Source organism: Neobacillus niacini (assembly GCF_036961885.1).
GTDB classification, from domain to species: Bacteria; Bacillota; Bacilli; order Bacillales; family Cytobacillaceae; genus Neobacillus; species Neobacillus niacini_H.
Map to the genome: position 1 here is coordinate 58,794 of NZ_JBALNQ010000002.1, position 56,363 is coordinate 115,156.

Consider the following 56,363-nt stretch of genomic DNA (forward strand, 5'->3'; position numbering starts at 1 on the left):
AGCCCGCGGAAAGCGTAGCTCCTGTAGCGCAAATCAACAGCCAATTTTAACACAGTCAAACTTTTTAAGAGACTAGAGGTTGATTCTAGTCTCTTATCTCCATGAAAAAGTTATTCTCTCCCACAGTCAGAAAATTTCCAGTTGATTAGTTTTAACCAAAAAGGGTACAATAGATAGTGTTTTAACATATAACGTATTCTGCTATTCTATTCAATTCTACTATTTCCTCTATTTTTAATGAAATCGCAAAATCCTCTATTATACGCAATGTCAACTCATATGACGGAAGTAGAGTAAAAATTTTAAAGAGTGGTGTACTATGGACTTAACAATATCCAGTTTAGAAAACATGAAGCTAAAAGAGCTTTATGAGCTTGCGCGCGAATTTAAAGTGACCTACTACAGTAAGTTATCGAAAAAAGAGCTAATTTTTGCCATCTTAAAATCACGTGCTGAACAGCAAGGTTATTTTTTTATGGAAGGCGTACTTGAAATTATTCAATCTGAAGGATTTGGATTTTTACGACCAATCAACTATTCACCAAGTTCGGAAGACATTTATATCTCGGCATCACAAATCCGTCGTTTTGATCTAAGAAATGGCGATAAAGTATCTGGTAAAGTTCGACCTCCAAAAGAAAATGAACGTTATTATGGACTTTTACATGTAGAAGCAGTTAACGGTGAAGACCCAGAATCAGCGAAGGAACGTGTTCACTTCCCAGCACTAACTCCTCTCTATCCAGATAGACATATGAAACTCGAAACCACTCCAAAATATATCTCAACAAGAATTATGGATGTAGTTGCTCCAGTTGGTTTTGGACAAAGGGGCTTAATTGTTGCGCCTCCTAAGGCAGGGAAAACGATGCTGTTAAAAGAAATCGCTAACAGCATTACTACCAACCACCCTGAAGTGGAATTAATCGTACTGTTAATCGATGAACGGCCAGAGGAAGTAACCGATATTGAACGCTCAGTAGCAGGTGATGTTGTCAGCTCGACGTTTGATGAGGTTCCGGAAAACCATATTAAAGTCGCTGAGCTTGTCCTTGACCGCGCGATGCGTTTAGTTGAGCATAAACGCGATGTTGTCATTTTGATGGATAGTATCACGCGTTTAGCTCGTGCCTATAACTTAGTCATTCCGCCAAGCGGCCGGACACTATCCGGTGGTATTGACCCAGCGGCATTCCACCGTCCGAAGCGTTTCTTCGGGGCAGCCCGAAACATTGAAGAAGGCGGCAGCTTAACCATCCTTGCTACAGCATTGGTCGATACAGGTTCACGGATGGATGACGTCATTTATGAAGAATTTAAAGGTACAGGTAATATGGAACTGCATCTTGATCGTCAGCTTGCAGAACGCCGTATTTTCCCTGCCATGGATATTCGCCGTTCCGGTACCCGGAAAGAAGAATTGCTTCTTCCAAAAGACCAACTGGACAAGCTATGGGCAATCCGAAAATCAATGTCCGACTCACCAGATTTTGCCGAACGCTTCTTGAAAAAATTAAAACAAACCAAATCAAACGAAGAGTTTTTTGCCCAGATTGGGGAAGAATTAAAGGGTAGACGGTCTTAGAAATGCGGCAAGCACCTTGCCCAGGGCGGGAGCTAAACAAATTTCTAAACCATAAAAACCCAGCTTGCCAAAATAGATACTCCTTGTTATAATGATTCCAGTGTGTTTTTAGTATTTGATGCCCGTTGATAAGATAGGCATTTATATAACTCTGTTTCGAAAGATCCAGGGCGGAAGGAGATGAAAAGAATGAAAGCAGGAATTCATCCAAATTATAAAATGATACAGGTGACTTGTGCTTGCGGAAACACTTTTGAAACTGGTTCAGTGAAGAAAGAAATTCGCGTTGAAACTTGTTCAGAATGTCACCCATTCTATACTGGTCGTCAAAAATTCGCTGAAGCTGGCGGACGTGTAGACCGTTTCAACAAAAAATACGGCCTTAAAGACCTTAACGCTCGCGAATAATTACACAAAACAGGCAAGCAGAAACTTACTTGCCTGTTTTTTATTGAATAAAACTTAATGAATGTTAAAAAAATAGAAGTTAAGGTTTCGTACATAGGAAGGAGACGCCGATTTATGTATTTAATGAAGCAACTCGGATGGGTTGAGGTTATATGCGGCAGTATGTTTTCAGGTAAATCAGAGGAATTGATTCGTCGCGTACGGCGGGCTCAATTTGCTAAACAAAAAATAGCTGTTTTCAAACCGAAAATAGACAATCGCTATAGCGAACAATCTGTAGTTTCCCATAATGGCAACTCTTTTCATGCGAAGCCGATTTCCCATTCGATTGAGATTTTGCATCATGTAGAGGCGGATATCGATATCATCGCCATTGATGAAATACAATTTTTCGACGAAGGGATCGTAAGGGTTGTTCAGCAGCTTGCTGACAGCGGACATCGGGTAGTGGCTGCCGGTCTAGATATGGATTTCCGCGGTGAACCTTTTGGGCAAATGCCAGCATTAATGGCCATTGCAGAAACAGTAACCAAACTTCAAGCTGTTTGCAGTGTATGTGGTTCACCATCAAGCCGGACACAACGCCTAATCGATGGCAGACCAGCATCCTATCATGACCCGGTCATCTTAGTTGGCGCATCAGAAGCATACGAGCCAAGATGCCGTCACCATCACGAGGTACCAAAAACAGCGCCTCGGGTGCCTGTCACCGTTTATACAGAATAGACACTTTATGCAGTGTTTTATGCAGTCGTTATTATGCAGTTATATAAATATACCAGAGCAGCCTGTGAGGATTTCTTCTTAGGCTGTTTTTTTGTTTGGTTGGTTGGAATAATCTAACTTGAACGGTTCTGCACCTCCGTGGGAATGATAGTTATAGGGGGTGCATGCGATGAAAAAGTGGATGGTTGTTTTAGTATTATCCGTTCTGATGCTGGCTGCATGTCAGAAGGGAAATGACAATACTGCCTACAATTTGCGCAACGATGTCAGTAATCCAAACTATATGTCAAACCGGAATTCTGATAACCGTCCTGATGGCAAAATGGGTACGATGTCTGACCAAAATCCAAATTTCCTCAATTTAAGAGGGACATCATTGAATGACCAGTCAAACCGAAACAATTTCGGCAGGGATATCGATATTGCCAGAGATATTGTCAATCGAACGGATAATTTTAGCTCCGATTCCATTTGGATTAACAACGCTGGTGATCGGATGACCGTAACGGTGAATCGGAGGGGGACGCTCAATGGCAAGGAACGGGATAAAGCCATCGACCGCCTGCATAAAAAACTCGAAACGGCGCTGCCTCGTTATGCAATTGAAATAAGAGAAAAATAACATGCTCTGGCAACAGGGCGTGTTTTTCGTCGATGGAATGGTTTTGTTTCGGGTTCAGAAGGATTGCTTTTCTGACAAATCAGAGACTTATGTGCCAAAATTTTATTTTATGTGCCGTTTTTGGGATTTATGAGCCAAAATTCCATTTTATGTGCCAAAACCAAAGGTTTATGTGCTATACTCCTATATTTGGTTTTGACGGGGGTTTTCACCTATACTATAATTAGAATGCTATGGACTTAAAACTAGAGGTGGTAACTGTGTTTGATCGTCTTCAATCTGTTGAAGATCGCTATGAAAGATTAAATGAACTTTTAAGCGATCCACAAATCATTAATGATACAAAAAAACTTCGTGAATATTCAAAAGAACAATCTGATATACAAGAGACCGTGCAAGCGTATCGTGAATATAAAGATGTCCGCGAACAACTAAAGGATGCCAAGGCAATGCTTGAAGAAAAGCTCGATGCCGACATGCGTGAAATGGTCAAAGAAGAAGTAAATGAGCTAGAACAGCAAGTCGAGGAACTAGAAGCAAAAATGAAGTTCCTGATGATTCCGAAGGATCCCAATGATGACAAAAACGTTATCTTTGAAATCCGCGGTGCTGCTGGCGGCGACGAAGCGGCTCTTTTTGCAGGTACGCTTTACCGCATGTACAGCCGTTATGCAGAAGCGCAGGGCTGGAAAACAGAACTGATTGACGCCAATTCAACCGGTCTTGGCGGCTACAAAGAAATCAGCTTTATGATCAATGGAAAAGGTGCCTACTCCAAATTGAAATTTGAAAATGGTGCTCATCGTGTGCAGCGTGTACCGGAAACAGAATCTGGCGGACGGATTCATACTTCAACGGCTACGGTAGTTTGCTTACCAGAGGCGGAAGAATTAGAAGTCGAAATCCATGATAAAGATATCCGTTTTGATGCGTTTGCTTCCAGCGGCGCCGGTGGACAGTCTGTTAATACAACGATGTCAGCAGTTCGTTTAACACATATTCCTACCGGAATTGTGGTTTCGATCCAGGATGAAAAATCGCAGCACAAAAACAAAGACAAAGCGATGAAGGTATTGCGTGCTCGTGTCTATGACAAGTTCCAACAGGAAGCACAGGCGGAGTTTGACCAGGTTCGTAAATCAGCGGTTGGTACCGGTGACCGTTCTGAACGTATTCGTACGTATAACTTCCCGCAAAATCGCGTAACCGACCACCGCATCGGTTTAACTCTTCAGAAACTTGATCAAATCATCGAAGGCAAGCTTGACGAAATCATCGATGCACTGACGCTAGAGGATCAAACAAGCAAGCTTGAAAGTGGTTCAGATGAGTAAAAAAGTCTACGAAGCTCTCCAATGGGCTTCTTCTTTTTTAAAAAAAGCAGGTCGTGAAGAACATGCGGGTGAGCTGTTGCTCCGTGATATCACGGGGATGTCACGGTCACAGTTGTTTGCCAATGTTCGTGAGGATTTGACGCCTTCTCAATGGGGAGTGTTTGAAACAGCCGTCCTTGAACATAGTAAGGGAACGCCAGTCCAATACATTATCGGTTTTGAGGAGTTTTATGGCCGGAAGTTTCGTGTCAATGAAGAGGTGCTGATTCCGAGACCGGAAACAGAAGAACTTGTGTATGAAACCTTGAAGCGCATCAATCAGCGAGCGTTGCGGGTTGTGGATATTGGGACGGGGAGCGGGGCGATTGCCCTCACCCTGAAGCTCGAGCAGCCTTCGTTGACGGTTTATGCTTCAGATATCGCGGAAGAATCACTAACTGTTGCCAGAGAAAATGCCAATCAACTCGGTGCTGATGTTCAATTTGTCCAAGGGGATTTATTACAGCCCTTTCGTGGTCAGAAAATCGATGTGGTCCTCTCAAATCCTCCGTATATACCGGTAAGTGACAAGGAAACGATGTCTGTCGTGGTAACGGAGCATGAACCGCACCGGGCACTGTTTGCTGGTGAGGATGGGCTTGATTTTTACCGCCGCTTTATGGTGGAGCTGCCGGAAGTAATCGCTCGGCGCGCACTGGTAGGCTTTGAAATTGGGGCCGGGCAGGGGGAGGCGGTAGCCGACCTTTTTAAAAAGGCGTTTGTGAATGTAAAGGTTGAAGTACTTAATGATATCAATGGCAAGGACCGGATGGTGTTTGCGGAAATTAATGAAGAGTGAAAAACCGCCTTATTAATTATGGCGGTTTTTTGGGTGCAGAAATAAAATTTATCTTGAATATTTAAAGGGAATTTCCTTGTTTATGTCGAAATAATAGCTGAAGGGGATGACCCAAATGAATAAAGAGGCATTGTTCAAAAAAATAAGTAATTCCAGTCGCGGTAATTTGTTTGAGGCCGAGATTCCAAAGGTAACGAAAGAAGATGAAATGGCGATTGAGGCTTGGGCCGGAGAATTAGAAAGTGAAGGAAAAATCAAGTTAAGAGAATGTATACGGCGGGAATACTCCGTATATTTACATGGAATTTTGAAGTATGTACCGTAATATTTACGGGTACATATTTTTTTTGATTAAAATCTACTTTTTAAAATTTAATAGTTTAAGATTCTTGGCATTTGTCCACAATGAGGATAGTGAAGGGACGGTGCTCAAGAATGAATAGTAAAGTGTTGGTGTGGTCTTATTTAATCATTTTATCGTTAGGAACGATATTAAATTTATATATACCTAAAACGGAAGCGATTGCGAAGGATTCGGTGGTAATTCCGGCTGAGGCCATTCGTCTGCGAATTCTAGCAAATAGTGATCATGCACAGGATCAGGAGATTAAGCGTAAGGTCCGTGATGCGGTCAATGAACAGATTACATTGTGGGTGCAGGAGTTAACCTCATTGGAAAAAGCAAAAATGGTGCTGACTTCGAAGCTGCCAGAGGTTCAAGCCATTGCTGAGAAGGTTGTGGCGGAGCAAGGGTCTACGCAGAGTGTAAAAGTGGAGTTTGGGAAGGTTCAGTTTCCGACAAAGTTATATGGTGAGTTTTTATATCCAGCTGGAGAGTACCAGGCGATCTTGATTACACTGGGTGAGGGGACAGGCGCTAATTGGTGGTGCGTACTGTACCCGCCATTATGTTTTCTTGATTTTTCAAATGGGATAGCGGTTCAAAGTGATGGCTTTGAAGATAAGGCGTATGCCGCAGAGGATGAAGATTTAGAAAGTGATACAGTCGCAGCGGAAGAAGGTGCCGCTGCAGCGAGGAATAAAAATGTAGAGAAAGATGTGAATAGTAGTAAGAAGAAGGTTGTGGAGGAAGCTGCGAGTGCTAGTAAGAAGAAGGTTGTAGAAGAGGTTGGGGTTGCTAGTAAGAAAAAGGGTGTAGAAGAAGTTGCGGTTGCTAGTAAGAAGAAGGTTGTAGAGGAAGTTGTGGTTGCAAGTAAGAAGAATGCGGTAGAAGGGACAGAGGATGTTCAGGTAGAAGTGGTGAAGCAAACAAAAGAAGCTCCCGTGTATACTTCCGAGGATGAAGAACCGGTTAAAGTGAAGTTCTTCGTGGTTGAGATGTTTGAGAGTATTTTTAGATAATCTAGTAAGAACCAGTCGAAAAAATGGGCTGGTTTTTATTATTTTAAAACTTTTACTAGATTTCCTATGTATTTTGTTCTAGTCCTCTCATTTTTTCATAGAATAGACTATTAAATTAATGAGGTGGTTGGGATGCAAGCACTAATTCGTTGCGCGAACAAAGAGGATTTGAACACGTTGAGAGAGTTTCTTACGAGGGCGAAGCTTGGGGTAGATGGTCTGACAGTGGAAACGGTAGAGTACTTTTTATTGCTTGAGGATGAGGATGGTGCGATCAAGGGTACACTGGGAATGGAGGCATTTGCGGCGTATGGCTTATTGCGTTCTTTGGTCGTTTCGCCGGGACAGGCGGAAAAGGATATTGTTCTGCTGATAACCCAAATGATGCAATTAGCGAAAGAAAAAGGAATGAGAAGTTTGTTTTTGGCTACAAATAAAGGGGTGGCATTGCCGTTCTTTGAATTGCTGGGTTTTGAGAAGGTAGGACGGGACCAATTGCCTGTAGAACTATATTCCTTAGAACACATTAAACACGTATTTAATGTGGATAACTCGTTATTTTTGAAATTTTCACTATAATTGTGGATTAATCCACAAAGTTATCCACTTTTCCATGATAGTTATGCACAATTTGTGGATAAAGGGTTGTGTTTATCCCCGTCATCTTTTATACTTTCAAAAGTAATATGAGACAAAAAGCCTAAATTCGGCAAATTTCGATAACATTTGCGCTTTCAAAAAAGGTGGATAAATATGAACACAAAAGTGTGGAAAGTGGATAAACATGTGGATAACCTTGAAAATAATCCACAGGTCGTGGATGCGGCTCATTTTTTAACAGAAAATGAAGTGGTGGCACTGCCAACTGAAACGGTATATGGACTAGGTGGAAATGCGAAAAGCGATATGGCGGTGGAAAAAATCTTCGCTGCGAAAGGCAGACCGAGTGATAATCCACTGATTATCCACATTGCGGATAAAAAGCAAATTCATTCCTTCGTTACGGAGATCCCTGAAAAGGCTGAAATCCTAATGGACAGGTTTTGGCCAGGACCATTGACGATTATTTTTAAAAAGAAAACTGGGGTTTTGTCGGATAAAGCTACTGCTGGCCTAGATACAGTCGCGGTCAGGATGCCGGATCATCCTGTGGCATTGGCGCTATTGAAAAAATGCCAGCTGCCGATTGCCGCCCCGAGTGCAAATAGTTCTGGGAAGCCAAGCCCGACTAATGCACAGCATGTCATCGATGATTTGAATGGAAAAATTGCCGGTGTGCTGGACGGCGGCGCGACTGGTGTTGGAGTGGAGTCGACGGTTCTTGATTGTACGGAAGAAATTCCCGTTATTTTAAGACCGGGCGGTGTTACAAAGGAACAGCTTGAAGCTGTCATCGGTGAGGTTCAATTGGATGCGGCATTGAGCGACGAAACTTCTAAGCCGAAGGCTCCGGGGATGAAGTATCAGCATTATGCTCCGAACGCACCGCTCTATTTAGTAAATGGAAGCCAATCTTTTCTGCAGCATTTAATAGAAGAAAAGCAGGTGGAAGGGCTACGGGTTGGCGTGCTCGCAACAGAAGAAAGTGTGGAGTCCTATCAAGCGGATGTTGTGATTGCGTGTGGAAAAAGGGCTGAGCTGGAAAGTGTTGCCACAGCGCTGTATGAAACATTACGAAACTTTAATCAGGAAAGTGTCGATATTATTTTTAGTGAAATGTTCCCGACTTCTGGTGTGGGCCATGCGATCATGAATCGCTTGCAAAAGGCAGCTGGAAATAAAATGATTGATGAATAAATACCAGGTTCTCCTTGATGGGAGGGCTTTTTTTTGACTTCTAAACTTTATTGGACGTGCATATGTTAAATCAGGGCAAGTCCGAGGGGGTTGAGGTCACGTGTACGGAATGATTGGAGAAATAGTAACGCTGTTAATAATGGCGTTTGCACTTGGAATGGATGCCTTTTCTGTTGGGTTGGGCATGGGCATGTTTAAGTTAAGATTGCGGCAAATTTTTAAAATAGGGATTACGATTGGTTTATTTCATGTGTGGATGCCGCTTGTCGGCATGCTTGCCGGTAGATTTTTGTCAGATAAGTTTGGAGCGTTTGCGTCAGTCGTCGGTGGCCTGCTCCTGATCGTGCTCGGGGTGCAAATGATATGGTCAAGCCTGCGCAAAAGCGAGGAACCGGTGATGACACCGGTCGGATTCGGGTTAATCATCTTTGCTACAAGTGTGAGTCTTGATAGTTTTTCACTTGGACTAACATTAGGGATATATGGGGCAAAAACCTTATTGGTGATTATTTGCTTTGGTGTAGTGGCAACCGTGTTAACCTGGGCCGGATTGCTGCTGGGCAGAAAAGCACAAGGCTGGGTTGGCTCGTATAGCGAAGCGCTTGGCGGCAGTATTCTGTTAGCGTTTGGAATAAAATTACTTTATCCCTTTTTATAATTTTTTCAATTAAGATAGAGAAATGATAAAATGATACATATCGAAAGGAGGCTGGCAGCTTGCAACGCATTTTGTTTGTTTGTACAGGAAACACTTGTAGGAGTCCAATGGCGGAGGCAATTTTAAAAAGTAAAAAGATTAACGGTTTTGAAGTGAAGTCCGCGGGAATTTATGCAGCAACGGGTAGTGAGGCATCTGCTCACGCCAAAAAGGTGCTTGCTGACCATCAGATTGATCATCATCATTCCTCGAATTTGCTAGCTGGTGAATCTGTTCAATGGGCGGATTTAATCTTAACGATGACGGGCGCACATAAGAATGCGATCCTTCACCAATTTTCTGAGACGGCAGGAAAGGTGTTCACGTTAAAGGAATTTACAGGTGAGCAATATGATGTGGATGTGGTCGACCCTTATGGCGGCAGCGTGGCGATCTATCAGGAAACCTATCAGGAGCTGGATCGTTTGATTACGAAGGCAATTGAAAAAATACAAAGCTCTCAGTGATGAGGGCTTTATATTTTTTTTAGGGTATGTCAATATTAAGGAAGGATGAATAGGGAGGTTTTTTATATGAAAGTTGCATTAGCTTCGGATCATGGCGGAGTCAATCTTCGTAAGGAAGTCGCTAGACTAATGGACGCGCTTGGCATCGAATATCAGGATTTCGGCTGTGAATGTGAAGGGTCTGTTGATTATCCAGATTATGCACTGCCGGTTGCCAAAAAGGTGGCAAGCGGTGAATTTGACCGTGGGATTTTGATTTGTGGAACAGGAATTGGCATGAGCATTGCAGCGAATAAAGTGAAGGGAATTCGCTGTGCGCTTGTTCACGATACTTTTAGTGCAAAAGCAACACGTGCACACAATGACACCAATATTCTCGCAATGGGTGAGCGTGTCATTGGTCCAGGGCTGGCACGGGATATTGCCCAGATTTGGTTGACTGAGGAATTTGAAGGCGGCCGTCATGCCGCGCGTGTTGGAAAAATCAGCGCTTACGAGCAGGAGTAGGTTGAGGATGATGATTCAAGTATGGGAAAAAGAACTTGAAACGATTCTTTCGGAATTCCAGAACCAGGCTTCTTTACAGCCTGGCCAGCTCATGGTGGTCGGCTGCAGCACAAGTGAGGTAATAGGTGAGAAAATCGGAACATCGGGAAGTGTTGAGGTAGCGGAAATGATTTTTCGCAGGTTAAGCCAATTTGCGCAAGGTGCGGGTGTCAGTTTGGCGTTCCAATGCTGTGAACACTTAAACCGGGCGTTAGTGGTTGAAAAATCAGTGGCGGTTGCCAGAAGCTTAGACGAGGTATCCGTCGTTCCGGTTCGAACTGCAGGCGGAGCGATGGCAACGTATGCGTTTGAAAAATTGGCGGATGGAGTTGTCGTTGAATTTTTGAAAGCAGATGCTGGAATTGATATTGGTCTTACTCTTATTGGAATGCACTTAAAACATGTGGCCGTGCCGATCAGAGTCGGGCAGAAAAAGGTCGGACATGCCTATGTAACCTTAGCGAAATCACGCCCGAAATTAATTGGCGGTGCGCGAGCCGTCTATGAAAGAACAGCGGGAAATTCGAGTTGTAGTTAATTGAAATACGAATGATATTTATTTTTTTAATAGTAATGTTCGTGATTGACGGGATTTACCTGTTGATGATTAAGATAAAATAAATGAAAGGGGGATTTTCGATAATCTCCCTTTCTCTTTTAGAGAGAAACATGTTATTATATAGAGGGAATTTTCAAAAAGTTATTTTTGGTTTATACATACAGGGGGGATTACCATGAAGCATTTGTCGAGTCAGGACAAGCAGGTATTTGAAGCGATTCAACAGGAATTAGGCCGCCAGCGCGGGAAAATTGAATTAATTGCCTCAGAAAACTTTGTGAGTGAAGCGGTTATGGAAGCACAGGGATCTGTATTAACAAACAAATATGCAGAAGGCTATCCAGGCCGTCGTTATTATGGCGGTTGTGAATATGTCGATATAGTTGAAGACCTTGCTCGCGAGCGTGCGAAAGAAATTTTTGGTGCGGAGTATGTTAACGTTCAGCCGCACTCAGGGGCGCAGGCGAACATGGCCGTTTACTTTACGGTGCTTGAACAAGGCGACACTGTGCTTGGGATGAACCTTTCACATGGCGGCCACTTAACACACGGCAGCCCAGTCAACTTTAGCGGTGTTCAATATAATTTTGTTGAGTATGGTGTTGATGAAACGACACATCGCATCAATTATGATGATGTGTTAGCAAAAGCGCGTGAACATAAGCCGAAAATGATTGTCGCAGGTGCAAGTGCGTATCCTCGTGCCATTGATTTTGCGAAATTCCGTGAGATTGCCGATGAGGTTGGCGCTTATTTAATGGTCGATATGGCGCATATTGCCGGGCTTGTGGCGGCTGGTCTTCACCAAAATCCAGTTCCTTACGCTGACTTTGTTACCACGACTACACATAAAACCCTACGTGGTCCTCGAGGCGGAATGATTTTATGTAAAGAGGAATATGGTAAGAAAATCGATAAGTCCATTTTCCCTGGTATCCAAGGCGGACCGCTTATGCATGTGATTGCTGCGAAAGCTGTGGCTTTTGGTGAGGTGCTTGAGGATAGCTTTAAAGATTATGCTGGTCTCATTATTGCGAATGCAAAGCGATTAGCAGAAGGCTTGGAACAGGAAGGAATCAAGTTAGTTTCTGGCGGTACAGATAACCACTTGCTGCTATTAGATATGCAGACTCTTGGTTTAACAGGTAAGGTTGCCGAAAAAGTTCTTGATGAAGTGGGCATTACAGTAAACAAAAATACTATCCCATTTGATCCGCAAAGTCCATTTGTAACAAGCGGTATTCGCATAGGAACGGCGGCTGTTACAAGCCGTGGCTTTGGTTTGGAAGAAATGGATGAAATTGCGTCCATTATTGCCTTTACCTTGAAAAATCATGAAGATGAAGAAAAATTGCAGGAAGCGGCTGTCCGCGTGGCGGCATTAACGGGTAAATTTACCCTTTATCCGGAATATTAAACATCTGTGGAATCGGCTCGCGACTTTGGGGCCGGTTTCTTTTTTATGTATGTTGCTCATTGTAGTTTTTTTCTGTAAAATGAGACGGAGTTAAATTTACGAAAAGGGGCGATCATTGTGGCAAAGGTATACGTCTTCGACCATCCACTTATTCAGCACAAGCTTACATACATACGTGATAAAAACACGGGGACGAAAGAGTTCCGTGAATTGGTAGACGAAGTTGCAACATTAATGGCATTTGAAATTACTAGGGATATGTCACTGGAAGACATCGAAATTGAGACGCCAGTCTGCCCGACAAAGTCGAAAGTTCTTTCAGGAAAAAAAATCGGGATCGTGCCAATCTTGCGTGCAGGAATCGGCATGGTTGATGGTGTCTTGAAGTTAATCCCAGCTGCCAAGGTTGGACATATTGGTTTATACCGTGACCCAGAAACATTACTGCCCGTGGAATACTATATTAAGCTGCCAAGTGACGTGGAAGAACGCGAATTCATCGTCGTGGATCCGATGCTTGCAACTGGCGGTTCTGCCAATGTGGCGATCGATAGTTTGAAAAAGCGAGGCGCGAAACATATTAAGTTTATGTGTTTGATTGCGGCACCAGAAGGCGTGGAGGCGGTTAAGGCTGCCCATCCTGATGTGGACATCTATATTGCGGCATTAGATGAAAAGCTGAATGACCATGGATATATTGTGCCAGGACTCGGCGATGCCGGAGATCGGTTGTTTGGGACGAAATAAGGGTTTTTGGTTGGTGAGCTGAGTAGACTATTGTTTACTTGGCTTTTTTTGTTGTGGTTTTTTTGGTTTTTTTCCAAATATTGTATAATTGAGATTATTCAGTTGCAATTCATTGGTGATATTCCCAAATATTGTCTAATTTGGCTTTTTTTCATTGCGACTTGTTGTTGTGCTTTTTCCATATATTGTCTAAATGTCCAAAAGGTGCCCGAAAATGTCCAAAACCCATACAAAAGTGTTCAAAACCCCCATAAAAATGTCCAAAACTTTTTTCTGAAAATTCCCCTCCCCAATCGTTCATCGAATCTCCTTATTTTTCCAAAGGAATTCGACATTTTATCCAGAATTTAGACAGTAACTTACAAAAGAGGTGATGGTTACGTGATTATGTTGGAATTGATCGTTCCAGTTCAGGCGGAACAATGTATAGCTTTACTAAGAAGGATGCCAAAAAACCACCCGGTACGGCCAATTGTAGAAAAAGATCTGCGTCTGTGGCTGAAAGGGTATTATGGAGAACGGAATGTGGCGTATCATCTGTCATTTTTGCCAGAAGACGAATATTACATTTTTCATGGGTTGCGTTTGAAGGATAAAAAGTTTTTCCAAATGGATGTACTGTTGATTTCCTCCAAATTTGCCTTAATCATTGAAGTGAAAAATATTTCAGGTACCTTGAAATTTAAAAAAGGATCAAACCTGATGACAAGGGAACTTAATAACCTGGAAGAAGGCATGGATATCCCATTCAACAGGTCAAAAGGCATCATCTCCAATTTAGTAATTGGTTGAGGTTTCACCACTTCAAGGGAATACCGGTCGAGCACCTAGTGGTGATTAGTAAAACATCGACGATTCTGGAAACAAGCCCGGATAACCTGCAAATTTTTCAAAAGTTGATTTATGCTGAATCCTTACTTGATAAAATCCAAGAATTAGAAGGAAAGTATTCAAAGCCTCGAATCACCAAAAAGACACTAACTCAATTGTCAGATACCCTATTAACAGAGCACAGTATCGAAATTCCTGATGTCCTCCAAAAATATAATCTTTCCCACTCTGATATCCTACCCGGCGTTCAATGCCCGAACTGCAACAAATTTGAGATGGAGTACATATCAGCTAGTTGGCGCTGCAGTATATGTAAATTCACCGCCAAGAAAGCCCATCTGCCAGCTATTAACGATTATTTTCTGATCGTGAATCAGTCAATTACAAGGAGACAACTTGCTAAATTTCTGAAAATGGAGCCGATGAAAGCGAGGAATATCCTTCACACAATCAAGCTCCCCTCCACCGGCATCAAACGCGGCGCCAAATACTTTCTCCCAAAAAACTGCATATTTTCCCCTCATGATGAAAATAGTATGGAAAAAGGGGGATTTTTTACATGAAAAAATGGACACTACTATTCGTACTGATTTTCTCCCTGCAAACGACAACTTCAGCGAGGTCACTTGAGACCCCTCCGATCCCAAAAGAACGGATTACGATTGTGGTGTTGGAAAGCCCCCAATCCCCTCAGGATATTCAACAAATCATCAAACCCTATAAAGACATACACGTAAGGCATGTTTTTCAAGAAGCAATTTACGGATTCTCCGTCGAAGGAAATCCTGAATCGATTGAAAAACTAGCCCAACAGAATAGCAAACAAATCATTAGTGTGTCACCCGTGAACGAATACAAGGTGCAAACCGAAGAAAGTGTCAAGATTATTGGCGGTGAAGAGATACGCGGGTACTTTGATAAAAAAAATCGTCGCTTAACGGGCAAAGGGGTTACAGTCGGGGTTATCGATACGGGAGTCGACTACACCCATCCTGATCTGCGAAGAAATTTTGCAGGCGGCCGTGATCTCGTCGATAACGATACCGACCCAATGGAAACAAAAATCCTTGGACGAGCAACGGTTCATGGCACCCATGTAGCTGGAATTATTGCGGCGAATGGAAAGCTGAAGGGGGTGGCTCCAGATGCTAAAATCCTTGCTTATCGTGCGCTCGGACCTGGAGGAGGAGGTACAACGGAGAATGTGCTTGCCGCCATTGAGCAAGCGATTAAGGATAAAGTGGATATTATGAATCTATCGCTTGGAAATGATATCAATGGGCCGGATTTGCCCATCAGCCTGGCGTTAAACAGAGCAGTTGAAAAGGGGATTGTCGCCATTGCGGCTTCAGGAAATTCGGGACCGAATGTATGGACTGTTGGATCCCCGGGGACAGCCTCAAAGGCTATTTCTGTTGGCGCTTCGACACCCACGATTGACATCCCCTACTTACTAATAGAAGGAATGCGGGATAAAATTCGGATTCAACCGCTGGAAGGCTCCGGTAGTTGGAACCTCGACCGATCGCTGTCAATCGCAGATGGCGGGCAAGGAACAAAAGCGGAATTAAAGGAGGTAATGGGAAAAATCGCTCTAATTAAAAGAGGAAAATTAACGTTTTCGGAAAAAGCAAAAAACGCCCGTGATGCTGGAGCGAAAGCGGTGATCATTTACAATAACTTGAGCGGAGGCTTCATGGGCAATCTTGAAGCGCCGATGGATATTCCAGTCGGGTCCGTCACCAAAAAGGAAGGTGAACGTTTAAAAAGTAAACCTGAAACCTTAGTGAAAACCTCTGTCAGCCAGGAGAAGGATTTGCTTGCGGACTTCAGCTCGAGAGGACCGGTGACAGACACGTGGGAAGTAAAGCCTGATATTGTTGCACCTGGGGTGGCGATAAATTCGACGATCCCAGGCGGATATCTTTCTCTCCAAGGAACAAGTATGGCAGCGCCGCATGTGGCTGGGGCCTGTGCCCTTATTAAGCAGGCACATCCGGAATGGTCACCAGAACAAATTAAGGCAGCCCTCATGAATACAGCAAAACCGTTATTAAAAAATGGAAAACCGTATCGTACTTATGAGCAGGGAGCGGGGAGAATTCAGGTTACCGAAGCGGTGAAAGCAACGTCACTCGTTACCCCAAGTTCCTTGCGATTTGGCAAGTATGAAACAGAAGGGGATATTCACAAAGCTTTTTTACATGTTGAAAATCAAAGTGAAACAGCAGTGCGCTATACCTTCGACATTCCGAAGAATACAGAGGGTTTGAAATGGCGGTTTCCGCTCGCATTTACGCTTGATCCGAAACAGGCTCGAGAAGTTAAACTTGAATTAGAGGTGGATCCCGCACAATTGAAGGGGAAAATACATGATGGGTATCTTACCATTCATGCCGGTTCCAATCCGATTCAAATTCCTTACATCTATGTCCTGGAGGAACCGAATTACCCAAGGGTCATGGGATTTGACTTCAAGGATGGTGACGCGCCGGGAACGTATCGTTATGAGGTTTACCTGCCGGGAGGGGCAGAGGAATTTGGAATTGCCCTTTTCCATCCAGAAGATTTCCGATTTGTTGGCTTTTTGGACACCCATCACAATGTGAAAAAAGGATTAATCAGCGAAGTGATAACGGCAGAAAATCTTCCTCCTGAAGGCACTTATCTTGCAAAGGTCTTTGCGAAAAAGGCAGGAAAAGAGGATTTTATTGAAACGATGCTTGTAATTGGTGCAGGGGTTCAATAATAACAAGGGTGGTGCGGAAAAATCATGTACCACCCACAAACAACATGTTCACAAAATGGTCACAATTACAGGTAAAATGCAGCTGGGTTTTACACTACAATTATAGTGTAAATTAAACTTCAAAATGGAAGAATTTACGCAGTATAGATTGTGGGTATTTTCACGTAAATCCATTGACATTGCAGAATCGCTATTGTATGCTAACAAAGGATGTAAATTGAGAGGGTTTTCATAATTTTTGACAATTCTCGCAATTCCTATATATCTTCCTTTTTGTACATACCTCGATTTTTTGATTGTATTCTCTTATGGTGAGGATGCGATAGTATGCGTAATGAAAACCGCAATCCGTTTCAAGCTTATGCTTTAATGACTGCCATCCTAGCGTCCTTGGTTGGATCCATTCTTATCGGTATCTTTTCAGGCAGATGGCTGGATAAGCAGTGGGGAACAGAGCCAATTTTCTTAATAATTGGTCTATTTTTAGGTTTAGCGGCTGGTATTTACTCAATGCTCGTTACAATTCGCAAGTTTTATTCAGGAGATTAAACCAACCATGCCAGAATTTCAAACGATGTTCGCACGACAGCGAAAATGGATGTTTTTTTTATTGTCTTTTTATGTGCTTGGTTGGGGGTTCACTACTTATCAATCAATCTTTCTTGGATTGATTCTTGGGACAAGTTTGAGCCTCTTTAATTTGTGGTTGATGGCGCGAAAAATTGACAAATTTGGCCAAGCAGCCGCAGAAGGAAGAACAGTTCGTTCACTTGGATCATTTTCACGGATGGCGACCGGCGCCCTAGCGATTGTCATCACATTGAGATATCCAGAGCAGTTTCATATCATTAGTGTGGTTATAGGATTAATGACATCCTACATTGTCATTATGATAGATTTTTTTATGCACAATTTCTTTTTACATAAATAGCGGGGGAAGCGAGGTGAATACTGTTGCATCACGAAGCTCCAATAGTTACGTTTCTTGGGCTCCAATTTAATTTGGCTAACATTTTAACGATTACGGTTGCAAGTGTAATTGTTTTGTTGATTGCCATCCTATCTACTCGTAAGCTGGCCATGAAGCCAACTGGAATACAGAATTTCATGGAATGGGTTATGGATTTTGTTAAGAACATCATTAACAGTACGATGGATTGGAAAGATGGCGGACGATTTCATGTACTTGGAATCACCATCATCATGTATATTTTTGTAGCAAACATGCTGGGACTTCCTTTTTCAGTCGTTGTTGACGGAGTGCTTTGGTGGAAATCACCAACTGCCGATCCGGCTGTAACATTGACATTGGCGACATTGGTTGTGGGACTATCCCATTATTATGGCGTCAAATTGAAAGGAGCAAAAGCTTACGGGAAAGAATTCTTCAAGCCGTTCTGGTTTATGTTCCCGATTAAAATTATTGAAGAGTTTGCGAATACTCTGACGTTGGGTCTCCGACTTTACGGTAACATTTACGCAGGGGAAATTTTATTAGGATTACTCGCAGCCGGACTAGCAACCGGAGTGGGCGGAACAATCGCCGCTGTCATTCCAATGTTAGCATGGCAAGGCTTCTCGGTCTTTATTGGCGCAATTCAATCATTTATATTCTGTATGTTAACAATGGTGTACTTAGCCCACAAAGTGAGCAGCGACCATTAAGATAAACCTGTTCAATTTTTTGAACAAAGAAATAAGAATTTATTTTTTCATACACTAAAGGAGGAAATTTTCAAATGGGTCTTATAGCAGCAGCAATTGCAATTGGTTTCGCAGCACTAGGTGCAGGTATTGGTAACGGTCTTATCGTATCAAAAACAGTAGAAGGTATCGCTCGTCAACCAGAAGCTCGCGGTATGCTTCAAACTACAATGTTCATCGGGGTTGCGTTAGTTGAGGCGATTCCTATCATCGCGGTTGTTATCGCGTTCATGGTTCAAGGTCAATAATCGAACGCGGCAAAAGCCTGCGTTTTAACTAGATGGCGAAGATCATTCGTGAGAACCTTCGCCATTCGTTTATGTTCATTATTTTTCATAAACGATTGATTTCGACAATTATTTCGACTGATATAAAGGTTGTTTTAAAGGAAAGACCTTGAAAGGAGTGAACCCGCCGTGTTAACAAATAGTTTTGTATTAGGGTCAGCGGCCAATACAGGCGTGATGTGGGGAGATATTCTTTTCCAACTTGTCATATTCATCGTCTTAATGGCATTGCTGAAGCATTTCGCATGGGGTCCATTAATGGGCATCATGAAACAACGTGAAGACCATGTAGCTGGCGAAATTTCAGCTGCAGAACAAAGTCGCGTTGAAGCAAAGAAGATATTAGAAGAGCAACGCTCTCTATTAAAAGAAGCTCGTTCCGAAGCGCAAGTTCTAATCGAAAATGCGAAAAAGCAAGGCGACATCCAGCGTGATGAGATTATCACGGTTGCTCGCAACGAAGCAGAGCGCATTAAAGAATCAGCGAAGCTTGAAATTGAGCAGCAGAAAGAAAAAGCGGTTGCCGCTATTCGTGAACAAGTTGCTTCCCTGTCTGTATTAATTGCTTCTAAAGTAATTGAAAAGGAATTAAATGCAGCAGACCAAGATAAACTCATTAACGATTATATTCAAGAGGCAGGAGATCAGCGATGAGCAACTCCATGGTAGCAAGACGCTACGCGTTGGCTCTTTTTCAAATCGCAAAAGAACAGCAGCTTCTTGGAGTAATAGAAGAAGAACTTCGTGTAGTGAAGGAAGTTATTGTCTATAATACCGATCTAAAAGCCGTTTTAAAGTCTTCAAAGCTTACAATTGAAAGAAAAAAAGAGATTTTAAAAGCCGCTTTTGTATCCGTTAATCCATATGTACTAAACACACTATTGATCTTAATCGATCGCCATCGCGAAGACGAGATCGTTGAAGTAGCGAATCAATTCTTTGAACTCGCCAATGAGGAATCAGGAATTGCTGAAGCTCAAGTTTTCAGTACGCGTGAGCTTTCAGAAGCAGAACGCGACGCCATCTCTGCAACATTTGCAGCGAAAGTTGGCAAGAAAACACTAAGAATTGAAAATATCGTGGATTCCGAATTGCTCGGCGGCATTAAGCTCCGAATTGGAAACCGTATATACGACGGATCTTTGCGCGGAAAGCTAGACCGTTTAGAACGTAAATTGTTAAGTTAAGTATCGTAGATAGGGGTGAAACTCATGAGCATCAAAGCTGAAGAAATTAGTGCCCTGATAAAACAGCAAATCGAGAATTATCAGGCTGAAATTCAAGTGAGTGATGTCGGTACAGTTATCTCCATTGGTGACGGTATCGCACGTGTTCATGGCCTCGACAATGTCATGGCTGGTGAACTAGTTGAATTTTCAAACGGCGTTATGGGTATGGCTCAAAACCTTGAAGCCAATAACGTTGGTATTATTATTCTTGGACCTTACACGGAGATTAAAGAAGGTGACGAGGTTCGTCGTACAGGACGCATCATGGAGGTTCCAGTAGGTGAGGAACTTATTGGTCGTGTTGTAAACTCTTTAGGACAACCCGTTGATGGTATGGGTCCAATCAATACTACAAAAACTCGCCCTGTTGAAGCAGTAGCTTCAGGCGTTATGGCTCGTAAATCCGTTCATGAGCCATTACAAACAGGTATTAAAGCGATTGACGCGCTTGTTCCAATCGGACGCGGTCAACGTGAGTTAATTATCGGTGACCGTCAAACAGGTAAAACATCTGTGGCCATCGATACAATCATCAACCAAAAAGGTCAAGACATGATCTGTATCTATGTTGCAATTGGCCAAAAGGAATCCACTGTACGTGGTGCAGTAGAAACCCTTCGTAAGTATGGTGCGTTAGACTATTCAATCGTTGTAACAGCATCTGCTTCACAACCAGCTCCACTATTATTCTTAGCTCCATATGCAGGTGTTGCAATGGCGGAAGAATTTATGTATGCTGGCAAGCACGTATTAATCGTATATGATGACTTATCTAAACAAGCGGCTGCATACCGTGAGCTTTCCCTATTACTTCGTCGTCCTCCAGGTCGTGAAGCATATCCAGGGGATGTATTCTACTTGCACTCCCGCTTACTTGAGCGTGCAGCGAAGTTGAACGACACACTAGGTGCTGGTTCAATCACTGCATTGCCATTTATTGAAACACAAGCAGGTGACGTTTCTGCTTATATCCCAACTAACGTTATCTCCATCACAGATGGACAAATTTTCTTACAATCAGACCTTTTCTTTTCCGGTGTACGTCCAGCGATCAACGCAGGTCTTTCCGTTTCTCGTGTAGGTGGATCCGCGCAAATCAAGGCTATGAAGAGTGTAGCAGGTACACTGCGTCTTGACCTTGCATCATACCGTGAGCTAGAAGCATTTGCTCAGTTTGGTTCTGACCTTGATAAAGCAACACTTGCAAAACTTAATCGTGGAGCACGTACGGTTGAGGTTCTTAAACAGGATATCCATAAGCCGCTTTCTGTTGAGAAGCAAGTGGCAATCCTTTACGCATTAACACGCGGTTTCCTTGATGATATTCCATTAGCGGACATCCGTCGTTTTGAATCAGAATTCCATAATTGGTTAGACCACAATCGCAAAGACTTGTTAGACCATATTAAAAATACGAAGGTTCTTCCTTCTGATGAAGATATGGCTGCTGCACTAAACGCCTTCAAAAAGACGTTCGCAGTTTCCGAATAAGTAGGGTCTGACAATAATGATGGCGGAGGCGGTTGGTAAAAGGGAAACAGGCACTACAAAAGCGTGCCTGTCACCCTTTTTCCACCATCTGAGCCAAACTTTGTATGAGGGTGGTGAGAACCTATGGCTTCATTACGCGATATAAAATCTCGTATTAATTCTACAAAAAAGATGAGTCAGATTACTAAGGCAATGGAAATGACGTCCGCCGCTAAATGGAACCGTGGAGTTATGAATGCAAAAGCATTTGTACCTTACATGGAAAAAATCCAGGAAGTAACGGCTGCGATTGCAATCGGCAGTAAAGGCGTTCTTCACCCAATGCTCCAATCTCGACCTATTAAGAAAACCGGTTATATTGTTATGACATCTGATCGTGGACTTGCTGGTGCATTTAACAGTAACGTTTTACGTAAAGTATATCAGACCATTCAAGAACGCCATAAATCAAATGATGAGTTCGCGATTATTGCCATCGGTCGTGTTGCACGTGACTTTTTCGTCAAGCGCGGTATGAATGTAGCTCTTGAAATCGTCGGAGTTTCAGATCAGCCAAGTTTTGATAGCATTAAAGCCATGACCAGCGCTACCGTAGGAATGTTCTCGGACGGCACATTTGATGAACTATATGTATATTACACGCACTATAAGAGTGCAATTACCCAAGAAGTAACAGAGAAGAAGCTTCTGCCGTTAACGGATATTTCCACAACAGCTAAGCTTACTTCATATGAGTTCGAGCCATCTGCAGAAGAAATTTTAGAAGTTCTCCTGCCGCAATATGCTGAGAGTTTAATTTATGGTGCTCTATTAGACAGCAAAGCGAGTGAGCACGCGGCCCGAATGACAGCAATGAGAAATGCTACCGACAATGCCGCGGAACTAATAAAATCCTACTCACTATTCTACAACCGTGCCCGTCAAGCAGCGATTACACAAGAACTGACCGAAATCGTCGGCGGTGCATCAGCGTTAGAATAGGAGCAAGACAAAACTTTTTGAAAAATGAACCCTATTTAGGGACCTTAATAAGTTCTGCCATGAGGGAATGTTTTAAGGTTCCCGGCTACATATCAGGACAACAACTAGTAAAGTGTGATTCACTAGGTTCCTTTTTAACAAAAGGGCTTTGTGAAAAAGTAAGTTAGGAGGGAAAATGATGAATAAAGGACGCGTTCTTCAGATTTTGGGTCCGGTTATTGACGTTAAGTTTGAACACGGCCAACTTCCTGAGATTTATAATGCTTTAAGAATCGATTTTAAAGCGCAAAGTCAATCTGAAGTTGACATTAGCTTAACGCTTGAAGTAGCCCTTCATTTAGGTGATGATACGGTTCGTACAATCGCAATGGCTTCTACTGATGGTGTTGTGCGTGGAATGGAAGTTACAGATACAGGTGCACCGATTTCTGTACCAGTAGGTAACGTTACGCTAGGCCGTGTATTTAACGTATTAGGTGAAGTAATTGACCTTAATGAGGAAATTCCAGCGAGTGAACGCCGTGATTCGATTCACCGCGAAGCACCAACGTTTGAAAATCTTTCTACTGAGGTAGAAATTCTTGAAACAGGTATTAAAGTAGTAGACTTACTTGCTCCTTATATTAAGGGTGGTAAGATTGGTCTGTTCGGTGGTGCCGGTGTAGGTAAAACGGTACTAATCCAAGAATTGATCAATAACATCGCGCAAGAGCACAGCGGTATTTCGGTATTCGCTGGTGTTGGTGAGCGTACACGTGAAGGTAATGACCTTTATCATGAAATGACCGATTCAGGCGTTATCAAGCAAACCGCGATGGTATTCGGACAAATGAACGAGCCGCCAGGAGCACGTATGCGTGTTGCCTTGACTGGTTTGACGATGGCTGAATATTTCCGTGATGAGCAAGGACAGGACGTTCTTTTCTTCATGGATAACATTTTCCGTTTCACGCAAGCAGGTTCTGAGGTTTCTGCGCTTTTAGGCCGTATGCCTTCTGCCGTAGGTTACCAGCCAACGCTTGCTACTGAAATGGGTCGTTTGCAAGAGCGTATTACTTCAACAAATACAGGTTCTGTTACTTCAATCCAAGCGATTTATGTACCGGCCGATGACTATACGGATCCGGCTCCGGCTACAACTTTCGCTCACTTAGATGCAACAACAAACCTTGAGCGTAAGCTTTCTGAAATGGGTATCTACCCTGCGGTGGATCCACTTGCTTCGACTTCTCGTGCCTTGTCACCACAAATTGTTGGTGAAGAACACTATGAAGTGGCCCGCCAAGTGCAGCAAACATTACAGCGTTACCGTGAATTACAGGATATCATTGCCATCCTTGGTATGGATGAGCTTTCTGATGATGATAAGTTAACTGTACTACGTGCGCGTCGTGTTCAGAACTTCTTATCACAGAATTTCCACGTTGCTGAACAGTTTACTGGCCAGCCAGGTTCTTATGTACCTGTTAAGGAAACGGTTAAAGGATTCAAGGAAATCCTTGATGGTAAGCATGACCACCTTCCAGAAGATGCATTCCGCTTAGTTGGACGTATTGAGGATGTAGTGGAAAATGCAAAACGCATGGGTGTAGAGGCGTAAAGCCTGTCAGGAGGGTAAAAAATGAAGACGATTAAAGTCAGTGTTGTTACTCCCGATGGCCCGGTGTATGAGTCAGATGTGGAAATGGTAAGTACGAAGGCTCAAAGTGGTGAATTAGGTATTTTACCTGGACATATTCCGATGGTTGCTCCGCTTGCGATTGGAGTTGTGCGTCTCAAGAAATCGGAGAGCAAACAACCGGATCTTATTGCTGTGAGCGGCGGCTTCCTTGAAGTTCGTCCTGAACAAGTAACGATTCTCGCGCAATCCGCTGAAAAAGCAGAGGATATCGACGTGGAACGTGCACTAAGAGCAAAAGAACGTGCCGAGCAGCGGATGAAAGAGCAAAAAGTGGAAGACATCGACTTCCGTCGTGCCGAGCTTGCTCTGCAGCGTGCCGTCAACCGCCTTGCCGTATCGCAAGGTAAAATGTAATGATATAAAAAAAAACCCCCACTTAGTGGGGGTTTTTGTTGTTGTTTGTGGTTTTGGCACATAAAAATGGAATTTGGCACATAAATTTTATTTTTTGGCACATAAATCATAGAATTGGCACATAAGTTTGGTTTTTCTTAAAATAGGTCATTTATTTTGAACCATTGATACCAGAGTAATCTTAGAAACTCACTCAAATTTGGTTAAAAGCACAAAGACAATGACCAAGGCCTGGCGTTCGCCAGGCTTTTATGCTGTTTTGGATGGTGGATCTTTGGTTTGGCACATAAAATGGAATTTTGGCACATAAAGGTGAAATTCGGCACATAAAAATATTGTTTAGCACATAAAGAGTTGGGATTGGCACATAAGTTGGGTTTAACTAAAAGTTCGTCATTTTAGGTTAGGTTTTGGATGAGATAATTAGCTCAAAATAGGGGGAAGGCAGGGATAAATGACGATAGGCCAGTCTTGCGACTGGCTTTTTGTGGTCTTGTTTTGAGGTGTGAATTAATTAGGCAGGTAAACAAGGGGATTTGGCAGGTGAAATTAGGGTAAAGGCAGATGAGTGATTGAAATTGGCAGGTAGAGAAGATGGATTGGCAGGTAGGAATTTGGAGCTAGATGAAATTATGAGAATTAGATGGTTCTTGAAGATTAATAGAGGGGGAGAAATGACGATGGCCAGTCTTGCGACTGGCTTTTTAGCTTTATTTCGGTGGTTTGAATTAAGTAGGCAGGTAAACAAAGGTATTTGGCAGGTGAAATGGAGTTTAGGCAGGTAAGAGCTTAAAAATGGCAGGTGGGGGGAACCGTTTGGCAGGTTAGGATTCAGAGGTATAGGAATTCAAGGGTTACATAGGGAGTTCTGGTCTTGGTTCTGGAATATCTAGGATTTTGGTAGGATGTTGTTTATATTTATTCTTTTTTAATATGAAGTTTTGAATAATTTGGTATATTGTGAGTATGATAGTGTTGATGACTGCAGGAGCTTCTTAAGAAATTGTTTTGGATTTGTTGGTTGTGGATTTATTTTTTGTATATAAGGTTACGATTTAGAGAAGTTTGCATGACAATTCTCACTGACATTCGTTGGAAATTGTTGTTTAATGTCGATAGGTAGTTGATGCGGCTCTTTCGAGCCTGTTGCTAGGCACGTCATCTTCCGCTTGCGCTACAGATCACGTGCATGAGGTTCAAGGTTTTACAATTCGCTTTTGCGTCATCTCTGGGGTGATTTCAAGTAGCCTTTTCTGCGAGATCACGCAACGCTCAGGGGAGGGGGCTTTGTATCTCAACACCGGTTTCGGTTAAAAATTTGAAATTCTATCGCCATGTGCTAACGCACATTGCGCTTCAGCTATCGCTGAAGCTTGCAAAACTTCCCATGTCAAGGCGTTTTTGTGAGCAAGCTCCCAAACGCATGTCATGGGAAGTTTTGCGGCGATAGAATTTCAAATTTTTCGGGGTTGGTGTTGTCGACACAAGTTTGTAACAATGCTATAATGTTATCGGTTACAAGTTTCATTGTTATGAAAATTTACAACATTGGAGGGGATGGGCATGGAGCTTTTGAATGTATATCAGAATAATTATCTGATAGTTTTTGTGTTCCTATGTCTTGGGGTGCTGCTGCCAGTGGTGGCGTTGTATTTAGGTAAGCTTTTGCGTCCTCATAAGCCGAGTGACGAGAAGTATACTACATATGAAAGCGGTATTGATCCATTTCACGATTCCCGTGTACAGTTTAATGTCCGCTATTATATTTTTGCCCTGATGTTTGTTATTTTTGATGTAGAGACTGTATTTTTATATCCATGGGCGGTTGCCTATGAAAAGCTAGGCGTATTCGCGTTAATTGAGATGTTGATTTTCGTTGTTATGCTGTTGATTGGCTTAATCTACGCTTGGAAGAAGAAGGTGCTACAATGGACTTAAAACTAGATGACCTTTCACCATTAGAAATGAAGGAATTAGAAAGAAATGTATTTTTGGCAACGCTGGAGCAAATTAAGGCATGGGCGCGAAGCAGTTCGCTGTACCCGATGACGTTTGGTCTGGCTTGTTGTGCGATTGAGATGATGGGTGTCGGTGGAGCGAACTATGACCTTGACCGGTTTGGATCGTTTTTCCGTACGTCTCCTAGACAATCGGATTGTATGATTGTTTCTGGAACGGTTACGAAAAAAATGGCACCGATTATTCGGCGGTTGTATGATCAAATGCCGGAACCGAAGTGGGTGATTGCGATGGGCTCTTGCGCGACTGCAGGCGGACCGTATGTGAAGTCGTATTCAGTGGTAAAGGGCGTTGACCAAATTGTCCCTGTTGATGTGTATATACCTGGATGCCCGCCAAACCCGGCCGCATTAATTTATGGAATTAATAAATTAAAGGAAAAGATTCGCTATGAGGCGAAGACTGGGAAGAAGGTGATCTAACCGATGAGCGGGGAGAAGGATCTTGACCAATTAAAAAGAGAAGCAGTTGAAAAAGCGAAGGCGGCGGCATTAGCAAAGCGCCAGGCAAAGGCAGCGGGGGAAGTCCCGGGTTCTCCAAAACAGGAGGACAAACCTGCTGAACAAGCGCTTGTTCAGGATGAAAAGCCAGCGGAAACAGCTCAAGAACAACAAATTCAGCCAGCGCAGCCAGCAGAAACTCCAGCACTAGCTGAAGATGGCGACGATCTAGCCAAAAAGAAAGCGGCAGCGGTTGCAAAAGCAAAAGCAGCAGCGGCGGCAAAGCGTAAAGCAATGGATCTTGCGGGTGGCACTGCACCAGCTGAAGAAACTCAGGCACCAGCAACGCCAGCCGAGGAAGCTGAAACTGCTGGAGCAACTGATGATGCCAAGGCAAAAGCAGCAGCGGCGGCCAAAGCGAAGGCAGCGGCAGCAGCAAAGGCGAAGGCAGCAGCAGCGGCCAAAGCGAAAGCTGGAGGCACAGACAGCGCGGACGCTAGTGACGATGATAAGGCGAAGGCAAAAGCAGCAGCAGTGGCGAAAGCCAAAGCGGCAGCAGCCGCCAAGGCCAAAGCAGCGGGAAAACCAGGCGACACAGCCGTAGCTGAAACAGTACCAGCGCAGGTCTCACCGAACCAGCCTTTCCTAGATAAGTACAGGAAGGTTATTGAGGAAAACCTCGGTTCTGATGTTTTAGAAGATTCTTATATTAATAAATTATCTAAAGACGTTCCGACACTTGTTGCGAAGAAAGATACATATTTCAAACTGGCTCAATTTTTAAAATACAATGAGCTCCTAGGGTTCGATTATCTATCTGAGCTGCATGGAACAGATTTTGTTACACATATGGAAGTATATGTTCACTTATTCTCATACAAAAATCGCCAATCAGTGGCGTTAAAAGTGAAGATTGACCGCGATGAACCAACAATCGAGTCCTTGCAGCCAATTTGGGCAGGCGCCAACTGGCCTGAATGCGAAGCTTATGATTTACTAGGAATTAAGTTTACCGGACATCCGAATTTACATCGGATTTTGCTAGGAGAAGATTGGGTTGGCCATCCACTGCGTAAAGATTATGAACCGTATGATGTGGAGGTGTAACCAATGATCAGAACAGAAGAAATGCTGCTTAATGTTGGTCCGCAGCACCCTAGTACACACGGAGTTTTCCGGCTAGTGGTCAAAATTGATGGGGAAATCATCACAGAGGCAACCCCTGTCATCGGTTATTTACACCGCGGCACGGAAAAAATTGCTGAAGATTTGCAGTATACGCAAATTATTCCATATACTGACCGGATGGACTATTTGTCCGCGATGACAAACAACTATGTCATCTGTCATGCCGTCGAAACGATGATGGGAATTCAGGTTCCAGAACGTGCGGATTTCCTTCGTGTCATCGCAATGGAACTGGGCAGGGTTGCGAGCCACCTGGTTGCCTGGGGTACCTATATCCTTGACCTTGGTGCGACGAGCCCGTTCATCTATGCCTTCCGTGACCGTGAAATGATTATCAATATGCTAAACGAATTATCAGGTGCTCGTTTGACCTTCAACTACATGCGTGTTGGCGGGGTCAAGTGGGACGCTCCAGAAGGCTGGGTCGACACGGTAAAGGAATTTATTCCATATATGCGCGAACAGCTCAAGGGCTATCACGACCTCGTATCTGGAAATGAAATCTTTTTAGACCGGGTAAAAGGGGTTGGCATTTATTCAAAGGAAGAGGCCATCAACTATTCACTCAGCGGTCCGAACCTGCGCAGTACCGGCGTGAAATGGGACCTGCGTAAAGATGAGCCATATTCCATTTATGACCGCTTCGACTTTAACGTGGTCACAAGGGAAGAAGGAGACTGCTTGGCACGCTACTATGTGCGCCTTGAAGAAATCGAAGAATCCTTGAAAATTCTCGAGCAGGCATGCGACCAATTCCCTGCAGAAGGCGAAATCATGGCGAAAGTACCAAAAATTATTAAACCACCAAAAGGAGAAGCATTTGTAAGAATTGAAGGACCACGCGGTGAAATTGGCTGCTATATTTCTAGTGATGGTAAAAAAGAACCGTACCGTTTGAAGTTTAGAAGACCTTCATTCTATAATCTACAAATTCTTCCGAAATTATTAATAGGCCAAAATATTGCAAACTTGGTTGCCATTTTAGGGGCAGTTGATATTGTCCTTGGGGAGGTGGACGGATAATGGTAGAAGAATTACTCCAATCTAGTCCAGGCATAGCGAACTTTGGAATCTTCTTTTTATTGGGAGCGGTTTTACTATTAATCGTCTTAGGTTTCGTAACCTATGGAATTTTAGCAGAACGAAAGGTAATGGGCTACATGCAGCTGCGCCATGGTCCAAACCGAGTCGGTGGAAAATGGGGACTACTGCAAACCGTAGCCGACGTTCTCAAGCTATTACTAAAAGAAGATATTATCCCAAAAGCAGCAGACAAACCATTATTTATCATAGCACCCGTCATTGCCTTTGCACCGTCATTCATGGTGCTGGCGGCCATCCCGTTTACCGACAAATTTCAATTTGCCGATATCGGAGTCGGACTTCTCTATTATATTGCTATTTCCGGAATGACCGTATTTGGAATGGTTCTTGGCGGCTGGGCATCCAACAATAAATATGCGCTCTTAGGGGGCATGCGTGCAGGAGCACAAATGATCTCCTATGAAATACCGCTCGTCATGGCCGTACTGGGAGTCATCCTATTAACCGGAAGCTTAAACTTAAATGATATCGTCGCACAACAAAAAGAAACGGCTTGGTTTATTCTCTTGCAGCCAGTGGCGTTTGTCGTATTCTTCATCGCCTCGATTGCCGAATTAAACCGGACACCGTTTGACTTACCGGAAGCCGAAAACGAATTAGTTGCGGGTTATCACGTTGAGTATTCAGGTTTCCGCTGGGCATTTTTCATGCTCGCCGAATATGTATACCTATTTGCGATGTCCGCATTGATTACCGTTATCTTTCTTGGAGGCTGGCTGCCGCCGTTTGAGTTCCTTGGCTTCATTCCAGGCGCCGTTTGGTTCTCTGTTAAATTCAGTGCCGTCGTCTTTGTATATATCTGGCTGCGCAGTACACTGCCGCGATTCCGCGTCGACAGACTCATGGAGTTCGGCTGGAAAGTTCTTTTCCCAGTAGCACTAGCCAACATATTCTTAACAGCGTTAATCAAAACATTATTTTTCTAAAAGATTTTTTTGAAAAAGGAACCGTAGGGAGCGTTCGCGATAGGCGAAGTCCTTGAAAGAGCTCGCCAACGATTCCAGCGTGAATTTTTAAAATGAAAAAGGGGTGAAAAACGTGCTTGGATTTACAAAAGGCTTGAAATATACCCTAAAACAATTGACCAAAGAAAAGGTAACCTATAAATATCCAGATGAGCCGCTTCCGCTGCCGGACCGCTTCCGCGGTATTCAAAAGTTCTACCCGGAAAAGTGCATCGTCTGCAATCAATGCATGAACATTTGCCCGACAGAATGTATTAATTTAACGGGTAAAAAGCATCCGGATCCTGCGAAAAAGGGGAAAATCATCGATACCTACGATATTAACTTCGAGATTTGTATCCTTTGTGACCTTTGTACGGAGGTTTGCCCGACAGAAGCGATTATTATGACGAATAATTTTGAGTTAGCTGAATACAGCCGTGATATGTTATTTAAAAACCTTGAATGGTTAGATGAGAACGATGAAAACGTACGGCAGGTGAATAAACCATGATATTTACAGGCGAGTTTATCGCATTTATGGGCCTCGCGCTTGTAGCAATTATTGGCGGCGTCCTGTTATTGAACCTTACCAAAGTCGTGCATATGGTCGTTTCCCTTATTTTTACCTTCGTTGCGATTGCCGGTATTTACGTCCTACTGTCAGCTGAATTTGTTGCGGCCGTGCAGGTCTTGATTTATTCCGGTGCAATTACGATTATCATGCTATTTGGAATCATGTTAACGAAGCACGATGATGAAGGGGAAACAACCACAGGCAAATGGAGAAAGGTGCTGCTTTTCCTAGGTGTACTCGGCTTTGCAGTTGCCGTGTACGTTGGAATATACGATTTCAACGTCGTCCAAGTTCCAACAGACCTGCATGTAAACAATACCATGAAAATTGGAGAAGCCCTTTATTCTAAATGGGTGATTCCGTTTGAACTAACGTCTGTTTTACTATTGGTCGCACTTGTTGGTTCGATTGTTCTGGCAAAGAAAGAAGAGAAGGAGGATGGTAAGGAATGAGTTCAGTTCCAGCTTCAGCCTTCTTGGTACTAGCACTGATTCTATTCTGTATCGGTTTATACGGGGCACTGACAAAGAGAAACACCGTCATCGTCCTCATTTCGATCGAACTCATGCTAAATGCCGTTAATATTAACCTAGTCACCTTCAGTAAATACGGAGTGGCGCCATCCATTACCGGTCAAATTTTCGCCTTGTTCTTGATCAGCGTAGCCGCTGCAGAAGCAGCCGTCGGTCTAGCCATCCTAATGGCCCTATACCGCAACCGCAAAACCGTCAACATCGACGAAATGGACACAATGAAAAATTAGAAATGGTTTCAGTGAATAGTAATTTTTTTTTAAATGATGCGGTGCCTGTCACCGCAAAAAGACACTGTCCGTCCCAGATGGACAAATTGGTAATTATTGGTGTCTGTCTCAGGTGGACAGTGTCCACGAGCGGTGACAGGCACCATTCTTAAAAAGGGGATTGTGATGATGATGGAAAATGCATGGATCATACCGCTTTTCCCGCTATTATCGTTTTTGATTCTTCTTCTATTTGGGAAGCGGTTGAGGGAAGCGAGTGCTTATGTGGGGATTCTCGCGACGCTTGCTTCGCTTGTGTATTCGTTGTTGGTGTTGTTCGAGCGTTTCTCACAAACCACGTTTAAAACTTCAACGGAGTGGCTCAGGATAGGAGATATTTCTTTAACAGCGGGCTTTGAAGTGAATCAATTGAATGCATTAATGCTTGTGATTGTCTCGCTCGTCAGCTTCCTGGTACATACATATTCGAAAGCGTATATGGACGGGGATGAGCGATTTCCAGTATTCTATGCCTATTTAGGACTATTTACGTTTGCGATGCTTGGGCTGGTCATCTCGCCAAACCTGCTGCAAACTTATATTTTCTGGGAGCTCGTCGGAGTCGGTTCCTTCCTCTTAATTGGATTCTATTTCAACAAAGAAGAGGCGAAGGCTGCGGCAAAAAAAGCATTCATTATGACCCGGATTGGGGACGTTGGTCTCTTTATCGGGATGATTTTATTATTTTGGCAAACAAAAAGCTTTGAATACAGTGAGATTTTCCAGGCCGTCGAGGCTGGCGCGATCTCAAACTCAATGATTACCTTAACAGCGATCTTAATCTTCATCGGTGCTGTTGGGAAATCAGGTCAGTTCCCGCTCCACACCTGGTTACCGGACGCGATGGAAGGTCCGACACCTGTTTCTGCGTTAATCCACGCGGCAACAATGGTTGCAGCCGGTGTTTACTTAGTGGCTGCCCTATTCCCGCTGTTCGCAGCGAGTGAAACCGCACTATTGACGATTGCGATTATCGGTGCCTTTACGGCAATTTTCGCAGCAAGTATCGGTCTCGTCCAAACAGATATTAAGCGTGTATTGGCGTACTCAACCGTCAGCCAGCTTGGTTATATGATGCTTGCATTAGGTTCAGCAGGCTATGTTGCCGGTGTTTTCCACCTGATGACACATGCCTTCTTCAAAGCATTACTGTTCCTAGCGGCCGGAAGCGTCATCCATGCGGTACATACACAAAATATCGAAGAAATGGGCGGACTTTGGAAAAAGCTAAAGTTTACCGGACCACTATTCTTAATCGGAACACTCGCGATCAGCGGTGTACCATTGTTTTCAGGTTTCTTCAGTAAAGACGAAATTTTAATCGCAGCCTGGGAAGGCGGACATCCATTCCTGTTCTTACTAGCGCTTGCAGCGGCATTCATGACCGCATTTTACATGTTCCGCTTGTTCTTCATGGTATTTACCGGTGAAGCACGCAGTCCATTGAAAAATGTTCACGAATCACCATCGTTGATGACCTACCCAATGATTCTTCTTGGCGTGTTAGCCATCATCGCAGGTTACGTGCAGACACCATTCAATCACAACCTGGGCGCATGGCTCGTTGACGGCAATGAAGCACTCGGACATAGTCATATCGAAGGTCCAATCTGGATTATGATTGCAGCAACCGTAGTTTCCTTAGCAGGTATCTACCTTGCTTACCTGATTTACTACAAGCGTTCAGTGGCACGCAACTGGCTTTCTGGCAGCGGCGATTCACTGCACACCATTCTTACAAACAAGTATTACATTGACGAATTCTATCAAATGTCAGTGGTAGCTATCACAAAAGGAATCAGCTACTTCCTGCGCTTCATTGATGTTTTCTTAGTAGAGGGAATCATGAAGGCCGTAGCCGGAATTGTCCAAGGGCTAGGCGCAGCAGGATCGAAGCTGCAATCCGGTCAAACTCAAACCTATGCAGCCTTTGCCTTCGTCGGTCTGGCACTGCTAGCGGTCATCTTTGTGTTAACAGGGGGGTACTTATAATGGATCTTTCTTTCGTTCTATCACTATTAGTATTCTCCCCGTTACTCGGTATCATCGTGTTAGCATTCATGCCGAGAACACAGGAAAAAATGATCAAAATCGTCGGCTTCCTAGCCACACTGCCTGCACTGGGAATCGCGGCCGGTCTTTATCTCCATTACCTATGGGGCAAGGACCTCAGTGACTTTAACGTGGCCAAGGACTGGATTACCTTCGGTGGTCTCCAAGGCACCGAAGCAGGTTACTGGCAAGTAAACTATGAACTTGGTGTCAGCGGATTAACCATGCTGTTAGTCGTCCTGACAGCACTAGTAGCAACACTCGCAAGCATTGCCTCCATTTATATTAAAAAAGAATGGAAAGGCTACTTCATGCTGTTCCTGCTGCTAGAAATCGGTATGCTCGGCGTCTTTACAGCAGAAAACTTAATTCTATTTTTCTTATTCTTTGAAATTACCTTAATTCCAACCTTCTTCTTAATTGGAAAATGGGGCTATTTTGAAAAAGAAAAAGCTGCTTACAGCTTCTTAATCTACAACGGTTTAGGCTCAGCCGTACTCCTAATCGTGATTATGATCTTGTTTGCGAAAACCGGCACAACCAATATTGAAATCTTAACGCAAATTATGAATGATCCAAATATCCCGCTTTCGGGCGAGTTAAAATTAGGGCTATTGATTGCACTATTAGTCGCATTCGGCGTCAAATTGCCAATCTTCCCGTTACACAGCTGGATGCTTCGCGTTCACGTCCAAGCACCGCCATCCATTGTGATGATTCACTCTGGTATTCTATTGAAAATCGGTGCGTACGGCTTAATTCGTTTTGGAATGGGAATCTTTCCAGAGCAGTTTGAAACCTTGGCGGTACTGCTAGCTGTTCTTGGGGTGATTAACCTCCTCTATGGAGCATTCCTTGCGTTCATTCAAACAGACTTTAAAATGGTTTTGGCCTACTCCTCGATTTCTCATATGGGAATCGTGTTAATCGGTCTAGCAGCGATGAACGAGGCAGGCGTCCAAGGCGCAATTTTCCAAGTGGTTTCACATGGATTAATCTCAGCGCTATTGTTCTTCCTAGTGGGTGCCTTCTATGAGCGCACAGATACGTCACTCATCGAAAACCTGGGCGGAATGGCAAAAGGAATGCCAATTGCTTCCGGCTTCTTGCTCGCAGGCGCACTTGCTTCACTCGGCTTGCCAGGAATGTCCGGCTTTGTCAGCGAATTTATGGCGTTCTTAGGACTATTCGAAGAAATGCCATGGATTGCCGCAATCGGCTGCATTGGAATTATCATGACCGCTGTCTATTTATTACGTGCCGTTCTCGGCATTACGTACGGAAAGGCACACCGTGACTTTACAGGAATCGTCGATATCAAAGGCGTCGAATGGGTTCCGGTCCTTGTGCTGATGGCATTAATCGTATTAATCGGAGTCGTACCAAGCGTTCTAAGCTCACCGCTTCAAGCCACACTTGAAACGATTATGCTAGGGTTAGGAGGGTGATGAAGGATGAGTCTTGAGGATTTAACATCATATAATTGGGGCATCATGACACCAGAGTTCATCATCGTTGGTGTTGCAGCGCTTCTCACACTAATAGATTTATTTATGCCGAAAAAACAGGACCGCCGCATCCTTGGCTGGATTGCCATCGCAGCCATCATTGCCGCCATCGTTTCCGTCATTGGACTCCTTGGTGCTGCGCCTGAATCGATTTTAGACGATACTTTCCGGCTTGATTCTTTTGGAAAAGCATTTAAGCTTCTTCTTCTTGCAGGGTCAGCGCTTGTACTATTTTTAGCTGTCTCCTACAAGGCTGATCAGGGGATGGAAGAATACCGCGGTGAATTTTATTATTTATTCCTAACCGGATTGCTCGGCGGAATGATTATGACATCCTCGGGTGACTTAATCACATTATTTATCGGGTTAGAGTTGTTATCAATTTCATCTTATATCTTAGCGGGTATTCGCAAGCACAACTTGCAATCAAACGAGTCGGCAATGAAATATGTGATTAACGGTTCGATTGCGACGGCGATTACCATGTTCGGGATGAGTTATGTTTACGGCTTAACGGGCACAACGAATTTACTAGCCATCGCGGGCACACTACAAGGCTTAGCGGATGCGCAGCATGCGTATTTGCTCGGATTATCGTTTTTAATGATATTCGTGGGTTTAGCCTTTAAATTGGCGGCCGCTCCATTCCATATGTGGGCGCCTGACGTTTACCAAGGGGCACCGACACCGGTTACCGCCTTCTTAAGCGTTGTTTCCAAGACGGCTGGATTCGTGATTGTTGCGCGGATTTTGATTTCTGTCTTTGGAGTTGCGGCATCAGAAGGTCCACAATCAATGCCAATTCTTTATAACATGCAGGATTACATCGCGGTTGTGGCTGGGGCGACGATGATCATCGGAAACGTGGTCGCACTGAAACAAACAAATATAAAAAGAATGTTTGCTTACTCAAGTATCGCCCATGCCGGTTATGTGCTAGTGGCGTTTACATCATTGAGCTCAAACTTCTTTTACACCGTTTGGTTCTATTTATTAGCTTACCTGTTCATGAATCTCGGAGCTTTTGCGGTCATTCAGTTAGTGGAAGCAAAGACGGGTTCAACAAGGATTGCTGATTTCGCGGGCTTGTACCGCCGTTCACCGCTGTTAGCAGTGGCGATGGGAGTGTTATTGGTCGGATTAGCTGGCTTCCCAGGAACAGCAGGCTTCATCGGGAAGATGAACATCTTTATCGGTGCCTTCATGGTGCCAGAACCACATTATGTATTAGCATCCGTGATGATCGCTACAACCGTCGTCTCGTATTTTTACTATTTTGGTATCATGACACAAATGTTCTTCCGCCCAGCAGCGGATGACAGCAAGTTTTCGAAAATTCCAGTGGGAATCCTGGTTGTGTTAATCGTCACCGTCGCAGCGTCTGTATTGTTTGGGGTATTCCCAGACATCGCCATCGACTTCGTGAACGAAAACTTCAACCACTTCGGGGACTTTTTAAGATAGCCGGTAACTTTGGGGGAAGAAATCGGTTATGGTCGAAAAAGGGGTAACATATATAGCAAAAGAAGAGGCGTTGGGAGCCTCTTCGGAGCAAAGAAACGGTCCTTTAAAAGGACCGTTTCTTTTGTGTAATTATTGTAGTGGATTAGGGATTCGTCTTTTTTCCTGCAGATCTTCCGTAGATTCCATATTGTTTATTTCATCGTCAAGTTTTTCCACTTTGCCCCAATCATGTGTCACGTTTGCTTCCGCCACTGAATGATTGTCATTTAAATTATCGGGATGTCCATTCTTTGTTAAAACTAAAATTTTTCCCTCTTTAACGGAGTTCCCATAGTATTCTGCTTCATGGTCGGGAATTCCTATCGTTACTAGCGCTCCCGTTAAACCACCTAAACCGGCTCCCGCAACCGCTCCTATTAAACTTGAAGCAATCGGACCAGCGGCGACGATTGGGCCGACTCCGGGAATTGCCAAAGCACCTACTCCAACTAAAAAACCAGTTAAGCCACCCAGCGTACCACCCGCTAATGCTCCTGTAGCCGCACTTTCTTCCGCTACCGTACCTGTTTCGTCAGCAATATAATTCACATGTTTGAGATTTTTACCAATGACGCAAATATCTTGTTTATCGTATCCTTGTCGAATAAGACCCTCAATAGCTAGAATCGCATCTTGTTCTGAATCATAAACACCTACAACGTTCCTTTCAGGATTGACCATTTTATTTCCTCCTTTTATATTTTGGTACTCTTTAATTACCCGTTAAACAAAATCTGAAACTATTTTATAGATTACAAGTATTTCAAAAGTGTTAAACAGAGAAAAAAGAGTTTTAGAATGGGTAGTAGGTGGTACAACATAAGCAAGGGTTAAAACCAGTTAACATGAATAAAGAAAATGATCGATTTACTAGAATAAGAAAGAAGCTTGTGCAAATTTGTGCAAGCTTCTTTCTTGAATTGAATTTAGAGGAGGACTGGATATGAAACGATTTTTATCGATGAGAGGACTCTTAACGGTACTAGGAATGGGGGTATCAGCCGCAAAGTGGTTAGCCTCTGAACCGAACCGAATGAAGGTAAAAAAGGTTCTCGGAAAATTAAACATTACACCTTCACGAAGGTAAGGAGGGAAAATAAATGTTGTCGAAAGAAGAACAGATGTATTTTAAGAAAAGATTATTACAATTGAAACAAGAAACCATTCAAATGGTAGAAGCCAGTGAGCCTTTATCGTTCGAAGATTACGGAGAATTAACAAGCTATGATAATCATTTTGCGGATACGGCCACACAATTAGAAGAACGAGAAAAACAAAGGGGTTTGCATGATACAGCAAACAATCTCCTTGAAGAAGTGAATGAGGCTTTGGAGCGGATTAACACAGGAACTTATGGCGTTTGTGTGGATACAGGAGAAACCATTTCCTATGAAAGACTTAAAGCCCTGCCGTATGCCAAACGAACGGTAGAAGCACAAAAAGAGCATGAGAAAGAGAAACTTACCAGTCTACCAGAGGATCAGTCATTTTTAACCCCAGAGGAAGATGTAAGAGGAGATAAGCGGATTCAGACCGCGGATGAATTGATAAACGTGCATGGAAACTCATCGTCATAAAAATATATATAGAAAAAGCAGAGGCGGGGGGGAGCCTCTGCTTTTTGGTGCTTAAAATTTGTCTTTCACTTTTCCATAGCCTTCTCGTAGTTTCCCTTTCAGCTTGTCCATTTTCCCATCATTCTCGGTCGCAGGCTGGTCGGATAATTTACCCCACTGCTCTTTTGCCTCGCCCTTTACTTGTTCAAAGCTTCCTTTAATCTGATCTTTATTCATTATTGTTTCCTCCTTTTATACGATTAAGGGTTGGGTGAATCAACAGCGTCCTTATTCTCACCATCACTAACTCCATTATCCTGGTCGACGCCATCACCGACACCATTATCATTTAAATTTTCCTTTGTCCCTGGGTCGATAGCATCCTTTTTCTCACCGTCGCTGATACCATTATCCTGGTCGACACCATCGCCGCAGCCTACTAATAGACCTAATGATAATAATGCAGTCATTCCACCTGTTAACCATGTTTTTTTGCTCATTTTGACTCCTCCTTTGTTTGTCGAACATGTTGGGTGTATTCCCGGTAACCGTGAAAGTGAAACCTTTTTTCGATAAAAAATTACAAGGTTTTGATTTGTGCTAGACCGGGTATTACCTTAGCAAATCGAGAAAAGGAGAGATGATACATGAACGTAGAACATATGATGACGGGTTGGTACATATACACGGACCGAATTCCCCACTTTCTTTTGGCCCTTCTAGTCCTATTAATTGGCTGGCTGGCAGCAAAGGGAATTGGCAAAGCCGTAGAAACTGCACTTGAGAGAACCACGTTAGACGATAAACTTTTTTCCGGTTTTAAAAATAAAAAGTATCCGACTGAAAAAATTATCGGAAAAATCGTCTATTACACATTACTCGTAATCGTCTGGATTATCTTTTTCAATATGCTGAACTTAGGCTTGATTGCGGAGCCGCTTGTAAACATGGTCTCAACCATGACAGCAGCCATTCCTCTTCTATTAAAAGCAGCACTGACGCTTTTATTGGCCTGGGTGATTGCTTTCGTACTGCGTTATCTATTTATAAAAGGGGCAGGGATGATCCATTTAGGAGGAAAGCTTGTTAAATGGAAAATGGCAAATAACGCCCTAGAAGCCTCCAATAGAATCAATGGTATCGGCATGGCAATCTTCTATTTTGTATTGCTGTTATTTATTCCAGCAGTCCTTGGGGCGCTAGAATTAGAAGGGATCTCAGAACCTTTTTCAAATGCACTGACGATGATGTTAACATTTATTCCTAAGTTATTTGCAGCCGTCCTGATTGTGTTAATCGGCTGGTTAATTGCTAAAATTGTCCGAGATATTTTAACGAACTTTTTAAAAAGTATCGGCTCTGACAAGCTCGGTTCGCGGTTTGGATTTTTGCAAAATGGTAAAGAGGCGACGAGTCTTTCCACCATCATCGGAAATGTTGTATTTATCCTAATATTAATTCCAGTCATCATAACAGCATTGGAAAAATTAGAACTAAATGGTATATCTGAACCGGCCATTGCCATGCTTCAAAAGGTTCTATCCATGGTTCCAAATATGATCGTTGCTGTCCTGCTTATTTTTACAGGGATTTGGCTTGGAAAATGGGTGGGGAAATGGGTAACACAAATGCTATGGCGCTTGCGCTTCGATCAAGTCTTTCACCAGATGGGGATTGGTGCAGTATCACCAGAACTTTCAAAGTATACGCTGTCGCAAATGGTGGGAGTACTGGCTAAAATAATTATTGTCCTCTTGTTTACCGTAGAAGCCTTACAAATTGTTCAGTTAGACTTCTTAGTTACATTGGCAACCGGTGTAATTGCCTATCTGCCCATGCTATTGACGGCAATCCTCATTCTTGGAATTGGATTATACGTAGGACAGTTTGTGGAACGAATTCTCCAAACCATCGTCCAACACAACTATTCGAGAATGCTTGCAAGAATCGCTAAATATACAATCTTAACCATCACGGTGTTTATGGCGCTTGATCAATTAGGTGTAGCCCATTCGATTGTTAATGCTGCTTTCATCCTTGTTTTAGGTGGATTAGCAATGGCTTTTGGATTGGCATTCGGACTCGGCGGAACAGAGTTTGCTAGAAAATATCTAGGAAAGCTCGACAATAAATTGGAAGGTGGAAAATAGAGAACGCAGACAATCCGAAATCCACACGTGATTTCGGATTGTTTTTTAAAAAGGCTGTTTTTTGCTTAAAAGGAGGTGCAGTTTTCAATGCTGGTGGTTCAATTACTAACTTTTGTCTTATTAATTGTCTTAACAGCTTTCTTTGTGGCTGTCGAGTTTGCGATTGTAAAAGTAAGGGGTTCAAGGATCGATCAGCTTGTGGCGGAAGGAAGAAGGAATGCGGCAGCCGCGAAAAGGGTTGTTTCCCAATTGGATGAATATCTGTCAGCTTGCCAGCTGGGAATTACGGTAACGGCTTTAGGTCTTGGCTGGCTGGGAGAACCGACGGTGGAAAGACTTTTTCAACCTTTATTCGCGGTGCTTCCTATTAGTGCAGGTGTTTCACATTTTATATCTTTGGTATTTGCGTTTGCCTTTGTCACCTTTATTCATGTCGTGGTAGGAGAATTAGCTCCTAAGTCTGTGGCCATTCAAAAATCGGAACAAGTGACCTTGCTATTCGCACGACCGATTATGTTGTTTTACAAATTGATGTATCCGGTTATTTGGAGTTTAAACCATTCTGCACGGAGGCTGGTTGGTCTGTTTGGAATAAAGCCAGCATCTGAACATGAATTGTCGCACTCGGAGGAGGAGCTGAGAATTCTCCTGTCGGAAAGCTATAAAAGTGGGGAAATCAACCGGAATGAATGGCGCTATGTGAACAATATCTTTGAATTTGATGAACGAATAGCGAAAGAAATTATGGTACCGCGCACGGAAATGATCTGTATCCATGTCGACGATGGCCTGGAGGATGTGGCTCAAAGACTGAGGATGGAAAATTATACCCGCTATCCGGTGATAGATGGTGATAAAGATCATATCCTGGGTGTGCTCAATGTGAAAATGTTAGTAACAGCAAGGCTAGCAGATAAACCAGTGAATATCAGGGAGTTAACACGGCCAATCATTCGCGTCATTGAAACAGTTCCAATCCATGATTTGCTGGTACGAATGCAGACCGATGGCATCCATATGGCCATTTTATCGGATGAATATGGCGGCACCTCTGGTTTAGTGACGGTAGAAGATTTGATTGAAGAAATCATTGGTGAAATAAAAGATGAATTCGACCGCGATGAAGTTTCGAAGATTCGCAGGCTAAAGCGCAACGAGTACATCCTCGATGCCAAGGTCCCGATTCGCGAGGTAAACAAGATTTTTAGGATTGACCTTTCTAGTGAAGACGTGGATACTATTGGCGGCTGGTTTCTTTCCAATAAAGGTGATGCCGAAGTGACCGTCGGTGAGGAAGTGGAAGTGGAAGGCTGCAGGTTCAGGATCCATGAGGCCGATGGCTATCATATTAAGTATTTGGAAGTGAAGAAAATAGGTTGAAATTGATAAATACCTAGGCCTGGCATTCGCCGGGCCTTTTCAGCGTTTAGTGGGGTGGTGGGATGAATGGGCAGATAGAATCCTGATTTTTGGCAGGTAGAGAGGTGAAAAAGGCAGATAAGAACAGCAAATGGGCAGATAGAAAAATTTGAGCACTACATCTCCTATTAAAGTGCTCCCATGAACGGAGAAGGTAGTGCTCAAATTTCATCCGATTGCTGCTTTTGCTTTTCCTTCATAATCTGGAGGTCGTGGCTAAATGTCTCGTGAATCACAGTTTTTCGGCCGAATAGTAGGAGTTGGTCCCCTTCTTGGAGAGTGGTATCGTAGATATTTTTCCGAATGATGACATCCCCACGCTCAATAAATAAGATGGCAAAGTCAAGCGAATCATGATTAGTTATCAGCTGGATTAAGGATGAATCAGCGAGTTCGGACTCTTTGTAAAGAGGAAGAAGGATCAAGATATCTTCTTTATTTTTCAAAAACAAGTCCCGAATCGGCAGGTCAGCAAGTTCAACTTTGTGTTTTAATTCATGGTTAAACAGCTTAGATAGCACCAGCTGAATGCATTCAATCTTTAAGATACAATAGATAATAATGACAACAGCTGCACCAATTAAAATCTCAGTTGTCCGAAGGCCATTTGATAGGAATTGGCTGACTGAAGAGATAATCACTGCGAGAGAAAAGGCGCCAAATGAGATCAAAAAGGCTGCTAGTTTCCTGCGGATGGGATGGCCGAGAATGAGCTCGGATTCACCGGTTGTATAGCCGGTTCCTGTCATCATTGAAATCACCTGAAACCTCGAAACCTTTACCTTCAACCCTGTCATTTGAAATAAAATAACAAAAATTTCAATCACGACTAAAATGATGATGAAATAAATGAGTAAGAAAAGTAGAATCATATTTCCCTCCATAAAAAGAGTTGAGGCACTAGAACTAGTACCCCAACTCCAACACCATTACTGAATTTTTTCATTATAAAACTGAACGGAATACTGTGCGCCCTCACTCACCATTTCATTATCAGGAAAATCCTTCGGATGGGGATTGCCGCCCTTTTCGATGGGAAGCTGTTCAGATGCAACGTACACATTCGGCTTTACCTTGTTTTTCCAATCTCGTAATACACTTTCAACTTTGATGCGGTTTGGTTTATTTGACAGCCATACCGCAGCCGACGCCCCAATTCCTACCGCTACTAACGAACTCATGCCTACGGATCTTTTCATGGTTACAACCTCCTTTAGTTTTGTTTTATAATTACCCTTCTCCTTTCCCTATTAAACATTTTTCTACGTTTGGCTTTGCTTTTTTTAGGGAAACAACGGATAGGAGAGGTGGGAAATGCATGGAGAGAAATATCAATTTTGACAAATGGAAATGGGTTCAAATAAACAAGAATGACCTGAGTACAATGTGGGAACAGGAGACGACGCCATCAGGTTGGGTAACAACTATTCGCAGAAATATAACTAATTGCGTGAAAGTGCATGGGGGAATCGATGGAGAAATGGCCGTCAATGGGTCGCTTATTTATCGACAAAATGTGGAAGAGGAGGAAGACCAGCAAATTTTCCATTTCTATTTAACCAGTCAAACATTGGTTACCATCGATTTAGAGTTTACAGCAATGAAACAAATATCAGCTGAAATGTTGTTACGGCAGCTAGAAAAGTGTGACAATGCTGTGGATGGGTTTTTATTTTTGCTTGGAGAACTAGTAAATGACTTGTTGGTTGAGATTGATCAGTTTGAGGAGTCACTTTATCGGCTCATGTGGGGTGTGAAAAAGAGGAATGAAATGCGGACGTTGGAGCATGTCTTTACCCAGCGCCATGAACTGATGGTTTGTAAAAATCTGTTGATTCCGATCCAGGAGCTGAAAATGGCGATCGAGGAAATGGATTTTCCTAACGTGAATGACGGAGGAATTTTTACGAGGACTTGCAAACGGATTGACCGGGCGCAGGTGTTGCTGAGGGAGTATGAGCAGGAGTTAGACACGATGATTCATTTAGAGGAGGTCATCTCCTCCCATCGAGGAAATGAAATTATGAAAACCTTAACGGTGTTGACGACGATTTTTACCCCGATTATGGCTTTAGGGGCTTTATGGGGAATGAATTTTAAACATATGCCTGAACTGGAATGGCAGTACGGGTACTTGATTGCATCGCTTGTAATCATTACATCGACGCTACTACTTTATCGATACTTAAAAACAAAAGGCTGGACAGGAGATCTTTTAAAAGGGAAAAAAAGAGGTTCGTTTTTTAAATAAAGGCTGTTTTCGTAACGATTGTTGTTAAAGTCTTAAAGCCGACTTTAACGTGGCAATAGTTATTTTGCGGCTTTGAAATTAGTTTACAAGCTCTTTTCTTATCGGATTTTTGCTGTTTTCTGCGAAAATACAGCACAAATATTAGTTTTTCTACCTAAAAACAACAAAGTTTTAGAAAAGAGCCTAAATAAAAGAGGTTTAATACCTTTCGAAAGTGGTATAACACTATCAAGGTTAGAAACTAGCTAACCTGATAATCCAGATGAATAGAAGGCGGGTGGTTGAAGTATGTGGTTGCACGTTCGGTAAATCCGGCAGGAATGGCAGGAATGAAAAACAGCAATCTGAAAAAAGTAAAAGGAGGAAACAATCATGGGTAAGAATTTTGTAGATAATAAGGATGTTGAAGTATTTGGCCGTGCAGGTGAAATAAGTGAAGAAAGAAGACGAAACGGCTATAACGATGAACAGATTCCTCCGATGGAACAGGTTCCTCCGACGGAACAGCAATTCCCTGGCGATGAGATTGTTGAAGATTTAAGGGAGTTATCGCGGCAGCAGGGCCAAAGGGAAGGTAACGTGTACCAAATAAATGACGAACAACAGCCGAACCGTTCAAGAGATGGAGATACGATTTCTGAGACAGATGATAAAGAATTCCGAAAAGAGGAAGTGGAATCCCCGTCAGACTGGCAGAACGAAAGAAACTATCAAAATAACGAGCATGACGGTAATCGTAGCTAATCCACTTTCCACCATGCATTAACCATTAATATAAATAAGAGGCTTGCACAAATGGGTGCAAGCCTCTTTGTTGCTTTGAAATAGAATTTACATGTCAAAAAACTGCCTCGAAAAATTTTCGAGACAGCGCTATGTTATTGCTTTGGATCTGGAACCTGCTGTTCTTTTTTTAACTCTTTAGTGGTTTTGGCCTCTTCCATTTCTTTGCCGAGCTTCTTCATTTCATCAAAATTTTGGGCCATTGAGCCATTGTTCAATGCAGGAAATTGATCCTTGAGCTTTTTTTCCATCGGTACCACTCCTTTTACAGGTTTATGTACCCTCATTGGGAAAAAATAAACCCCTACTATTCTACTGGGTATTTATGGCTATTTGGAATCCTTCCTAATTTTGGTATAATGCTAGAAAAATAATTTTTAAAAAAATAGGTTTGATTTTCTACTATTGAGGGTATGTAAACAGTAAATATTTCAGAAGGTGATGATCGTATGAAAATAAATATCGAAAAACATCAGAATGAGATGGAAATATTCGTGTCGGTTGCTGGAGAAATCGATGCCTATACCGCACCAAAGCTTCGCGAAGAGTTATTGCCGTTTTCGGAAGGCAAAGGTAAAACGGTTACGGTCAATCTGAAGGATGTTTCCTACATGGATAGTACCGGATTAGGCGTATTTGTCGGATTGTTCAAGCAATTGAACAGGAATGAGGGAGAGCTGAGGTTAGTAGAGTTATCGGACCGATTAAAGCGACTGTTTGAACTGACCGGATTGAGTAAAATCATGAATATTTCAGAGGATGGAGGACGATGAAACACGTGATGGATTATGTGGAAATGAAGATTCCGGCGAAACCGGAATATGTGGGTGTGATCAGGTTAACGATTTCAGGAATAGCCAGCCGTATGGGTTATACATATGAAGAAATCGAGGATATTAAAATTGCGGTAAGTGAGGCCTGCACGAACGCTGTACAGCACGCGTATCCGGACGACGAAGGTGGAGAGGTCATTGTCGGCTTCGGCATTTACGAGGACAAGCTTGAAACGATGGTAGCGGACAGCGGTCAAAGTTTTAATTTTTTACAGACGAAAAGTGAACTTGGACCTTACACCGAATCAAGTACAGTCGATCAGTTATCAGAGGGAGGGTTAGGTCTATTTCTAATTGAGACGCTCATGGATGAAGTCCGTGTGTTGAATCGTTCTGGAGTAACGGTCTTCATGGTGAAGTATCTAGGCGGGGAGCGTGAAAATCATGACAAAGCCACCTCAGACCGTGAAACGAACTAAGGAAGAAATTTATGCACTGATCAAAGAGTTCCAGGAAACTGGGGACGATGAAGCGCAAACGATCATTGTCGAGCATTACCGCAATCTGATCGGGAGTATCGCGAGAAAATATTCAAAAGGGAGAAATCTGCATGAAGATATCGTGCAGGTCGGGATGATTGGTTTACTATCGACCATCCGTCGGTTTGACCCTAATGCCGGGACCCCGTTTGAAGGGTATTTATTACCGATGGTGATTGGGGAAATTAAGCGGTTTTTACGGGACAAGACGTGGGATGTTCATGTACCGAGGCGCATAAAAGATATGTGGCCGAAAATAAATGTGGCCGTGGACGAGTTGACGACTAAGAATCAACGCTCACCAAAAATCCACGAGATTGCTGAATATATCGGGATTTCTGAAGAGGAAGTCCTGGAAACAATGGAACTAGGAAAAGGTTATCAAACCGCGTCAGTCGATAAATCGATTGAAACGGGCTCTGATGGCAGTGAGATTACTGCGTTAGACGTCATTGGTGCGGAGGATAAAGGATTTCAGAAGGTTGACCAGCGTTTGCTGGTAGAGAGTGTGCTTCATGTGCTGGATGATAGGGAGAGACAAATTATTCAGTGGACGTTCATCGAAAATAAGAGTCAGCGCGAAGTAGGGGAAGCCCTGGAAATTTCACAAATGCATGTATCGCGTCTGCAAAAAAAGGCGATAGAAAAATTGCGCAAGGCTCTTAACCGCCATACCTATCAAGACAGATTGAACTAGGCTCTTTTCTTAAACATTGTTGCTTTTTATAACGTTAATTAATGTTTTCGCGGAAAACAGCTTCGAATTAAAACAGGTGCCTGTCACCCATAAACGGGGTCAGGCGCATCCTTTGCAAAGGAGGGGATGCCCCAATGCCAATGAAGATTGTCATCGTAGATGATAATAAAACAAATCTAATGATTGTCGAAAAAATCTTAAGGAGGGCAGGCTATAATAATCTGCTTTTGCTGCCATCTGCAGGGGAGCTATATCAGTATTTACAGCTTGATGCACCGAGTCCTTGCGAAGTACCTGTGGATTTAATTTTAATGGATATGATGATGCCGGAAGTTGATGGGATTGAAGCCTGCCGGACGGTTTTGGCAAATGAACGATTTACCGACCTGCCGATTATTTTTGTAACGGCGATGGGCGATTCCAATAAAATGGCCGAGGCGATGGATGCAGGAGCCCTTGATTATGTGATGAAACCGATTAATAAGGTGGAACTCCTCGCCCGAATTCGCTCCGTTCTTAGGTTAAAGCTTGAAAAGGACCTACGGAAGGAACGGGACAAACGAATTCAATATGAACTCGACTTGGCCAGGCAGGTACAGAGAAGCATGTTAAGCGGCCCGCTTCAAGAAAAGGATGTCAATATTTCAGCTGTGTACCGACCAACCTTTGAGCTTGCCGGCGATTTCTATGCCTGGTATCAAATTGGTCCCAACCAATATGGTGTTATCCTGCTCGATATGATGGGTCACGGCATTTCATCCTCGCTGGTCGGGATGTACATATATTCTGCATTAAAAGATACAATTATGGGGATCGTTGATCCGGAAATGGTTATGAAGGAACTGAACAGGCGGATGCTGCAGCTGCATGCACCTGATAGTTTAATAAACTACTATTTTACCGCTATTTATTTTGTTCTCGACACGAAAAAGCAAACGATTGAGTATGTAAATGCCGGCCATCCTACAGGGATTGCCATTGTTGATCAGGAAGTTAAATTTTTATCCGAAGGCTGCTGCGCGCTTGGTTTTTTTGAAGAAATTGAAGTCACGAAAGGGGTCATTCCATATCAGCAAGCTGCTCGCATTCTGATGTTTACGGATGGATTATCCGAATGGCTGGAGGAGAAATATGAGGATGCCATGGATAAACTGAGTACCTGCTTGCAAGCTGAAGATATGGTAGATCCTGCTGTGTTACTTCATCAGCTGCAGCCAGGCTGGGAGCTTGTGGATCCTCCGAAAGATGATATGTGTCTGGTGTTAATTTCAACCAATTAAAAGGGTGTCAGCGCTGTGGCTGACACCTTTTTGTGGCCAGGTGTGGCGGACACCTTGTTCCATAAGGATTACCCCGCCAGGTAAGCTTCAAACATCCATCTGTGCTTTTCTAATGAGGTTCGAATGTGAATGAACAGATCGGCAGTCGGCTGATCATCATTGTCCTCGGCAAGGGTGATGCCGTCCGTCAACTCATTGCAAATCATGTCAAAGTCATCAGTCAATGTTTGGACCATTTGCTGTGCATCCTCATCGCCGGTTGCTTCCTTTAGGGTAGAAAGCTCGAGTGTCTCCTTAAGGGTTGACACCGGTAACGCCCTTTGCGATAGCATTCGTTCTGCAATTGTATCAAGATGCAAAGCTGCTTCCTTGTAGAGTTCCTCAAATTTAACGTGCAGGGTAAAAAAGTTGTCTCCCTTTACGTACCAGTGGTAATGATGAAGCTTCATGTGAAGAACGGTGAAGTTCGCTACCTGCTTGTTGAGAGTGTCGGATAATGTATTGGTTTTTGAATTTGATTTTGTCGTTTTAGTTTTAGTCGTAGTTTGTGCCATATATTAATATCCTCCTGTATTTGTGATGTACTTGTTAATTACCCTGATGACGAGTAGTTGAAACTAGTAAATTTTTCATAGATTTGGGTGATGATGGACGAATTGGGCCGAGCGGAGAACCACAATGTCCTTCATGCAGGTTGGGACCATCTTCCCATTGGGTCAGATGGCTAGAAACGATATGATAGAGTTACCTAATTTTTTACAAAGGGGGAGTGCAGATAATGAAGGGATTACACTTAAACATTCACACGAAAATTATTGCAGGCTATTTATTCATCTTGGTTTGCCTAGTTGTCTCCCTCCTAATCGTGATGGACCGGATGTCGGCTCTGCAGAAAGAAGTCGATTACATTTCAAAGCATGATATAGAGGTACACAATTTAGCCAATCAGATTCAAAAAAATGTACTAGACATGGAAACGGGCATGAGAGGGTATGTGATAACAGGTAATGAGGAGTACCTCGAGCCCTATCGTTCAGCGAGCAACAGCTGGCTTGAAAACTACAACACCCTACATTCCTTGTTGGAGAATAACGGCTCCCAGCAGCGGGATATAGAAGAAATTAAGCTGATGATCATGCAGTATATCACGAATACCGCGGATTATGTGGTGGAGCAAAAAGGGCTAGATAACCAGATGGCGTTGGATGAATTTTTTAAAAGTAACAAAGGGAAAAAGGCGACAGATGAGCTCCGGTCTCACTTTGAGTCCTTCCTTAAAAACCAAACGAACCGGACAAATCAGCGAGTGGAGCTGCTGAATCTGGACAATCGCAATTTAAAAATAACCTTGTACGGAATCATCTTGGTCGTTAGCTTGATTACCATGACGACCGCTGGATTCCTTGCAAATTCGATCGTCAAAACGATAAAACAGGTGGTCCGCACGATTAAAGGGATTACGGATTCGCGAGAGGTAGAGGTAGATCTTTCTACAAGGATCGAGGTCAACACCCATGACGAAACACTTGAACTGGCCGAGGCGATGAACCAGCTTCTTGGCAGCCTCGAGAAACAGAGCTGGGTTCAGAAAAGTATGGCGGAAATTGCCACCATGTACCAGGGAATGACGGACCTGACAGAATTGACACATACTTTTATCACCAAGCTTGCACCGATGTTTGACGCAGTTTACGGCGTAGTTTACCTTCGTAGAAATCAAGGCAGCGACGTTCATTTTGTAAAAGCAGCTGGCTATGCCCTTGCCGCTGATGAAGATGCCGAGGCAAGTTTCCTGTTAGGAGAGGGGTTAATCGGCCAGGCAGCTCTGGATAAAAGAATTTTCCTGATTGATACGCTGCCAAAGGAACATTTTAAAGTCACCTCAGGATTAGGTGATTCATCGCCGCGAAATCTATTGATTGCACCGATTTTAGTAGAGGGAAAGGTAGAAGCTGTTGTTGAATTTGCGGCGTTTCAGCCGTTTAAGTCCCAGCACCTTACTTTATTGGACTTGCTTCAGGATAAGTTTGGCTCAGCGATTACCAATGTGGCAGGAAGGATGGAGGTAGAGAGGCTGCTCGGGGAATCGCAGATGTTAACGGAAGAACTTCAGGCGCAATCAGAGGAACTTCAAGCCCAATCGGAAGAATTGCAAATGCAGCAGGAACAGCTGCGGATTACCAATGAATATTTAGAAGAACAGAAGCAATATGCTGAACAAAGGGCATCGGAGCTGAAGAAGGCCAAGGATAAACTTGAAGACTATTCAAGAAAACTACGGACGAGCTCCCAGTATAAAACAGATTTTCTGGCAAATATGTCACATGAGCTGCGCACGCCATTAAACAGTATTTTGATTCTGTCGCAAATGCTGATGGAAGCTGACGAGGAAATGGACAGCTCAGAAGTGAAGGAATCCTCCCGGGTCGTCTACACGGCTGGAAGTGATTTGCTGCGGTTGATTGATGATATCCTCGATTTATCAAAAATTGAGGCAGGTAAAATAGAAATTTTAACCGATGAAGTGAACGTGACCGAGATTCCACAAATGATGAAGAACATGTTTGACCCCGTTGCAGTGAAAAAGAAATTAGACTTTGAAGTCGTAACAGCTGAAAATGTACCTGCTGTGATTATGACCGACGGACAGCGTTTGCAGCAGATCTGGAAGAATCTACTTAGCAATGCCTTTAAATTTACGGAAAGTGGTTCTGTAAAGGTAAGAATTGAGATTGCAGAGCGAGAACTGGTGCAGGATCTATTGCCTGACCTTGATGAAGAAGAAGTGGTACTAGCAATCGCGGTAACCGATACGGGAATCGGTATCGCATCGGAAAAGCAGCAAATTATCTTTGAGGCCTTTCAACAGGTTGACGGGACGACGAATCGGCAATTTGGCGGCACTGGTTTAGGGTTATCGATCTGCCGTGAATTTACTCGTTTACTTGGCGGAGCGATTACCGTCCAAAGCGAGCCGCATCATGGAAGCACGTTTACCCTATATATTCCCGGAAGGATGGATGGCGCAGACTATCAATACCAGCTTCACCAGGTGGCCATGGAGGAAGTGGCGGCAAGTACCAGCGGAATAACCCGGGAGCAGGAACCGACTGCCGGTGAAAAAGAAGTGATTGTAGTGGAAGCTTCAGACGACCAATTTTTTAAAGGAAAGAAAGTGTTGTTAGTAGAAGATGATCGCCGGAATGTATTTGCACTTGTCACGGCGCTGGAGAAAAAGGGTGTGAAGGTTCATGTGGCGGAGAACGGTAAGCGGGCCATTGAATTTTTACAAGAAAAACCTGATTTTGATCTTGTGTTCATGGATATCATGATGCCGGTAATGGGCGGCTATGAAGCGATGAAAATCATCCGTCATGATTTGGCGATGGACAAACTGCCGATTATTGCCCTGACTGCCAAGGCGATGAAAGGGGAACGGGATAAGTGTATGGAGGCAGGGGCTTCCGATTATATTATGAAGCCATTAAATATCAATCAGTTATTCTCGCTAATGCGGGTGTGGCTGACCGAGCAGGTGAATGAGGATTGAACAGTATGATGAAGGAAATCGTAATAAATATCGATATAATCGAGCCAAGCGAGCTTCAGGAAATTGAGATTAGTTTGCTGCTTGAGGGCTTGTATCAAATGTATGGATATGACTTCCGGGGCTATGTTCGGGGGTCGATTAGCAGGAGAATCATCAACCGGATGAAGGCGGAGCGGCTTCCAACGATTACTGCTTTACTGGAAAAAGTGCTCCACGACCCAAGGGTTTTGGAGCGTTTGTTGAATGATCTTTCCATCAGAATGACGGAAATGTACCGAGATCCAAGTTTTTTTGCCGCCTTTCGTAACGAAGTGGTGCCATTGCTGCGGGAGCTTCCGGAAATCCGGATTTGGCATGCTGGCTGCGCCACCGGTGAGGAGGTTTATTCCATGGCCATCCTCATGCAGGAGGAGGGGCTAAGTGAAAAAACGAGAATCTACGCGACTGATATGAATGAAAAAGCCCTGCATGCTGCACAAAAGGGAGCATTTCCGCTAAAAAAGATGCAGCAATATACGAAAAATTACTTGAAGGCCGGTGGAAAGATGGCCTTCTCCGAGTACTACACGACGGACCATCAGTTTGCCTATTTTTCGCCCAACCTAACGGAGAATCTCACTTTCGCTCAGCACAATTTGGTGAGTGACAGCTCGTTTAATGAATTTCATGTGATTTTATGCCGCAATGTCATGATCTATTTTGATAACACCCTGCAGCAACAAGTCCATCGTCTGTTCTATGACAGCCTCGCTGACAGCGGATTTATTGGACTCGGAAGTAAGGAATCGCTTCTAGGGATGCCGAAGGGTATGAAATACGGAGAATTTAATTCATGTGAAAAAATTTATCGGAAAAATTAGATGTCTGACTGGGTCAGGCATCTTTATTTATGTTTGAACGGATCCTCTAAAGGGTATTTCTTTTTAAAAGACTATGGGGTGGACAGGATGAAAAAAATACGCTTTGAAATTTTCCTAATCGGTATGATGCTTACTTTTGGCTGGATGATTTTTTTTACTGGTGCTCCGTTGTGGTGGAAAGAGGTATGTATCCTCCTTTATATCATAGCAATCGCGTACACGGTGACCGGCTTATGGCTGCAAAATCGACCTGTACCGAAAACACTTTTATGGACCTGCTTGTTAATTTTAATACCGGTATTGGGCTATATTCTCTATGTATATTCAGGACAATTACTATTTAAAGGGGAACTTTTTAAAAGCAAGCGTGCAAGTGACCGCGAGTTGTTCGAGGCACTCCGTAAAAGTGAGCGTACACTAGTTGAAAAACCATCCCAGCTCAATGCCCATCAGCGCTGTTTTGTAGATTATCTCAATCGAGTGACCTTAACCGATCAAAACCAAAATACAAGGACGAAAATTTTAAAAAACGGTGAGGAAACTTTTAAGGAGATGAAACAGAGGTTGAAGGAGGCAAAGGAATTCATTCATTTAGAATATTATATCTTCCGCTATGACCGGATCGGGCGGGAACTGATTGATATCCTAACCGATAAAGTAAAGGAAGGTGTTGAAGTCAGGCTGATTTATGATGCCTTCGGAAGTTTCTCCCTTTCTGAACAGGTTAAAAGGAAAATGACAGACTCCGGGATTCAGCTGCACCCTTTTCTGCCGCTGAAATCAGGCTGGTTTACGCAAAAGTTTAATTTCCGCAATCATCGAAAAATCATTGTGATTGATGGGAAAATTGGATTTGCGGGCGGGTTGAATGTGGGAGTGGAATATCTTGGCGAGGATAACAGATTTGGTTTTTGGTGTGACACGCATGTTTTGCTGGAAGGGGAAGCAGTCCAGACACTGCATGCTGTTTTTTTATTAGATTGGAAATATGTTTGCGGGGAGAAGTTGTTTGAGGCTCCTCGTTATCTGCAGCCGGTTCCAGTGACAGGTGATGGGCTCGTCCACGTGGTTGCTACAGGACCTGAAACCAGGGACATGAGTGATCATTATTATGCGATGATTTCGTGTGCAACAGAATCGATTTGGATTGCGTCACCGTATTTTATTCCCAATCAGGCGATTATGACTGCGCTAAGGGTGGCAGCGAAAAAGGGCATTCAAGTTCGAATCATGGTTCCTGAGTGCAATGATGGTTTTCTAACCCAATATGCCACGCAATCCTACTTTCCGGAACTTCTTCGTGCGGGCATTGAACTGTACACCTATCAAAAAGGTTTTTTACATAAAAAAGTAATTATTGTCGATGGGGACATGGCCACGATTGGAACAGCGAATATGGATTTACGCAGCTTTCATTTGAATTTTGAGGTCAATTTGTTTTTAACCGACACCGATAGTATCGATGACCTGGTCACTCATTTTGCGGAAGATCTGAAGGAATGCAGCCGGATCCGGCCGGTTGCTTTTTACAAGAGAGGGTTGAATGTTAAATGGAAGGAATCCTTCGCCCGGCTGTTTTCGGGAGTGCTATGAAGAAAGGCATCTGCTGGTTGTGGCAGATGCCTTTTTTGAGGTTTTTTAGGGGGAATTATCGCATGTGTTTTTTTAAAAGTCTGTTCTGGAGTGGCCGAAGAGCATTCGGGAAGGGCGTTTGGGTCAGTGCAGGTAGGCTGGAGTTCCAAATACGAAAAGAACTAAAAAAGAAGACTGCGGATACCCGCAATCTTCTTTCCTTCATATTATGCGTTGCGTCTGATCATTCTCAGTACAAGGCTGAGGATGAGCACAAAGACGATGGCACCGAGGAGGGCCGGTAACACGTAAAATCCGCCAATCACAGGACCCCAACCGCCTAACATTGAACCAATCCAGGCCCCGATGAACCCTGCAATGATATTTCCGATAACACCTCCGGGAATATCACGCCCAAGTATAAGTCCTGCCAACCAACCGATTACGCCTCCAATAATTAATGACCAAATAAATCCCATGAAAACCTCTCCTTTCTCTTTTCAACGAGCTATGATTACTAAATACCCGCAATTTCCACAGCTAAACTTAGTTTTGAAAAAATTTATCATGAGTTTGCTCAAATCGTGACTTATAACGGATTTCTGGGCTATTCATAAACGGATCCAAATAACGCTGGCAAATCTTTAATTCAAAGGTTAATCGATAAAATTCTTCTTCGTTCCGCTCATCCAAACACTGATCGATTTTTTGCTTTAACAAACTGATCTTTGTAATTAACTCTGCTTTTTTCCGCATCCCAACCCCTCCAAATTATCATTTTTATAGTAACTAAAGGTTAAATACCCATTATCTGTTTATTTAAACTTGGCTGTTGATTTGCGCTACACTAAGGAATGCTTCTTCGAATAATCACCGCAAGGACAGGCGGTTTCTGCCTGTCCCGAGGCGCTACGCTTTCCGNNCGACCTGCGGGGTCTCACTCAGCTCGTACATCCCGCAGGACTTTGAATTTACATCCTTGAGTTTGCCCACGCACGAAGAAAATGCGATAGCATTTTCGAGGAGTCGAGCGCCTTTCGCTCCAATCAACAGGCTCTAAAATAAACAGTATCCTTCAATAAAACTTTTTTTAAAAATAGGTTTTGTCTCGTGAAAGAACGGATATATAACGAATACAGGCTGACACACATCAGCTTGGCAGCTAGTAACTATTCTCGAGGAGGAATGAACATGGAAAATGTAAAAATCGTCGAAAATGGAGTCGAAGCCAAACAGGAAATTGCTCAATTCATGTTACAAGGATACACAAAGAGTGAAATTTATTTATTAGCGCATGACGAAAACCGTTCGGAACATCTTACCGATGCACTGGATATTAACGAAGTTGGAGTAAGTGAGCAGGGAGTCTTTGACTCAATTGCCAATGTGTTTCGTTCCAGGGGCGATGAACTGCGTTCCAAATTACAATCGCTGGGATTATCCGCAGCGGCAGCGGAACGTTGTGAAGAAGAAATGGATCATGGAAAGGTCATTGTATTAGCTTCTAAATCTGCATAAAAAAATAATAATAATGAGGTGATGATTATGAAGAAGTCGAATCAGAGTATCGAGAAATTAACAGGTATTCGGAAGCGGGCGAGGCATAAACAGAGCGAGAGCCACTCATTCATGCATTATTTTAGGAAACCGATTGTTCATCGGGAGATACATGGGGATAGAATTTATGTTCCGTTACGGATCAATCGGGTTTGGGATGGAATCTAAATTTCATATGTACTTATTACCTGCCTAAACACTGATTGTTAGCAGAAAACAGTGTTTAGGCAGTTAATGCGTTAAAAATTTTCCGATAAGTGAAACTTTTCACGTTCTCATACGTCAGTATCATATGTACTAATTTTATGCATCCTATTTATGCATATTTTTTTGCATAAATGGAGTTTTTTGCATAAATGGTGACAGGCACCATACCATTAAAGGAGTTAGATGTATGATGGAGAATTTTGGGCAGGTTGCGTTGGTGAGTATTTTCTCGCACCTTATTTTTATTGCTTTGGCGTGGTGGGCTCTGCAGTCGATTCGTTTGGATAAGCTGTTGAAGCCGAATCATGTTTTTCAAGCACGATTACTCTATATTTTGTTGGCTATTATTATTGGATCATCGGTTAGTAATTTTTTCCTAGACTATCTCCAATGGTCAAGACAGCTGCCATTAATCCTACAATACATACAATTGGTAAAAATTTAAGTCTTTGTACATGTATCTTTTTTGGAAGAAATTGAGTACAATTCAATTTGTGTGAAAAAGTGTGAAAAGATAAACAAACTACAACGAAGAAAATCAAAATGACTTCGGTGAGATAAACCTAAAGCAAAAACATGAACCTGTCTGAAGCAAGAAAAAGGCAATTTTTTCAAAAAAG

66 protein-coding genes are annotated in these 56,363 nt (G+C 43.1%); 57 read left to right on the forward strand and 9 right to left on the reverse strand.

From position 1 onward, the window contains the following. Positions 1-319 precede the first annotated feature (319 nt). The 41 genes from rho (at position 320) to nuoN (ending at position 36,510) form a co-directional block, all read left to right on the forward strand. On the forward strand, positions 320-1,585 hold the full coding sequence (gene rho, locus V7124_RS01685) for a transcription termination factor Rho (protein WP_335415291.1): 1,266 nt from the start codon (positions 320-322) through the stop codon (positions 1,583-1,585). Positions 1,586-1,774: 189 nt separating this feature from the next. Next, positions 1,775-1,993, forward strand: coding sequence for a 50S ribosomal protein L31 (gene rpmE / locus V7124_RS01690; protein ID WP_335415293.1), 219 nt, complete (start codon positions 1,775-1,777; stop codon positions 1,991-1,993). 114 nt (positions 1,994-2,107) lie between these two features. Continuing rightward, positions 2,108-2,719, forward strand: a complete 612-nt coding sequence (locus V7124_RS01695) for a thymidine kinase (RefSeq protein WP_335415295.1) — start codon at positions 2,108-2,110, stop codon at positions 2,717-2,719. A 169-nt stretch (positions 2,720-2,888) separates the two neighbouring features. Continuing rightward, entirely contained in the window at positions 2,889-3,341 is a 453-nt protein-coding gene (locus V7124_RS01700) for a hypothetical protein (RefSeq protein WP_335485291.1), read from the forward strand. A gap of 260 nt (positions 3,342-3,601) precedes the next feature. Beyond that, positions 3,602-4,675, forward strand: a complete 1,074-nt coding sequence (prfA, locus tag V7124_RS01705) for a peptide chain release factor 1 (protein WP_335415301.1) — start codon at positions 3,602-3,604, stop codon at positions 4,673-4,675. Next, positions 4,668-5,513: a peptide chain release factor N(5)-glutamine methyltransferase gene (gene prmC, locus V7124_RS01710; RefSeq protein ID WP_335485293.1), complete on the forward strand. Its 846-nt coding sequence runs from the start codon at positions 4,668-4,670 to the stop codon at positions 5,511-5,513. The genes prfA and prmC overlap by 8 nt, the downstream gene beginning before the upstream one ends. A 115-nt stretch (positions 5,514-5,628) precedes the next feature. After that, complete coding sequence (locus V7124_RS01715; RefSeq protein ID WP_335485297.1) at positions 5,629-5,838, forward strand: hypothetical protein; 210 nt, start codon at positions 5,629-5,631, stop codon at positions 5,836-5,838. 110 nt (positions 5,839-5,948) lie between these two features. After that, a complete protein-coding gene (gene spoIIR / locus V7124_RS01720; protein ID WP_335485300.1) occupies positions 5,949-6,875 on the forward strand; it encodes a stage II sporulation protein R in 927 nt (308 codons plus the stop codon). A 132-nt stretch (positions 6,876-7,007) separates the two neighbouring features. Beyond that, entirely contained in the window at positions 7,008-7,454 is a 447-nt protein-coding gene (locus tag V7124_RS01725) for a GNAT family N-acetyltransferase (protein ID WP_335485303.1), read from the forward strand. Positions 7,455-7,628: 174 nt separating this feature from the next. Beyond that, positions 7,629-8,672, forward strand: a complete 1,044-nt coding sequence (locus V7124_RS01730; RefSeq protein WP_335415313.1) for an L-threonylcarbamoyladenylate synthase — start codon at positions 7,629-7,631, stop codon at positions 8,670-8,672. A gap of 100 nt (positions 8,673-8,772) precedes the next feature. Further along, complete coding sequence (locus V7124_RS01735; RefSeq protein ID WP_335485306.1) at positions 8,773-9,330, forward strand: manganese efflux pump MntP; 558 nt, start codon at positions 8,773-8,775, stop codon at positions 9,328-9,330. A 59-nt stretch (positions 9,331-9,389) separates the two neighbouring features. Continuing rightward, positions 9,390-9,836, forward strand: a complete 447-nt coding sequence (locus V7124_RS01740; protein ID WP_335485308.1) for a low molecular weight protein arginine phosphatase — start codon at positions 9,390-9,392, stop codon at positions 9,834-9,836. A gap of 66 nt (positions 9,837-9,902) precedes the next feature. Further along, positions 9,903-10,343, forward strand: a complete 441-nt coding sequence (gene rpiB, locus V7124_RS01745) for a ribose 5-phosphate isomerase B (protein WP_335485311.1) — start codon at positions 9,903-9,905, stop codon at positions 10,341-10,343. Positions 10,344-10,350: 7 nt separating this feature from the next. Next, positions 10,351-10,920 carry a TIGR01440 family protein gene (locus V7124_RS01750; protein WP_335485313.1) on the forward strand — a complete coding sequence of 190 codons (570 nt, stop codon included), beginning with the start codon at positions 10,351-10,353 and terminating at the stop codon, positions 10,918-10,920. Positions 10,921-11,116: 196 nt separating this feature from the next. After that, positions 11,117-12,358: a serine hydroxymethyltransferase gene (glyA, locus tag V7124_RS01755; RefSeq protein ID WP_335415325.1), complete on the forward strand. Its 1,242-nt coding sequence runs from the start codon at positions 11,117-11,119 to the stop codon at positions 12,356-12,358. Positions 12,359-12,475: 117 nt separating this feature from the next. After that, positions 12,476-13,105 (forward strand): uracil phosphoribosyltransferase, encoded by a 630-nt coding sequence (gene upp / locus V7124_RS01760; protein ID WP_132087761.1) that lies wholly within the window; start codon positions 12,476-12,478, stop codon positions 13,103-13,105. Between the two features lie 387 nt (positions 13,106-13,492). Beyond that, on the forward strand, positions 13,493-13,897 hold the full coding sequence (locus V7124_RS01765) for a nuclease-related domain-containing protein (protein WP_335485394.1): 405 nt from the start codon (positions 13,493-13,495) through the stop codon (positions 13,895-13,897). Between the two features lie 41 nt (positions 13,898-13,938). Continuing rightward, positions 13,939-14,499 (forward strand): hypothetical protein, encoded by a 561-nt coding sequence (locus V7124_RS01770; protein ID WP_335485316.1) that lies wholly within the window; start codon positions 13,939-13,941, stop codon positions 14,497-14,499. Next, complete coding sequence (locus V7124_RS01775) at positions 14,496-16,685, forward strand: S8 family serine peptidase (protein WP_335485319.1); 2,190 nt, start codon at positions 14,496-14,498, stop codon at positions 16,683-16,685. Before V7124_RS01770 ends, V7124_RS01775 begins: the two co-directional genes overlap by 4 nt. A gap of 327 nt (positions 16,686-17,012) precedes the next feature. Further along, on the forward strand, positions 17,013-17,234 hold the full coding sequence (locus V7124_RS01780) for an AtpZ/AtpI family protein (protein WP_335415336.1): 222 nt from the start codon (positions 17,013-17,015) through the stop codon (positions 17,232-17,234). Between the two features lie 7 nt (positions 17,235-17,241). After that, positions 17,242-17,616 carry an ATP synthase subunit I gene (locus V7124_RS01785; RefSeq protein WP_335415339.1) on the forward strand — a complete coding sequence of 125 codons (375 nt, stop codon included), beginning with the start codon at positions 17,242-17,244 and terminating at the stop codon, positions 17,614-17,616. A gap of 23 nt (positions 17,617-17,639) precedes the next feature. Beyond that, positions 17,640-18,350 (forward strand): F0F1 ATP synthase subunit A, encoded by a 711-nt coding sequence (gene atpB, locus V7124_RS01790; protein ID WP_335415342.1) that lies wholly within the window; start codon positions 17,640-17,642, stop codon positions 18,348-18,350. 74 nt (positions 18,351-18,424) lie between these two features. Next, positions 18,425-18,637 (forward strand): F0F1 ATP synthase subunit C, encoded by a 213-nt coding sequence (gene atpE / locus V7124_RS01795; protein WP_335415344.1) that lies wholly within the window; start codon positions 18,425-18,427, stop codon positions 18,635-18,637. Between the two features lie 168 nt (positions 18,638-18,805). Continuing rightward, positions 18,806-19,330 (forward strand): F0F1 ATP synthase subunit B, encoded by a 525-nt coding sequence (locus V7124_RS01800; protein WP_335415347.1) that lies wholly within the window; start codon positions 18,806-18,808, stop codon positions 19,328-19,330. Further along, positions 19,327-19,863, forward strand: coding sequence for a F0F1 ATP synthase subunit delta (locus V7124_RS01805; protein WP_335415350.1), 537 nt, complete (start codon positions 19,327-19,329; stop codon positions 19,861-19,863). Before V7124_RS01800 ends, V7124_RS01805 begins: the two co-directional genes overlap by 4 nt. A 24-nt stretch (positions 19,864-19,887) precedes the next feature. Then, positions 19,888-21,396 (forward strand): F0F1 ATP synthase subunit alpha, encoded by a 1,509-nt coding sequence (atpA, locus tag V7124_RS01810; RefSeq protein ID WP_335415356.1) that lies wholly within the window; start codon positions 19,888-19,890, stop codon positions 21,394-21,396. Positions 21,397-21,519: 123 nt separating this feature from the next. Beyond that, positions 21,520-22,377, forward strand: a complete 858-nt coding sequence (gene atpG, locus V7124_RS01815) for an ATP synthase F1 subunit gamma (protein WP_335415358.1) — start codon at positions 21,520-21,522, stop codon at positions 22,375-22,377. A 178-nt stretch (positions 22,378-22,555) separates the two neighbouring features. Continuing rightward, positions 22,556-23,977 carry a F0F1 ATP synthase subunit beta gene (gene atpD / locus V7124_RS01820; RefSeq protein ID WP_335415360.1) on the forward strand — a complete coding sequence of 474 codons (1,422 nt, stop codon included), beginning with the start codon at positions 22,556-22,558 and terminating at the stop codon, positions 23,975-23,977. 21 nt (positions 23,978-23,998) lie between these two features. Continuing rightward, positions 23,999-24,412 (forward strand): F0F1 ATP synthase subunit epsilon, encoded by a 414-nt coding sequence (locus V7124_RS01825; protein WP_335415365.1) that lies wholly within the window; start codon positions 23,999-24,001, stop codon positions 24,410-24,412. 578 nt (positions 24,413-24,990) lie between these two features. Then, complete coding sequence (locus tag V7124_RS01830) at positions 24,991-25,197, forward strand: hypothetical protein (protein ID WP_335485322.1); 207 nt, start codon at positions 24,991-24,993, stop codon at positions 25,195-25,197. Positions 25,198-25,975: 778 nt separating this feature from the next. Then, positions 25,976-26,350, forward strand: coding sequence for an NADH-quinone oxidoreductase subunit A (locus V7124_RS01835; protein WP_335415366.1), 375 nt, complete (start codon positions 25,976-25,978; stop codon positions 26,348-26,350). After that, a complete protein-coding gene (locus tag V7124_RS01840) occupies positions 26,341-26,853 on the forward strand; it encodes a NuoB/complex I 20 kDa subunit family protein (RefSeq protein WP_132087812.1) in 513 nt (170 codons plus the stop codon). The genes V7124_RS01835 and V7124_RS01840 overlap by 10 nt, the downstream gene beginning before the upstream one ends. A gap of 3 nt (positions 26,854-26,856) precedes the next feature. Beyond that, complete coding sequence (locus V7124_RS01845) at positions 26,857-27,978, forward strand: NADH-quinone oxidoreductase subunit C (RefSeq protein ID WP_335485325.1); 1,122 nt, start codon at positions 26,857-26,859, stop codon at positions 27,976-27,978. A 3-nt stretch (positions 27,979-27,981) separates the two neighbouring features. Next, positions 27,982-29,082 (forward strand): NADH-quinone oxidoreductase subunit D, encoded by a 1,101-nt coding sequence (locus V7124_RS01850; protein WP_335485328.1) that lies wholly within the window; start codon positions 27,982-27,984, stop codon positions 29,080-29,082. After that, positions 29,082-30,089, forward strand: a complete 1,008-nt coding sequence (gene nuoH / locus V7124_RS01855) for an NADH-quinone oxidoreductase subunit NuoH (protein WP_335415378.1) — start codon at positions 29,082-29,084, stop codon at positions 30,087-30,089. The genes V7124_RS01850 and nuoH overlap by 1 nt, the downstream gene beginning before the upstream one ends. 112 nt (positions 30,090-30,201) lie before the next feature. After that, positions 30,202-30,621 (forward strand): NADH-quinone oxidoreductase subunit NuoI, encoded by a 420-nt coding sequence (gene nuoI, locus V7124_RS01860; RefSeq protein ID WP_335415380.1) that lies wholly within the window; start codon positions 30,202-30,204, stop codon positions 30,619-30,621. Continuing rightward, positions 30,618-31,136 carry an NADH-quinone oxidoreductase subunit J gene (locus V7124_RS01865; protein WP_335415382.1) on the forward strand — a complete coding sequence of 173 codons (519 nt, stop codon included), beginning with the start codon at positions 30,618-30,620 and terminating at the stop codon, positions 31,134-31,136. The genes nuoI and V7124_RS01865 overlap by 4 nt, the downstream gene beginning before the upstream one ends. Continuing rightward, positions 31,133-31,447, forward strand: a complete 315-nt coding sequence (gene nuoK / locus V7124_RS01870) for an NADH-quinone oxidoreductase subunit NuoK (RefSeq protein ID WP_335415386.1) — start codon at positions 31,133-31,135, stop codon at positions 31,445-31,447. The genes V7124_RS01865 and nuoK overlap by 4 nt, the downstream gene beginning before the upstream one ends. 168 nt (positions 31,448-31,615) lie before the next feature. Then, entirely contained in the window at positions 31,616-33,478 is a 1,863-nt protein-coding gene (gene nuoL, locus V7124_RS01875) for an NADH-quinone oxidoreductase subunit L (protein WP_335415388.1), read from the forward strand. Beyond that, positions 33,478-34,986 (forward strand): complex I subunit 4 family protein, encoded by a 1,509-nt coding sequence (locus tag V7124_RS01880; RefSeq protein ID WP_335485332.1) that lies wholly within the window; start codon positions 33,478-33,480, stop codon positions 34,984-34,986. The genes nuoL and V7124_RS01880 overlap by 1 nt, the downstream gene beginning before the upstream one ends. A 6-nt stretch (positions 34,987-34,992) precedes the next feature. After that, positions 34,993-36,510, forward strand: a complete 1,518-nt coding sequence (nuoN, locus tag V7124_RS01885) for an NADH-quinone oxidoreductase subunit NuoN (RefSeq protein ID WP_335485335.1) — start codon at positions 34,993-34,995, stop codon at positions 36,508-36,510. A gap of 129 nt (positions 36,511-36,639) precedes the next feature. On the opposite strand, the gene V7124_RS01890 is transcribed toward nuoN, so the two are convergent. Beyond that, on the reverse strand, positions 36,640-37,230 hold the full coding sequence (locus V7124_RS01890; protein WP_335485338.1) for a general stress protein: 591 nt from the start codon (positions 37,228-37,230) through the stop codon (positions 36,640-36,642). 262 nt (positions 37,231-37,492) lie between these two features. Here V7124_RS01890 and V7124_RS01895 point away from each other — a divergent pair, with 262 nt between their 5' ends. Both V7124_RS01895 and V7124_RS01900 read left to right on the forward strand, forming a co-directional pair. Then, entirely contained in the window at positions 37,493-37,636 is a 144-nt protein-coding gene (locus V7124_RS01895) for a hypothetical protein (protein WP_335415398.1), read from the forward strand. Positions 37,637-37,649: 13 nt separating this feature from the next. Beyond that, on the forward strand, positions 37,650-38,126 hold the full coding sequence (locus V7124_RS01900) for a TraR/DksA C4-type zinc finger protein (protein WP_335485342.1): 477 nt from the start codon (positions 37,650-37,652) through the stop codon (positions 38,124-38,126). Positions 38,127-38,177: 51 nt separating this feature from the next. Here V7124_RS01900 and V7124_RS01905 read toward each other — a convergent pair whose 3' ends face one another. Both V7124_RS01905 and V7124_RS01910 read right to left on the reverse strand, forming a co-directional pair. Beyond that, entirely contained in the window at positions 38,178-38,342 is a 165-nt protein-coding gene (locus tag V7124_RS01905; protein ID WP_335485345.1) for a CsbD family protein, read from the reverse strand. A gap of 23 nt (positions 38,343-38,365) precedes the next feature. Then, on the reverse strand, positions 38,366-38,605 hold the full coding sequence (locus tag V7124_RS01910) for a hypothetical protein (protein WP_335485348.1): 240 nt from the start codon (positions 38,603-38,605) through the stop codon (positions 38,366-38,368). A 147-nt stretch (positions 38,606-38,752) separates the two neighbouring features. On the opposite strand from V7124_RS01910, the gene V7124_RS01915 reads away from it, so the two are divergent. Further along, on the forward strand, positions 38,753-40,255 hold the full coding sequence (locus tag V7124_RS01915) for a mechanosensitive ion channel (protein ID WP_335485352.1): 1,503 nt from the start codon (positions 38,753-38,755) through the stop codon (positions 40,253-40,255). Positions 40,256-40,342: 87 nt separating this feature from the next. Beyond that, complete coding sequence (locus tag V7124_RS01920) at positions 40,343-41,635, forward strand: hemolysin family protein (protein ID WP_335485355.1); 1,293 nt, start codon at positions 40,343-40,345, stop codon at positions 41,633-41,635. A 200-nt stretch (positions 41,636-41,835) separates the two neighbouring features. Here V7124_RS01920 and V7124_RS01925 read toward each other — a convergent pair whose 3' ends face one another. Both V7124_RS01925 and V7124_RS01930 read right to left on the reverse strand, forming a co-directional pair. Beyond that, on the reverse strand, positions 41,836-42,546 hold the full coding sequence (locus V7124_RS01925; RefSeq protein WP_335485358.1) for a hypothetical protein: 711 nt from the start codon (positions 42,544-42,546) through the stop codon (positions 41,836-41,838). 57 nt (positions 42,547-42,603) lie between these two features. Then, positions 42,604-42,873 carry a hypothetical protein gene (locus V7124_RS01930; protein WP_335485360.1) on the reverse strand — a complete coding sequence of 90 codons (270 nt, stop codon included), beginning with the start codon at positions 42,871-42,873 and terminating at the stop codon, positions 42,604-42,606. A 119-nt stretch (positions 42,874-42,992) separates the two neighbouring features. On the opposite strand from V7124_RS01930, the gene V7124_RS01935 reads away from it, so the two are divergent. Further along, on the forward strand, positions 42,993-43,925 hold the full coding sequence (locus V7124_RS01935) for a magnesium transporter CorA family protein (protein WP_335485363.1): 933 nt from the start codon (positions 42,993-42,995) through the stop codon (positions 43,923-43,925). A gap of 372 nt (positions 43,926-44,297) precedes the next feature. Beyond that, positions 44,298-44,669, forward strand: a complete 372-nt coding sequence (locus V7124_RS01940; protein WP_335485367.1) for a hypothetical protein — start codon at positions 44,298-44,300, stop codon at positions 44,667-44,669. Positions 44,670-44,803: 134 nt separating this feature from the next. Here V7124_RS01940 and V7124_RS01945 read toward each other — a convergent pair whose 3' ends face one another. After that, positions 44,804-44,959 (reverse strand): hypothetical protein, encoded by a 156-nt coding sequence (locus V7124_RS01945; protein WP_335485370.1) that lies wholly within the window; start codon positions 44,957-44,959, stop codon positions 44,804-44,806. Positions 44,960-45,157: 198 nt separating this feature from the next. Here V7124_RS01945 and V7124_RS01950 point away from each other — a divergent pair, with 198 nt between their 5' ends. From V7124_RS01950 to V7124_RS01965, 4 genes are all read left to right on the forward strand, one after another. Then, a complete protein-coding gene (locus V7124_RS01950; RefSeq protein WP_335485373.1) occupies positions 45,158-45,481 on the forward strand; it encodes an anti-sigma factor antagonist in 324 nt (107 codons plus the stop codon). Further along, entirely contained in the window at positions 45,478-45,960 is a 483-nt protein-coding gene (gene rsbW / locus V7124_RS01955; RefSeq protein ID WP_335415433.1) for an anti-sigma B factor RsbW, read from the forward strand. Before V7124_RS01950 ends, rsbW begins: the two co-directional genes overlap by 4 nt. Next, entirely contained in the window at positions 45,926-46,717 is a 792-nt protein-coding gene (gene sigB, locus V7124_RS01960; protein WP_335485376.1) for an RNA polymerase sigma factor SigB, read from the forward strand. The genes rsbW and sigB overlap by 35 nt, the downstream gene beginning before the upstream one ends. A gap of 140 nt (positions 46,718-46,857) precedes the next feature. After that, on the forward strand, positions 46,858-47,997 hold the full coding sequence (locus V7124_RS01965) for a PP2C family protein-serine/threonine phosphatase (RefSeq protein WP_420489539.1): 1,140 nt from the start codon (positions 46,858-46,860) through the stop codon (positions 47,995-47,997). Between the two features lie 68 nt (positions 47,998-48,065). Here the strand turns inward: V7124_RS01965 and V7124_RS01970 are convergent, their stop codons facing one another. Continuing rightward, positions 48,066-48,551: a Dps family protein gene (locus V7124_RS01970; protein WP_335415441.1), complete on the reverse strand. Its 486-nt coding sequence runs from the start codon at positions 48,549-48,551 to the stop codon at positions 48,066-48,068. Positions 48,552-48,775: 224 nt separating this feature from the next. On the opposite strand from V7124_RS01970, the gene V7124_RS01975 reads away from it, so the two are divergent. The 3 genes from V7124_RS01975 (at position 48,776) to cls (ending at position 54,000) form a co-directional block, all read left to right on the forward strand. Further along, positions 48,776-51,547, forward strand: a complete 2,772-nt coding sequence (locus V7124_RS01975; RefSeq protein ID WP_335415445.1) for an ATP-binding protein — start codon at positions 48,776-48,778, stop codon at positions 51,545-51,547. A gap of 8 nt (positions 51,548-51,555) precedes the next feature. Beyond that, positions 51,556-52,407, forward strand: a complete 852-nt coding sequence (locus tag V7124_RS01980) for a CheR family methyltransferase (protein ID WP_335415485.1) — start codon at positions 51,556-51,558, stop codon at positions 52,405-52,407. Positions 52,408-52,494: 87 nt separating this feature from the next. Next, positions 52,495-54,000 (forward strand): cardiolipin synthase, encoded by a 1,506-nt coding sequence (cls, locus tag V7124_RS01985; RefSeq protein ID WP_335419927.1) that lies wholly within the window; start codon positions 52,495-52,497, stop codon positions 53,998-54,000. A gap of 206 nt (positions 54,001-54,206) precedes the next feature. Here cls and V7124_RS01990 read toward each other — a convergent pair whose 3' ends face one another. Both V7124_RS01990 and V7124_RS01995 read right to left on the reverse strand, forming a co-directional pair. Continuing rightward, positions 54,207-54,458: a GlsB/YeaQ/YmgE family stress response membrane protein gene (locus tag V7124_RS01990; protein ID WP_335419930.1), complete on the reverse strand. Its 252-nt coding sequence runs from the start codon at positions 54,456-54,458 to the stop codon at positions 54,207-54,209. 67 nt (positions 54,459-54,525) lie between these two features. Beyond that, on the reverse strand, positions 54,526-54,735 hold the full coding sequence (locus V7124_RS01995; protein WP_335419932.1) for an IDEAL domain-containing protein: 210 nt from the start codon (positions 54,733-54,735) through the stop codon (positions 54,526-54,528). A 435-nt stretch (positions 54,736-55,170) separates the two neighbouring features. On the opposite strand from V7124_RS01995, the gene V7124_RS02000 reads away from it, so the two are divergent. The 3 genes from V7124_RS02000 to V7124_RS02010 all read left to right on the forward strand — a co-directional run bounded on the left by V7124_RS02000 (position 55,171) and on the right by V7124_RS02010 (position 56,188). Continuing rightward, positions 55,171-55,497 (forward strand): general stress protein, encoded by a 327-nt coding sequence (locus V7124_RS02000; RefSeq protein WP_335485379.1) that lies wholly within the window; start codon positions 55,171-55,173, stop codon positions 55,495-55,497. A 27-nt stretch (positions 55,498-55,524) separates the two neighbouring features. Continuing rightward, entirely contained in the window at positions 55,525-55,704 is a 180-nt protein-coding gene (locus tag V7124_RS02005; protein WP_335485382.1) for a hypothetical protein, read from the forward strand. 226 nt (positions 55,705-55,930) lie between these two features. After that, entirely contained in the window at positions 55,931-56,188 is a 258-nt protein-coding gene (locus V7124_RS02010) for a DUF1146 family protein (RefSeq protein ID WP_335419942.1), read from the forward strand. Positions 56,189-56,363: the final 175 nt, after the last annotated feature.

What these genes read in the sequence shown, in the direction of transcription:
- rho (WP_335415291.1), top strand. Translation starts at nt 320, where the DNA reads ATGGACTTAACAATATCCAGTTTAGAAAACATGAAGCTAAAAGAGCTT.
- rpmE (WP_335415293.1), top strand. Translation starts at nt 1,775, where the DNA reads ATGAAAGCAGGAATTCATCCAAATTATAAAATGATACAGGTGACTTGT.
- V7124_RS01695 (WP_335415295.1), top strand. Translation starts at nt 2,108, where the DNA reads ATGTATTTAATGAAGCAACTCGGATGGGTTGAGGTTATATGCGGCAGT.
- V7124_RS01700 (WP_335485291.1), top strand. Translation starts at nt 2,889, where the DNA reads ATGAAAAAGTGGATGGTTGTTTTAGTATTATCCGTTCTGATGCTGGCT.
- prmC (WP_335485293.1), top strand. Translation starts at nt 4,668, where the DNA reads ATGAGTAAAAAAGTCTACGAAGCTCTCCAATGGGCTTCTTCTTTTTTA.
- V7124_RS01715 (WP_335485297.1), top strand. Translation starts at nt 5,629, where the DNA reads ATGAATAAAGAGGCATTGTTCAAAAAAATAAGTAATTCCAGTCGCGGT.
- spoIIR (WP_335485300.1), top strand. Translation starts at nt 5,949, where the DNA reads ATGAATAGTAAAGTGTTGGTGTGGTCTTATTTAATCATTTTATCGTTA.
- V7124_RS01725 (WP_335485303.1), top strand. Translation starts at nt 7,008, where the DNA reads ATGCAAGCACTAATTCGTTGCGCGAACAAAGAGGATTTGAACACGTTG.
- V7124_RS01730 (WP_335415313.1), top strand. Translation starts at nt 7,629, where the DNA reads ATGAACACAAAAGTGTGGAAAGTGGATAAACATGTGGATAACCTTGAA.
- rpiB (WP_335485311.1), top strand. Translation starts at nt 9,903, where the DNA reads ATGAAAGTTGCATTAGCTTCGGATCATGGCGGAGTCAATCTTCGTAAG.
- V7124_RS01750 (WP_335485313.1), top strand. Translation starts at nt 10,351, where the DNA reads ATGATGATTCAAGTATGGGAAAAAGAACTTGAAACGATTCTTTCGGAA.
- glyA (WP_335415325.1), top strand. Translation starts at nt 11,117, where the DNA reads ATGAAGCATTTGTCGAGTCAGGACAAGCAGGTATTTGAAGCGATTCAA.
- V7124_RS01765 (WP_335485394.1), top strand. Translation starts at nt 13,493, where the DNA reads ATGTTGGAATTGATCGTTCCAGTTCAGGCGGAACAATGTATAGCTTTA.
- V7124_RS01775 (WP_335485319.1), top strand. Translation starts at nt 14,496, where the DNA reads ATGAAAAAATGGACACTACTATTCGTACTGATTTTCTCCCTGCAAACG.
- V7124_RS01780 (WP_335415336.1), top strand. Translation starts at nt 17,013, where the DNA reads ATGCGTAATGAAAACCGCAATCCGTTTCAAGCTTATGCTTTAATGACT.
- V7124_RS01785 (WP_335415339.1), top strand. Translation starts at nt 17,242, where the DNA reads ATGCCAGAATTTCAAACGATGTTCGCACGACAGCGAAAATGGATGTTT.
- atpE (WP_335415344.1), top strand. Translation starts at nt 18,425, where the DNA reads ATGGGTCTTATAGCAGCAGCAATTGCAATTGGTTTCGCAGCACTAGGT.
- V7124_RS01805 (WP_335415350.1), top strand. Translation starts at nt 19,327, where the DNA reads ATGAGCAACTCCATGGTAGCAAGACGCTACGCGTTGGCTCTTTTTCAA.
- atpA (WP_335415356.1), top strand. Translation starts at nt 19,888, where the DNA reads ATGAGCATCAAAGCTGAAGAAATTAGTGCCCTGATAAAACAGCAAATC.
- atpG (WP_335415358.1), top strand. Translation starts at nt 21,520, where the DNA reads ATGGCTTCATTACGCGATATAAAATCTCGTATTAATTCTACAAAAAAG.
- atpD (WP_335415360.1), top strand. Translation starts at nt 22,556, where the DNA reads ATGAATAAAGGACGCGTTCTTCAGATTTTGGGTCCGGTTATTGACGTT.
- V7124_RS01825 (WP_335415365.1), top strand. Translation starts at nt 23,999, where the DNA reads ATGAAGACGATTAAAGTCAGTGTTGTTACTCCCGATGGCCCGGTGTAT.
- V7124_RS01835 (WP_335415366.1), top strand. Translation starts at nt 25,976, where the DNA reads ATGGAGCTTTTGAATGTATATCAGAATAATTATCTGATAGTTTTTGTG.
- V7124_RS01840 (WP_132087812.1), top strand. Translation starts at nt 26,341, where the DNA reads ATGGACTTAAAACTAGATGACCTTTCACCATTAGAAATGAAGGAATTA.
- V7124_RS01845 (WP_335485325.1), top strand. Translation starts at nt 26,857, where the DNA reads ATGAGCGGGGAGAAGGATCTTGACCAATTAAAAAGAGAAGCAGTTGAA.
- V7124_RS01850 (WP_335485328.1), top strand. Translation starts at nt 27,982, where the DNA reads ATGATCAGAACAGAAGAAATGCTGCTTAATGTTGGTCCGCAGCACCCT.
- nuoH (WP_335415378.1), top strand. Translation starts at nt 29,082, where the DNA reads ATGGTAGAAGAATTACTCCAATCTAGTCCAGGCATAGCGAACTTTGGA.
- V7124_RS01865 (WP_335415382.1), top strand. Translation starts at nt 30,618, where the DNA reads ATGATATTTACAGGCGAGTTTATCGCATTTATGGGCCTCGCGCTTGTA.
- nuoK (WP_335415386.1), top strand. Translation starts at nt 31,133, where the DNA reads ATGAGTTCAGTTCCAGCTTCAGCCTTCTTGGTACTAGCACTGATTCTA.
- nuoL (WP_335415388.1), top strand. Translation starts at nt 31,616, where the DNA reads ATGATGGAAAATGCATGGATCATACCGCTTTTCCCGCTATTATCGTTT.
- V7124_RS01880 (WP_335485332.1), top strand. Translation starts at nt 33,478, where the DNA reads ATGGATCTTTCTTTCGTTCTATCACTATTAGTATTCTCCCCGTTACTC.
- nuoN (WP_335485335.1), top strand. Translation starts at nt 34,993, where the DNA reads ATGAGTCTTGAGGATTTAACATCATATAATTGGGGCATCATGACACCA.
- V7124_RS01890 (WP_335485338.1), bottom strand. Translation starts at nt 37,230, where the DNA reads ATGGTCAATCCTGAAAGGAACGTTGTAGGTGTTTATGATTCAGAACAA.
- V7124_RS01895 (WP_335415398.1), top strand. Translation starts at nt 37,493, where the DNA reads ATGAAACGATTTTTATCGATGAGAGGACTCTTAACGGTACTAGGAATG.
- V7124_RS01900 (WP_335485342.1), top strand. Translation starts at nt 37,650, where the DNA reads ATGTTGTCGAAAGAAGAACAGATGTATTTTAAGAAAAGATTATTACAA.
- V7124_RS01905 (WP_335485345.1), bottom strand. Translation starts at nt 38,342, where the DNA reads ATGAATAAAGATCAGATTAAAGGAAGCTTTGAACAAGTAAAGGGCGAG.
- V7124_RS01910 (WP_335485348.1), bottom strand. Translation starts at nt 38,605, where the DNA reads ATGAGCAAAAAAACATGGTTAACAGGTGGAATGACTGCATTATTATCA.
- V7124_RS01915 (WP_335485352.1), top strand. Translation starts at nt 38,753, where the DNA reads ATGAACGTAGAACATATGATGACGGGTTGGTACATATACACGGACCGA.
- V7124_RS01920 (WP_335485355.1), top strand. Translation starts at nt 40,343, where the DNA reads ATGCTGGTGGTTCAATTACTAACTTTTGTCTTATTAATTGTCTTAACA.
- V7124_RS01925 (WP_335485358.1), bottom strand. Translation starts at nt 42,546, where the DNA reads ATGATTCTACTTTTCTTACTCATTTATTTCATCATCATTTTAGTCGTG.
- V7124_RS01930 (WP_335485360.1), bottom strand. Translation starts at nt 42,873, where the DNA reads ATGAAAAGATCCGTAGGCATGAGTTCGTTAGTAGCGGTAGGAATTGGG.
- V7124_RS01935 (WP_335485363.1), top strand. Translation starts at nt 42,993, where the DNA reads ATGGAGAGAAATATCAATTTTGACAAATGGAAATGGGTTCAAATAAAC.
- V7124_RS01940 (WP_335485367.1), top strand. Translation starts at nt 44,298, where the DNA reads ATGGGTAAGAATTTTGTAGATAATAAGGATGTTGAAGTATTTGGCCGT.
- V7124_RS01945 (WP_335485370.1), bottom strand. Translation starts at nt 44,959, where the DNA reads ATGGAAAAAAAGCTCAAGGATCAATTTCCTGCATTGAACAATGGCTCA.
- V7124_RS01950 (WP_335485373.1), top strand. Translation starts at nt 45,158, where the DNA reads ATGAAAATAAATATCGAAAAACATCAGAATGAGATGGAAATATTCGTG.
- rsbW (WP_335415433.1), top strand. Translation starts at nt 45,478, where the DNA reads ATGAAACACGTGATGGATTATGTGGAAATGAAGATTCCGGCGAAACCG.
- sigB (WP_335485376.1), top strand. Translation starts at nt 45,926, where the DNA reads ATGACAAAGCCACCTCAGACCGTGAAACGAACTAAGGAAGAAATTTAT.
- V7124_RS01965 (WP_420489539.1), top strand. Translation starts at nt 46,858, where the DNA reads ATGAAGATTGTCATCGTAGATGATAATAAAACAAATCTAATGATTGTC.
- V7124_RS01970 (WP_335415441.1), bottom strand. Translation starts at nt 48,551, where the DNA reads ATGGCACAAACTACGACTAAAACTAAAACGACAAAATCAAATTCAAAA.
- V7124_RS01975 (WP_335415445.1), top strand. Translation starts at nt 48,776, where the DNA reads ATGAAGGGATTACACTTAAACATTCACACGAAAATTATTGCAGGCTAT.
- V7124_RS01980 (WP_335415485.1), top strand. Translation starts at nt 51,556, where the DNA reads ATGAAGGAAATCGTAATAAATATCGATATAATCGAGCCAAGCGAGCTT.
- cls (WP_335419927.1), top strand. Translation starts at nt 52,495, where the DNA reads ATGAAAAAAATACGCTTTGAAATTTTCCTAATCGGTATGATGCTTACT.
- V7124_RS01990 (WP_335419930.1), bottom strand. Translation starts at nt 54,458, where the DNA reads ATGGGATTTATTTGGTCATTAATTATTGGAGGCGTAATCGGTTGGTTG.
- V7124_RS01995 (WP_335419932.1), bottom strand. Translation starts at nt 54,735, where the DNA reads ATGCGGAAAAAAGCAGAGTTAATTACAAAGATCAGTTTGTTAAAGCAA.
- V7124_RS02000 (WP_335485379.1), top strand. Translation starts at nt 55,171, where the DNA reads ATGGAAAATGTAAAAATCGTCGAAAATGGAGTCGAAGCCAAACAGGAA.
- V7124_RS02005 (WP_335485382.1), top strand. Translation starts at nt 55,525, where the DNA reads ATGAAGAAGTCGAATCAGAGTATCGAGAAATTAACAGGTATTCGGAAG.
- V7124_RS02010 (WP_335419942.1), top strand. Translation starts at nt 55,931, where the DNA reads ATGATGGAGAATTTTGGGCAGGTTGCGTTGGTGAGTATTTTCTCGCAC.